Source organism: Streptomyces sp. NPDC015127, from assembly GCF_043080095.1.
Lineage (GTDB): Bacteria > Actinomycetota > Actinomycetes > Streptomycetales > Streptomycetaceae > Streptomyces.
The window spans coordinates 2,240-59,910 of the sequence record NZ_JBIBVE010000006.1; the positions used below are offsets into that span (position 1 = coordinate 2,240).

General features: G+C 71.9%; 49 protein-coding genes, 1 pseudogene and 1 riboswitch (1 of these 51 cut by a window edge). Of the genes and pseudogenes, 20 read left to right on the top strand and 30 right to left on the bottom strand.

From position 1 onward, the window contains the following. A pseudogene (locus tag ACF08N_RS13260) lies at positions 1-606 on the bottom strand (hypothetical protein); the annotation flags it as partial. A gap of 549 nt (positions 607-1,155) precedes the next feature. Here ACF08N_RS13260 and ileS point away from each other — a divergent pair. Beyond that, entirely contained in the window at positions 1,156-4,299 is a 3,144-nt protein-coding gene (ileS, locus tag ACF08N_RS13265) for an isoleucine--tRNA ligase (RefSeq protein WP_392324703.1), read from the top strand. Positions 4,300-4,846: 547 nt separating this feature from the next. Here ileS and ACF08N_RS13270 read toward each other — a convergent pair. The 16 genes from ACF08N_RS13270 to rsmH all read right to left on the bottom strand — a co-directional run bounded on the left by ACF08N_RS13270 (position 4,847) and on the right by rsmH (position 22,916). Continuing rightward, a complete protein-coding gene (locus ACF08N_RS13270) occupies positions 4,847-5,932 on the bottom strand; it encodes a DivIVA domain-containing protein (protein WP_392324704.1) in 1,086 nt (361 codons plus the stop codon). A 49-nt stretch (positions 5,933-5,981) separates the two neighbouring features. Beyond that, on the bottom strand, positions 5,982-6,278 hold the full coding sequence (locus ACF08N_RS13275; protein ID WP_177148724.1) for a YggT family protein: 297 nt from the start codon (positions 6,276-6,278) through the stop codon (positions 5,982-5,984). A gap of 69 nt (positions 6,279-6,347) precedes the next feature. Further along, positions 6,348-6,953: a cell division protein SepF gene (locus ACF08N_RS13280; RefSeq protein ID WP_392324705.1), complete on the bottom strand. Its 606-nt coding sequence runs from the start codon at positions 6,951-6,953 to the stop codon at positions 6,348-6,350. A 124-nt stretch (positions 6,954-7,077) separates the two neighbouring features. After that, positions 7,078-7,797, bottom strand: coding sequence for a YggS family pyridoxal phosphate-dependent enzyme (locus ACF08N_RS13285; RefSeq protein ID WP_392324706.1), 720 nt, complete (start codon positions 7,795-7,797; stop codon positions 7,078-7,080). Beyond that, a complete protein-coding gene (gene pgeF, locus ACF08N_RS13290; RefSeq protein WP_392324707.1) occupies positions 7,794-8,591 on the bottom strand; it encodes a peptidoglycan editing factor PgeF in 798 nt (265 codons plus the stop codon). The genes ACF08N_RS13285 and pgeF overlap by 4 nt, the downstream gene beginning before the upstream one ends. Continuing rightward, entirely contained in the window at positions 8,588-9,790 is a 1,203-nt protein-coding gene (ftsZ, locus tag ACF08N_RS13295) for a cell division protein FtsZ (RefSeq protein ID WP_392324708.1), read from the bottom strand. The genes pgeF and ftsZ overlap by 4 nt, the downstream gene beginning before the upstream one ends. A gap of 285 nt (positions 9,791-10,075) precedes the next feature. Then, a complete protein-coding gene (locus ACF08N_RS13300) occupies positions 10,076-10,891 on the bottom strand; it encodes a cell division protein FtsQ/DivIB (protein ID WP_392324709.1) in 816 nt (271 codons plus the stop codon). 13 nt (positions 10,892-10,904) lie between these two features. Next, complete coding sequence (gene murG / locus ACF08N_RS13305) at positions 10,905-11,999, bottom strand: undecaprenyldiphospho-muramoylpentapeptide beta-N-acetylglucosaminyltransferase (RefSeq protein ID WP_392324710.1); 1,095 nt, start codon at positions 11,997-11,999, stop codon at positions 10,905-10,907. A 6-nt stretch (positions 12,000-12,005) separates the two neighbouring features. Further along, complete coding sequence (gene ftsW, locus ACF08N_RS13310; RefSeq protein WP_392324711.1) at positions 12,006-13,307, bottom strand: putative lipid II flippase FtsW; 1,302 nt, start codon at positions 13,305-13,307, stop codon at positions 12,006-12,008. 368 nt (positions 13,308-13,675) lie between these two features. Then, positions 13,676-15,103 carry a UDP-N-acetylmuramoyl-L-alanine--D-glutamate ligase gene (murD, locus tag ACF08N_RS13315; RefSeq protein WP_392324712.1) on the bottom strand — a complete coding sequence of 476 codons (1,428 nt, stop codon included), beginning with the start codon at positions 15,101-15,103 and terminating at the stop codon, positions 13,676-13,678. Beyond that, a complete protein-coding gene (gene mraY, locus ACF08N_RS13320; protein ID WP_307715951.1) occupies positions 15,085-16,155 on the bottom strand; it encodes a phospho-N-acetylmuramoyl-pentapeptide-transferase in 1,071 nt (356 codons plus the stop codon). The genes murD and mraY overlap by 19 nt, the downstream gene beginning before the upstream one ends. Then, positions 16,152-17,579: a UDP-N-acetylmuramoyl-tripeptide--D-alanyl-D-alanine ligase gene (murF, locus tag ACF08N_RS13325; protein WP_392324713.1), complete on the bottom strand. Its 1,428-nt coding sequence runs from the start codon at positions 17,577-17,579 to the stop codon at positions 16,152-16,154. Before murF ends, mraY begins: the two co-directional genes overlap by 4 nt. A 4-nt stretch (positions 17,580-17,583) precedes the next feature. Then, positions 17,584-19,287 carry a UDP-N-acetylmuramoyl-L-alanyl-D-glutamate--2,6-diaminopimelate ligase gene (locus tag ACF08N_RS13330; RefSeq protein WP_392324714.1) on the bottom strand — a complete coding sequence of 568 codons (1,704 nt, stop codon included), beginning with the start codon at positions 19,285-19,287 and terminating at the stop codon, positions 17,584-17,586. Between the two features lie 17 nt (positions 19,288-19,304). Further along, positions 19,305-21,272 (bottom strand): peptidoglycan D,D-transpeptidase FtsI family protein, encoded by a 1,968-nt coding sequence (locus ACF08N_RS13335; protein WP_392324715.1) that lies wholly within the window; start codon positions 21,270-21,272, stop codon positions 19,305-19,307. A gap of 4 nt (positions 21,273-21,276) precedes the next feature. Continuing rightward, the gene (locus ACF08N_RS13340; RefSeq protein ID WP_392324716.1) at positions 21,277-21,888 is read right to left on the bottom strand and encodes a septum formation initiator family protein; all 612 of its coding nucleotides are present in this window, start codon (positions 21,886-21,888) and stop codon (positions 21,277-21,279) included. 71 nt (positions 21,889-21,959) lie between these two features. Continuing rightward, positions 21,960-22,916: a 16S rRNA (cytosine(1402)-N(4))-methyltransferase RsmH gene (gene rsmH, locus ACF08N_RS13345; protein ID WP_392324717.1), complete on the bottom strand. Its 957-nt coding sequence runs from the start codon at positions 22,914-22,916 to the stop codon at positions 21,960-21,962. Between the two features lie 281 nt (positions 22,917-23,197). Between rsmH and ACF08N_RS13350 the strand changes: the two genes are divergently transcribed. The 4 genes from ACF08N_RS13350 to ACF08N_RS13365 all read left to right on the top strand — a co-directional run bounded on the left by ACF08N_RS13350 (position 23,198) and on the right by ACF08N_RS13365 (position 28,890). Then, complete coding sequence (locus tag ACF08N_RS13350) at positions 23,198-23,743, top strand: beta-class carbonic anhydrase (protein WP_392324718.1); 546 nt, start codon at positions 23,198-23,200, stop codon at positions 23,741-23,743. 196 nt (positions 23,744-23,939) lie between these two features. Then, entirely contained in the window at positions 23,940-24,986 is a 1,047-nt protein-coding gene (locus tag ACF08N_RS13355) for an AAA family ATPase (RefSeq protein ID WP_392324719.1), read from the top strand. Continuing rightward, positions 24,986-26,356, top strand: a complete 1,371-nt coding sequence (locus ACF08N_RS13360) for a DUF58 domain-containing protein (RefSeq protein ID WP_392324720.1) — start codon at positions 24,986-24,988, stop codon at positions 26,354-26,356. Before ACF08N_RS13355 ends, ACF08N_RS13360 begins: the two co-directional genes overlap by 1 nt. After that, entirely contained in the window at positions 26,353-28,890 is a 2,538-nt protein-coding gene (locus ACF08N_RS13365) for a DUF3488 and DUF4129 domain-containing transglutaminase family protein (RefSeq protein WP_392324721.1), read from the top strand. Before ACF08N_RS13360 ends, ACF08N_RS13365 begins: the two co-directional genes overlap by 4 nt. Positions 28,891-29,097: 207 nt before the next feature. Here ACF08N_RS13365 and ACF08N_RS13370 read toward each other — a convergent pair whose 3' ends face one another. From ACF08N_RS13370 to ACF08N_RS13380, 3 genes are all read right to left on the bottom strand, one after another. Beyond that, positions 29,098-29,502 (bottom strand): DUF3040 domain-containing protein, encoded by a 405-nt coding sequence (locus ACF08N_RS13370; protein WP_392324722.1) that lies wholly within the window; start codon positions 29,500-29,502, stop codon positions 29,098-29,100. Positions 29,503-29,749: 247 nt separating this feature from the next. Continuing rightward, positions 29,750-30,466 carry a class I SAM-dependent methyltransferase gene (locus ACF08N_RS13375; protein ID WP_392325047.1) on the bottom strand — a complete coding sequence of 239 codons (717 nt, stop codon included), beginning with the start codon at positions 30,464-30,466 and terminating at the stop codon, positions 29,750-29,752. Between the two features lie 266 nt (positions 30,467-30,732). Further along, the gene (locus ACF08N_RS13380) at positions 30,733-31,266 is read right to left on the bottom strand and encodes an SAV_6107 family HEPN domain-containing protein (protein ID WP_392324723.1); all 534 of its coding nucleotides are present in this window, start codon (positions 31,264-31,266) and stop codon (positions 30,733-30,735) included. Between the two features lie 179 nt (positions 31,267-31,445). On the opposite strand from ACF08N_RS13380, the gene ACF08N_RS13385 reads away from it, so the two are divergent. From ACF08N_RS13385 to ACF08N_RS13405, 5 genes are all read left to right on the top strand, one after another. Continuing rightward, complete coding sequence (locus ACF08N_RS13385) at positions 31,446-32,528, top strand: ATP-binding cassette domain-containing protein (RefSeq protein ID WP_392324724.1); 1,083 nt, start codon at positions 31,446-31,448, stop codon at positions 32,526-32,528. Next, positions 32,500-34,587, top strand: a complete 2,088-nt coding sequence (locus tag ACF08N_RS13390) for a YhgE/Pip family protein (protein WP_392324725.1) — start codon at positions 32,500-32,502, stop codon at positions 34,585-34,587. The genes ACF08N_RS13385 and ACF08N_RS13390 overlap by 29 nt, the downstream gene beginning before the upstream one ends. 28 nt (positions 34,588-34,615) lie before the next feature. Beyond that, on the top strand, positions 34,616-35,230 hold the full coding sequence (locus ACF08N_RS13395) for a TetR/AcrR family transcriptional regulator (RefSeq protein ID WP_392324726.1): 615 nt from the start codon (positions 34,616-34,618) through the stop codon (positions 35,228-35,230). Positions 35,231-35,606: 376 nt separating this feature from the next. Then, a complete protein-coding gene (locus tag ACF08N_RS13400; RefSeq protein WP_392324727.1) occupies positions 35,607-36,227 on the top strand; it encodes a DUF4126 domain-containing protein in 621 nt (206 codons plus the stop codon). Positions 36,228-36,257: 30 nt separating this feature from the next. After that, the gene (locus tag ACF08N_RS13405) at positions 36,258-37,754 is read left to right on the top strand and encodes a phytoene desaturase family protein (protein WP_392324728.1); all 1,497 of its coding nucleotides are present in this window, start codon (positions 36,258-36,260) and stop codon (positions 37,752-37,754) included. A 38-nt stretch (positions 37,755-37,792) separates the two neighbouring features. Here the strand turns inward: ACF08N_RS13405 and ACF08N_RS13410 are convergent, their stop codons facing one another. The 6 genes from ACF08N_RS13410 to ACF08N_RS13435 form a co-directional block, all read right to left on the bottom strand. Beyond that, positions 37,793-38,650: a hypothetical protein gene (locus ACF08N_RS13410; protein ID WP_392324729.1), complete on the bottom strand. Its 858-nt coding sequence runs from the start codon at positions 38,648-38,650 to the stop codon at positions 37,793-37,795. A 52-nt stretch (positions 38,651-38,702) separates the two neighbouring features. After that, the gene (gene metF, locus ACF08N_RS13415) at positions 38,703-39,620 is read right to left on the bottom strand and encodes a methylenetetrahydrofolate reductase [NAD(P)H] (protein WP_392324730.1); all 918 of its coding nucleotides are present in this window, start codon (positions 39,618-39,620) and stop codon (positions 38,703-38,705) included. 146 nt (positions 39,621-39,766) lie between these two features. Beyond that, positions 39,767-40,417: a thiamine phosphate synthase gene (thiE, locus tag ACF08N_RS13420; RefSeq protein WP_392324731.1), complete on the bottom strand. Its 651-nt coding sequence runs from the start codon at positions 40,415-40,417 to the stop codon at positions 39,767-39,769. A 139-nt stretch (positions 40,418-40,556) separates the two neighbouring features. Continuing rightward, positions 40,557-40,922 (bottom strand): Rv2175c family DNA-binding protein, encoded by a 366-nt coding sequence (locus ACF08N_RS13425; protein WP_392324732.1) that lies wholly within the window; start codon positions 40,920-40,922, stop codon positions 40,557-40,559. A 44-nt stretch (positions 40,923-40,966) separates the two neighbouring features. Next, the gene (locus tag ACF08N_RS13430; protein ID WP_392325048.1) at positions 40,967-42,142 is read right to left on the bottom strand and encodes an NAD(P)/FAD-dependent oxidoreductase; all 1,176 of its coding nucleotides are present in this window, start codon (positions 42,140-42,142) and stop codon (positions 40,967-40,969) included. A gap of 72 nt (positions 42,143-42,214) precedes the next feature. Then, positions 42,215-42,574: a hypothetical protein gene (locus ACF08N_RS13435; protein ID WP_392324733.1), complete on the bottom strand. Its 360-nt coding sequence runs from the start codon at positions 42,572-42,574 to the stop codon at positions 42,215-42,217. Positions 42,575-42,657: 83 nt separating this feature from the next. Beyond that, a riboswitch (TPP riboswitch) is annotated at positions 42,658-42,770 on the top strand. On the opposite strand from ACF08N_RS13435, the gene thiO reads away from it, so the two are divergent. From thiO to ACF08N_RS13465, 6 genes are all read left to right on the top strand, one after another. Beyond that, positions 42,768-43,946 (top strand): glycine oxidase ThiO, encoded by a 1,179-nt coding sequence (gene thiO, locus ACF08N_RS13440; protein ID WP_392324734.1) that lies wholly within the window; start codon positions 42,768-42,770, stop codon positions 43,944-43,946. Its footprint overlaps the riboswitch before it by 3 nt. Continuing rightward, positions 43,943-44,143 carry a sulfur carrier protein ThiS gene (gene thiS / locus ACF08N_RS13445; protein ID WP_392324735.1) on the top strand — a complete coding sequence of 67 codons (201 nt, stop codon included), beginning with the start codon at positions 43,943-43,945 and terminating at the stop codon, positions 44,141-44,143. The genes thiO and thiS overlap by 4 nt, the downstream gene beginning before the upstream one ends. Before the next feature lie 5 nt (positions 44,144-44,148). After that, positions 44,149-44,943 carry a thiazole synthase gene (locus ACF08N_RS13450; protein ID WP_392324736.1) on the top strand — a complete coding sequence of 265 codons (795 nt, stop codon included), beginning with the start codon at positions 44,149-44,151 and terminating at the stop codon, positions 44,941-44,943. A gap of 228 nt (positions 44,944-45,171) precedes the next feature. After that, on the top strand, positions 45,172-47,112 hold the full coding sequence (pknB, locus tag ACF08N_RS13455) for a Stk1 family PASTA domain-containing Ser/Thr kinase (protein ID WP_392324737.1): 1,941 nt from the start codon (positions 45,172-45,174) through the stop codon (positions 47,110-47,112). A 5-nt stretch (positions 47,113-47,117) separates the two neighbouring features. After that, positions 47,118-47,966, top strand: coding sequence for a deoxyribonuclease IV (locus ACF08N_RS13460; RefSeq protein WP_392324738.1), 849 nt, complete (start codon positions 47,118-47,120; stop codon positions 47,964-47,966). Between the two features lie 92 nt (positions 47,967-48,058). After that, entirely contained in the window at positions 48,059-48,631 is a 573-nt protein-coding gene (locus ACF08N_RS13465) for a DUF4396 domain-containing protein (protein ID WP_392324739.1), read from the top strand. 41 nt (positions 48,632-48,672) lie between these two features. Here the strand turns inward: ACF08N_RS13465 and ACF08N_RS13470 are convergent, their stop codons facing one another. Beyond that, positions 48,673-49,305 carry a sulfite oxidase-like oxidoreductase gene (locus ACF08N_RS13470; protein ID WP_392324740.1) on the bottom strand — a complete coding sequence of 211 codons (633 nt, stop codon included), beginning with the start codon at positions 49,303-49,305 and terminating at the stop codon, positions 48,673-48,675. Positions 49,306-49,459: 154 nt separating this feature from the next. Here ACF08N_RS13470 and bfr point away from each other — a divergent pair, with 154 nt between their 5' ends. Further along, positions 49,460-49,939, top strand: a complete 480-nt coding sequence (gene bfr / locus ACF08N_RS13475; RefSeq protein WP_392324741.1) for a bacterioferritin — start codon at positions 49,460-49,462, stop codon at positions 49,937-49,939. Between the two features lie 25 nt (positions 49,940-49,964). Here the strand turns inward: bfr and ACF08N_RS13480 are convergent, their stop codons facing one another. After that, positions 49,965-50,222, bottom strand: coding sequence for a bacterioferritin-associated ferredoxin (locus ACF08N_RS13480; RefSeq protein WP_392324742.1), 258 nt, complete (start codon positions 50,220-50,222; stop codon positions 49,965-49,967). 166 nt (positions 50,223-50,388) lie between these two features. Then, positions 50,389-51,735: a class II 3-deoxy-7-phosphoheptulonate synthase gene (locus tag ACF08N_RS13485; protein ID WP_392325049.1), complete on the bottom strand. Its 1,347-nt coding sequence runs from the start codon at positions 51,733-51,735 to the stop codon at positions 50,389-50,391. Between the two features lie 264 nt (positions 51,736-51,999). Here ACF08N_RS13485 and ACF08N_RS13490 point away from each other — a divergent pair, with 264 nt between their 5' ends. From ACF08N_RS13490 to ACF08N_RS13500, 3 genes are all read left to right on the top strand, one after another. Then, entirely contained in the window at positions 52,000-54,681 is a 2,682-nt protein-coding gene (locus ACF08N_RS13490) for an N-acetylmuramoyl-L-alanine amidase (RefSeq protein ID WP_392324743.1), read from the top strand. Between the two features lie 101 nt (positions 54,682-54,782). Continuing rightward, entirely contained in the window at positions 54,783-54,842 is a 60-nt protein-coding gene (locus tag ACF08N_RS13495; RefSeq protein WP_392325050.1) for a trp operon leader peptide, read from the top strand. Between the two features lie 99 nt (positions 54,843-54,941). Next, complete coding sequence (locus ACF08N_RS13500; RefSeq protein ID WP_392324744.1) at positions 54,942-56,825, top strand: anthranilate synthase family protein; 1,884 nt, start codon at positions 54,942-54,944, stop codon at positions 56,823-56,825. A gap of 56 nt (positions 56,826-56,881) precedes the next feature. Here the strand turns inward: ACF08N_RS13500 and ACF08N_RS13505 are convergent, their stop codons facing one another. Continuing rightward, on the bottom strand, positions 56,882-57,671 hold the 3' portion of the coding sequence (locus ACF08N_RS13505; protein WP_392324745.1) for a 6-phosphofructokinase. 239 nt of this gene lie beyond the right edge of the window; the window shows 790 of its 1,029 coding nt (coding positions 240-1,029); its start codon lies beyond the right edge, outside the window; the stop codon is at positions 56,882-56,884.

The following is a 57,671-nucleotide window of genomic DNA, read 5'->3' on the forward strand; positions in this document are numbered from 1 at the left end:
GGCCGCCTTCTTCGCGGGCGCAGGCTCCCCGGCCGCGCCACCACCCCGGCCGGCGGCCTTACCGCTCGCCGCCTTCCTGGCGGGCGCAGGCTCCCCAGCCGCGCCACGACCCCCGGCGGTGGCCTCACCCGTCGCCGCCTTCCTGGCCGCCTTCTTCGCGGGCGCAGGCTCCCCGGCCGCGCCACCACCCCGGCCGGCGGCCTTACCGCTCGCCGCCTTCCTGGCGGGCGCAGGCTCCCCGGCCGCGCCACGACCCCCGGTGGGGGCTTCGGCCGGCGCCTTGGACGTGTCAGCAGCCTCGGCAGGGGCCTTGCGCGTCGCCGCCTTCCGGGTAGCGGGCGTGGGCGGCTCCGCAGGCGTGGCGGTCCTGCCGCGCGTAGTCTTCCGGGTCGTCTTCCGCACCGCGGCCTCGGCCGTGTCCCCGCCTCCCGAGGGCTTGCGGCGCGCGGTCGGCGTCGCGTCGACCGGCTGGCCGAGCCGGGCCGCCGCCGGCTCGGGGACGTGTTCCGCGGGGGTCTTCCGGGGCGTGCGCCCCGAGCGCGCCGTCCGGGACGTGGCGGCGGAACGTGCTGACGCCGTCTTCTCGACGGTCCTCTTCGCCACCATCACCGCGGCCCCTTCACATTTTGTGATCTTGCTCGCGAATCGTGCTGGGACGATAAATCGACACCAGCCCCGCGGCAACGGGGCACGCCGCCGGTTGGGCCCGCCCCGGGCTGCGAGGAGCCGGGCCTGCATCCGTTGTGCCCAGCTCCCCGCCCCGTAATCCGCCCCCGTGCCACGCCCGGGCGCGGAAACGGCCGTATGACCATTCGGGTCAACCGCACCACCGGGCGGCGACGCCGCGAAAAGCGGTCGGCCGCCCCTCGCCCCGGCCCGTACACTGGGCGGAGCGAAAGGCGTGGATGGGGACGAGTAGCGGCGTACGCAGCCATGAGCGACCCGGGGACGGTGAGAGCCCGGGGGCGAGCGCGACGTGAAACATCACCCCGGAGCCGCCGGAAGAAAGCCAGCAAGGCGAGTAGACCCGGCGTCGCGACCCCAATGAGGGGGCGGTGACCCGTGCACCGCCAAGGAGGGTGGTACCGCGGAAGCCGCGCGAGCATCGGCTTTCGTCCCTCCGACGGAACGACGAACAGTCCGCCGGAGGAGACGATGACACCGCCGCAGTACCGCCAGGTGCCCGCTCAGGTAGACCTGCCCGCGCTCGAGCACGCCGTGCTCGACTTCTGGCGCGAGAGCAAGATCTTCGCGAAAAGCCTGGAGCAGTCCGAGGGCCGCCCCGAGTGGGTGTTCTACGAGGGCCCGCCCACGGCCAACGGCATGCCCGGTGCCCACCACATCGAGGCCCGCGTCTTCAAGGACGTCTTCCCCCGCTTCCGCACCATGCGCGGCTACCACGTCGCCCGCAAGGCCGGCTGGGACTGCCACGGTCTGCCGGTCGAGCTCGCCGTCGAGAAGGAGCTCGGCTTCTCCGGCAAGCAGGACATCGAGGCGTACGGCATCGCGGAGTTCAACGCCAGGTGCCGCGAGTCCGTGACCCGCCACACGGACGCGTTCGCAGAGCTCACGACCCGTATGGGTTACTGGACCGACCTCGACGACCCCTACCGCACGATGGACCCGGACTACGTCCAGTCGGTGTGGTGGTCGCTCAAGGAGATCTTCGGCAAGGGCCTGCTGGTCCAGGACCACCGTGTCGCTCCCTGGTGCCCGCGCTGCGGCACGGGCCTGTCCGACCACGAGCTGGCGCAGGGCTACGAGACGGTCGTCGACCCGTCGGTCTTCGTGCGCTTCCCGCTGACCTCCGGCCCGCTCGCGGGCGAGGCCGCGCTGCTGGTGTGGACGACGACCCCGTGGACGCTGGTGTCCAACACGGCGGTCGCCGCGCACCCCTCCGTCCACTACGTCGTCGCGACGAACGGCGAGGAGAAGCTCGTCGTCGCCGAGCCGCTGCTGGAGAAGGCGCTCGGCGAGGGCTGGGAGGCCACGGGACAGACGTTCACCGGCGCCGAGATGGAGCGCTGGACGTACGAGCGTCCCTTCCAGCTCGTCGAGTTCCCGGCGGAGGCGCACTTCGTCGTCAACGCCGACTACGTCACGACCGAGGACGGTACGGGTCTGGTCCACCAGTCCCCCGCCTTCGGTGAGGACGACCTCAAGGTCTGCCGCTCCTACGGCCTGCCCGTCGTCAACCCGGTCCGCCCCGACGGCACCTTCGAGGAGGACGTCCCGCTGGTAGGCGGCGTCTTCTTCAAGAAGGCCGACGAGGCGCTCACCGCCGACCTCGAGGCCCGCGGGCTGCTCTTCCGGCACATCCCGTACGAGCACAGCTACCCGCACTGCTGGCGCTGCCACACCGCGCTGCTCTACTACGCACAGCCGTCCTGGTACATCCGCACCACCGCGATCAAGGACCGGCTGCTCGCGGAGAACGAGGCGACCAACTGGTTCCCGGACTCCGTCAAGCAGGGCCGGTACGGGGACTGGCTCAACAACAACATCGACTGGGCGCTGTCCCGCAACCGCTACTGGGGCACGCCGCTGCCCATCTGGCGCTGCGAGGACGACCACCTCACCTGCGTCGGCTCGCTGGCGGAGCTGTCCGAGCTGACCGGCACCGACCAGTCGACGCTGGACCCGCACCGCCCGTTCATCGACGAGGTGACCTTCGCCTGCCCGCAGGACGGCTGCGGACTGACGGCGACGCGCGTGCCGGAGGTGATCGACGCCTGGTACGACTCGGGCTCGATGCCGTTCGCGCAGTGGGGCTACCCGTACAAGAACAAGGAGATCTTCGAGAAGCGCTACCCGGCGCAGTTCATCTCGGAGGCGATCGACCAGACGCGTGGGTGGTTCTACACGCTGATGGCCGTCGGCACCCTGGTCTTCGACAAGTCGTCGTACGAGAACGTGGTGTGCCTCGGCCACATCCTGGCCGAGGACGGCCGCAAGATGTCCAAGCACCTGGGCAACATCCTGCAGCCCATCCCGCTGATGGACCAGCACGGCGCGGACGCGGTGCGCTGGTTCATGGCGGCCGGCGGCTCGCCGTGGGCGGCCCGACGGGTGGGCCACGGCACCATCCAGGAGGTCGTCCGCAAGACGCTGCTGACGTACTGGAACACGGTCGCCTTCCAGGCGCTGTACGCCCGCACGTCGAACTGGGCGCCCTCGGCGGCGGACCCGGCCCCGGCCGAGCGCACGGTCCTGGACCGCTGGTTGCTGTCCGAGCTGCACGCGCTGGTGGACCAGGTCACCCAGGCCATGGAGGCGTACGACACCCAGCGCGCCGGCAAGCTGCTCTCCGCGTTCGTCGACGACCTGTCGAACTGGTACGTGCGCCGGTCGCGCCGCCGCTTCTGGCAGGGCGACAAGGCCGCGCTGCGCACGCTGCACGACGTGGTCGAGACCGTGACCCGGCTGATGGCGCCGCTGACGCCGTTCATCACCGAGCGGGTGTGGCAGGACCTGATCGTCCCCGTCACGCCGGACGCCCCCGAGTCGGTGCACCTGTCCACGTGGCCGGCTGCCGACCTGGACGCCATCGACCCGACCCTGTCGTCCCAGATGGCGCTGGTGCGCCGGCTGGTCGAGCTGGGCCGCGCGACGCGGGCCGAGTCCGGGGTGAAGACCCGCCAGCCGCTGTCCCGCGCGCTGGTGGCGGCGGCCGGCTTCTCGTCGCTCTCCGAGGAACTCCAGGCCCAGATCACCGAGGAGCTGAACGTCTCCTCGCTCGCGTCGCTGTCGGAGGTCGGCGGCTCGCTCGTCGACACCACGGCAAAGGCGAACTTCCGCGCGCTCGGCAAGCGCTTCGGCAAGGGCGTGCAGGACGTGGCTAAGGCGGTCGCCGCGGCGGACGCGGCGGCGCTGTCCCTGGCGCTGCGCTCGGGCGAGGCGACGCTGGAGGTGGGCGGCGAGACGATCACGCTGTCCCCGGAGGAGGTCATCATCACGGAGACCCCCCGGGAGGGCTGGTCGGTGGCGTCCGACTCGGGCGCGACGGTCGCCCTCGACCTGGAGATCACGCCGGAGCTGCGGCGGGCGGGCCTGGCGCGTGACGCGATCCGCCTGATCCAGGAGGCGCGCAAGAACAGCGGCCTGGACGTCGCGGACCGGATCGCACTGCGGTGGGCGTCCACGGACGCCGAGGTGGCGTCGGCGCTGGCGGATCATGCGTCGCTGATCGCGGACGAGGTGCTGGCGACGGACTTCGCGGAGGGGGAGGCGGACGCGTCGTACGGCTCGCCCTTCGAGGACGAGGGCCTGTCGCTGACGTTCCGCCTCCGGAAGGCGTAGCGCGGGGGCGCGCGGAGCGCGTCGCGTTCGACGGCCCGGCCACGGTGGGTGGCCGGGCCGTCGACGTTTCCCTCCCCGCCCCCCACCCACGCCGCCAGGCGTAGGGGGGACCCTCGTCCCGTAACCGGGGCAAGCCCCGTGCCCCGTACCGCGCTTCGCGCGGTGTCCTCAAACTCCCCCTACGGCCTGGCGGCCGTGGGTGGGGTACCTCCCACCCCGCCAGGCGTGGGGGAGTGCCCCCAGACGGGCTGGACTTCGCTCCGCGAAATCAGCCCCGCCGGCGATTGAGGCGCGCGGTTTGGGGCGGAGCCCCCAACGAGCGCGCCGCGCACACCCCCGCCGGCGATCGAGGCGCGGGGGTCCGGGGGCGGAGCCCTCCGAAAGCCCGCGCCCGCCAGGGCGCAGGGCCCGAGGTCCGGGGCGGAGCCCCCGGACCGCGCAGCGCACCCCCGCCCGACACGCAAAAGGCCGGGCCCGGAGTGCGTGTGCACCCCGGGCCCGGCCCCGCAGTCTGCCGACGGCTACGCGCGCTGGGCGCGCAACCCCGTCAGTTGTCGTCCTCGTCGATCAGGAAGCCCCGCATCGGCGACGGCGCCTGCTGCATCGGCTGCGGCGCCTGCGGCCGCACCGGTGCCATCGGCTGGGTCATCGCCGGCGACATCTGCTGCTGACCGCCGTACGACGGGCCCGACGGCGAAGGACCGTGGCCGCCCATCGTCTGGTTGCCACCGTAGGACGGCGCGCTCGCACCCGCCGGAGCCATGGACGGCGCCGGGGACGGCGGCAGCGACGCGGCAGCCGGAGTGCGCGGCGGCGCCAGCGAGTCGTCGGACTGGGTCTCCAGCTGACGCAGCTGGCTCTCCAGGTACGACTTCAGACGCGTGCGGTACTCGCGCTCGAAGCCCCGCAGGTCCTCGACCTTGCGCTCCAGCGTGGCGCGCGCGGACTCCAGCGAGCCCATCGCGACGCGGTGCTTCTCCTGGGCGTCCCGCTCAAGGGCGTCGGCCTTGGCCCGGGCGTCGCGCTCGAGGCCCTCGGCGCGCGAACGCGCCTCGCCGACGATCTTGTTGGCCTCGGAACGCGCCTCGGCGATCGCCTGGTCGGCGGTCTGCTGGGCCAGCGAGAGCACGCGCGCGGCGCTGTCGCCGCCGGGACCCTGACCCATCGGGCCGCCCTGCGGACCACCGTGACCGCCCATGGGGCCGCCCATCGGGCCACCCATGGGAGCGCCCTGCATCGGTCCGGGGCCCATGGGGCCTCCGGGACCCTGCGGGCCTCCGTGGCTCGGACCGGCCGGCAGCTGCGGCGCACCACCGGGCAGCTGGGGCGGACCCATCTGCGGGGGCTGCTGCTGGACCGGGGGTCCGGATATGGCGGCGGGCACGGGCGCGCCGGGACCGCGGCCGTCCTGCGGCTCCTGCTGCTTGCGCATCCCCTGCTGCTGCTGGTTCTGCGCCGCCGCACGGGTCGCCGCGGCCAGCTTGGCGCGCAGGTCCTCGTTCTCGCGGAGCAGGCGGGTCAGTTCGGCCTCGACCTCGTCGAGGAAGGCATCGACCTCGTCCTCGTCATAGCCTTCTCGGAGGCGGACGGTCGTGAACTGCTTGTTCCGCACGTCCTCGGGGGTCAGCGGCATCTCTTCTTCACCTCTACGTAGTCGTCGGCAGTCGGCAGGACCGTATCGCTCACATCGAGTTCCCCACTCCACGAACGATGGAGATCAGGATGTAGACGATGATCATCAGAACGAAGAAGGACAGGTCGAGTGCCACGCCCCCGAGACGCAACGGCGGGATGAACCGCCGCAGAAGCTTGAGCGGTGGATCGGTGACAGTGTAGGTGGCCTCCAGAACGACCACCATCGCCTTACCGGGTTGCCATGAACGGGCGAACTGGAAGACGTAGTCCATGACAAGCCGGAAGATCAGGACGACAAGGAAGCACATCAGAGCGATGTAGACCACCTGTAGTGCGACGCTCATCCCGCGCTTCCCTCTCCCCTGGATCCCATCTCAGCCGGCCGTGCGGCCGGGTCGTTCCCGGTGTCGTTCTCAGCTCTGGTTGAAGAATCCGCCCTCTGCGATGCGGGCCTTGTCCTCCGCCGTGACATCGACGTTAGCAGGAGACAACAGGAACACCTTCTGCGTCACCCTCTCAATGCTGCCATGCAGACCGAACACGAGACCCGCGGCAAAGTCGACAAGTCGCTTCGCGTCGGTCTCGTCCATCTCCGTGAGATTCATGATCACGGGGGTGCCCTCACGGAAGTGTTCCCCGATGGTACGGGCCTCGTTGTAGGTCCGTGGGTGCAGTGTGGTGATGCGGTAGGGCTCCCGCTCGGACACGACCTTGGGCATGATCACCGGTGCGTTCTTCTCCAGGCTCGGGCGTTCAGGTGTGATGGATGCCACGGGCGCGATGCGCGCCGGGCGCCCGCTCTCGACGGGCAGCGGGGCCGGCTCGCGCTGGGCGGGCGGCGCCGCCACCCGGACCGGCTCCTCCCGCTCGACCTGGTGCGGGGGCTGGTGCCGCCGGTGCTCCCGCTCCGGCTCCGGCTCGGGTTCGAAGTCGTCATCGGGGTCAAAACCCCGGCCGTCGTACCCATCGTCCTCCACGAGGCCGAGGTAGACCGCCATCTTGCGCATCGCGCCGGCCATTCTCTGAGTCCTCCGCTCTGTGGTGGATCGGCATTCGTCACCAAGTGCCCGCGATCCACTCGGTCTGCCCGCTATGGGCGGGAATGACCATATTTTCTACTGTGGTCCGACTTGCTTCGCGACGTTACCCGAGCCTGGGTCGGACTCCGAGTACCGCGGTACCGACGCGCACATGTGTCGCTCCGGCCGCCACGGCCTGTTCGAGGTCCGCACTCATCCCTGCTGACACCATGTTCGCAGCCGGATGAGCCACGCGCAGGCGGGATGAGAATTCCATCAGCCGCTCGAACGCCGCCTGTTGCCGTCCCGCGTACGGTCCGGCGAGCGGCGCGACGGTCATCAGTCCGCCGAGCCGCAGTCCTGGTGAGTCCGCGATCGCCGCCGCCAACTCCTCGATACCGTCCGGCGCGACGCCGCCCCTGGCCCCCTGCTTGCCCGACTCGGCGTCCAGCGCCACCTGCACGAGGCAGCCGAGTTCCCGCTCGGCGCGCACGGCGGCCGCCGACAGCGCGGAAACGAGCTTGAGCCGGTCGACAGACTGCACGACATCGGCATAACTCGCGACAGAACGGACCTTGTTGGTCTGCAACTGACCCACGAAGTGCCAGTGGAGATTCAAGTCCGCACACGCGGCGGCCTTCGGTGCCGCGTCCTGGTCGCGGTTCTCCGCCACATGACGCACACCCAGTTCGTGAAGGAGGCGAACATCACTGGCCGGATAGGTCTTGGTGACCACGATGAGGGTCACCTCCTCCCGCTCGCGGCCGGCGGCCGCGCAGGCGGCGGCGATCCGTTCCTCAACCTTCGCCAGATTCGCGGCGAGTTCGGTTCTGCGGTCCGTCATGCCTGTTCCCGGTCCTCTTCTTCCCGGCCCTCGAGCCAGACGTATCCGGCGAGCCGTCCGGTGGTCCGGTCACGGCGGTACGAGTAGTGGTCGCGCGACTCCAGCGTGCAGACCGCCGAGCCGCGCAGGTCCTTCACACCGAGTGCGGTCAGTTGGGCGTGCACCGCGGCGGTGACGTCGACGGCCGGGGTGCCCCAGCTCGTCTCGGACCAGGCGGCGGGTTCCGCTTCGGCCACTTCCGCTCGCATCTGCTCGGGTACTTCGTAGCAGCGACCGCAAACGGCAGGTCCGGTGCGGGCGATGATCCGTTCCGGTTCGGCGCCGAGCGAGACCATCGCCCCGACGGTCGCGGGGACGATGCCCGCGACCGTTCCGGGCCGGCCCGCGTGGGCCGCGCCCACGACGCCCGCGACGGGGTCGGCCAGCAGAACGGGGGTGCAGTCGGCGGTGAGCACCGCGAGGGCGAGTCCGCGCCGGGTGGTGACCACACCGTCCACCTTGGGGACACCTCCCGGGCCGCCATGCCCAGGGGCAGGGATCTCCGCGTCCCCCCACGGTCCGTCGACCACGGCCACCTCCCTGCCGTGGACCTGGTTCATCCAGACGACCCCGGCCGGGTCGAGTCCGAGCGCCCGGGCGGCGATCGCGCGGTTGGTCCGCACGGCCTCGGGGTCGTCACCGACCGCGCCGCCGAGGTTGAGCTCCTCGTACGGAACGGCGCTCACCCCACCCCACCTGTCGGTGAAGGCGAAGTGCGCGCCGCTCTCGTCTATCGCGTCGTGCTGCACTGTCACTTCAGGAAGTCCGGAACATCCAGCTCTTCGGCCTGGGTGTCGTACGGACGGGCCGAGGGAACCTGCGGCGAGTTGGCCGGCGGGGTCAGGTCGTGCGCCGGGACCGGCTCCGCGGGGACCTGGGGCTCCTCGCGTACGGGCACGGTGCCGAGGCCGCTCGCCGGGCGCGAGCTCTCCGAGCGCTGCGGGGCGGCGGGCTCCTCGCGCTTGGCGGACGCCGAGCCGATCACGTTCTCCCGGCGGGCCGGGGGCTGGCCGCCGTCGAAGCCGGCCGCGATGACGGTCACGCGGACCTCGTCGCCGAGGGCGTCGTCGATGACCGCACCGAAGATGATGTTCGCCTCGGGGTGGGCGGCCTCGCTCACCAGCTGGGCGGCCTCGTTGATCTCGAAGAGACCGAGGTCGCTGCCGCCGGAGATGGACAGCAGTACGCCGCGGGCGCCGTCGATGGACGCCTCCAGCAGCGGCGAGGAGATCGCCATCTCGGCCGCGGCCACCGCGCGGTCGTCGCCGCGGGCCGAGCCGATGCCCATGAGCGCGGATCCCGCCTCCGACATCACGGACTTGACGTCGGCGAAGTCGAGGTTGATCAGGCCGGGCGTGGTGATGAGGTCGGTGATGCCCTGGACACCCGACAGCAGCACCTGGTCCGCGGACTTGAAGGCGTCGAGGACACTGACCTGGCGGTCCGAGATGGACAGCAGCCGGTCGTTGGGGATGACGATGAGGGTGTCGACCTCTTCGCGGAGCTCGGCGATGCCGTCCTCCGCCTGGTTCGCGCGCCTGCGGCCCTCGAACGTGAAGGGGCGGGTGACGACGCCGATGGTCAGAGCACCCAGCGAGCGGGCGATGTTGGCGACGACGGGTGCGCCGCCGGTGCCGGTGCCACCGCCCTCTCCTGCGGTGACGAAGACCATGTCGGCCCCCTTGAGGACCTCCTCGATCTCCTCGCGGTGGTCCTCTGCCGCCTTGCGACCGACTGCCGGGTTGGCTCCGGCGCCGAGGCCTCGGGTGAGTTCACGGCCCACGTCCAGCTTGACGTCGGCGTCGCTCATCAACAGCGCTTGCGCGTCCGTATTGATCGCGATGAACTCGACGCCCTTGAGACCGACCTCGATCATTCGGTTGATGGCATTGACACCACCGCCGCCGACACCGATGACCTTGATGACTGCGAGGTAGTTCTGCGGTGCTGCCACGTCGAAGGCCTCTCGCCTCGATTTACGTGTCGCCGCCTCGCGGGGCTGCGCTGCGACGACTGATGTCGAATGGGGACGGCTCGACCAGCCTGACTGCCGACCCGAACCCTAACGGTGAAGTTTAGGGTTACCAGTGTGTCTGTTCCCTTGACTCTTCCGAACAGGACACTAAGTCGACAAGTGGCGCACGTTCAACGAACACGCCGAACCTCCCGTTTTTCTTTTCACCCTATGTGATCACGCACAGCCATGACCAACCAGGGTGCTGGCCTGGGCATATGTGCGTCAACTCCCCGATACCGCAGGGGCGGTGGGGGCGCTCACGTCGAAGTGCCGTGCGGTGGGGGCTGCTTTCATCAGCGCCGCGAGTGTGCGAGCCTTCGCCTCGCCCTCCTCGCCGCTGCCCCACACCACCGTGCGATCGCCCTTCAGCTCAAGGGAGATGTGATCGTACGACCGCACCTCGACGGTGGTCAGGTCGCGGGCGACACGATCGGGCAGATCGCCCCGGACCCGTACGGCCTCCGCGAGCAACCGGTCGGCGCCGAAACGCTTCAGGCTCGGGGAGGCGGACGTTGTCAACTCCAGTCGCGGAACGCCCTTCGGGGCGGTGTCGACGGTGGCGAACCGGACGCTCTCGGCGTCCACTTCGATGTACTTCCCGCCCTTTTCGAGTACCAGGACCGGTCGGCGCTCGGTCACCTTCAGAACGATGCCGTGCGGCCACGACCGCACGACGTCAACCGAGTCGATACGGGGCAGCAGCCGGCGCAGCCGCGCCTCGATGGCGTCGGTGTCGACCGCGATGAGCGGGGCGCCGATCGGCACCGCCGCCGCCTCCTCCACCTGCTGGGGTGTGAGCACGTCCGTGCCCGTGGTCCTCACATGCTCGGCGCGCAGCCACTTCGAGCCGTAGAGGACCCAGATCGCTCCCGCGACGAGGAGGACGGCGGCGACGGCGACGGCCAGGGCGCGCGGGCCCGGCCTGCGCAGGCGGCCGGCGCCGTCGTCCGGGCGGGGCGGGCGGACCGGTCCGTCGGACCCGGCGGATCCGTCACGGGGGTTTCGTGCACCGCGCTCGGCGGTGGTCGGTCCGGCCACGCTCCCTGCCTTCTCACGCCTGGCGGCGTGCAGCAATCGCCTCGTACACCATGCCGACGAGGAGGTCGTCGGCGTCCCGGCGGCCGAACTCGGCGGCCGCGCGCGACATCTCGTAGAGCCGGTGCGGATCGGCGAGCACCGGAAGGACGTTGCCCTGGACCCACTCGGGGGTCAGCTCGGCGTCGTCGACCAGCAGTCCACCGCCCGCCTTCACCACCGGCTGGGCGTTCAGCCGCTGTTCGCCGTTGCCGATCGGCAGCGGGACGTACGCGGCGGGCAGGCCCACGGCGGAGAGTTCGGCGACGGTCATCGCGCCCGCGCGGCAGAGCATCATGTCGGCCGCGGCGTACGCGAGATCCATCCGGTCCACGTACGGTACCGGCACATAGGGCGGCATCCCGGGCATGTTGTCCACGCGCGGCAGTTCGTTCTTGGGACCGACCGCGTGCAGGATCTGGATGCCCGAGCGCTGGAGCACCGGAGCGATCTGCTGGATGACCTCGTTGAGGCGCCGGGCGCCCTGCGAGCCGCCGGACACCAGCAGCGTCGGCAGGTTGGGGTCGAGACCGAAGGCGGCCCGGGCCTCGGGGCGCACCCGGGCCCGGTCGAGCGTCGCGATGGAGTGGCGCAGCGGGATGCCGATGTAGCGGGAGTTGCGCAGCTTGCTGTCGGGGGTGGCGACGGCCACGCCCGCGGCGTACCGCGAGCCGATCTTGTTGGCAAGGCCGGGACGGGCGTTGGCCTCGTGGACCACGATCGGCACGCCGAGGCGCTTGGCCGCGAGGTAGCCGGGCAGGGCGACGTAGCCGCCGAAGCCGACGACGCAGTCGGCCTTGGTGCGCTCCAGGATCTGCTCGGCGGCCTTGATGGTGCCGCGCAGCCGTCCGGGGACGGTGATCAGCTCAGGGGTGGGCTTGCGCGGCAGCGGTACGGCAGGGATGAGCGCCAGCTCGTATCCCCGCTCGGGGACGAGCCTGGTCTCAAGTCCGCGCTCCGTGCCGAGGGCCGTGATCCCCACGGTCGGGTCCTGCCTGCGCAGGGCGTCCGCGAGGGCGAGCGCGGGCTCGATGTGGCCGGCGGTCCCCCCGCCGGCGAGTACGACATGCACCGAAATTCACCGCTCTCCGGACGGACGCTTCTTGACGCGCCGTCTCATCGACTTCCATCTCACCCCGGGCCTCCGCGTGGCCAGGGCCGCTTTCGCGGCGGGATCCTGTCGCGCGAAGGCGATCAGGAGCCCGACGGCGAACATCGTCGGCAGCAGGGCCGACCCGCCGTAGGAGAACAGCGGGAGCGGGACGCCGGCGATCGGCAGCAGACCGAGCACCGCACCGATGTTGACCACGGCCTGGGCCGTGATCCACGTGGTCACACCTCCCGCTGCGTACCTCACGAAGGGGTCCTCCGTGCGTCCGGCAACGCGGATACCCGCATAGCCTAGAGCCGCGAACAACGCGAGCACCGACAGCGTCCCCGCCAGACCCAGTTCCTCCCCGGCGACGGCGAAGATGAAGTCGGTGTGCGGTTCGGGCAGTTGGCCCCATTTTTCCACACTTGCACCCAGTCCGGAACCGAACCATCCGCCGGAGGCAAGAGCATAGATGCCGTGCACGGCCTGCCAGCACTCGCCTTTGGGTCCGAGGTCGGTGGCGCCCATGCACTCGAGCCGCGACATGCGGTTCTCGTTGGTCCTGATCAGCAGCAGACCGACGAACACGGCGATGCCGAGCACACCGGCGAACAGGCGCGTGGGAGCCCCTGCCAGCCACAGCAGGCCGAACAGGATGGCGGTGAGGATGATCGCCGTCCCCATGTCGCCGCCGAGCATGATGAGGCCGAGGAGCAGGAACGCGACGGGGACGAGCGGGACGAGCAGGTGCTTCCACTGGGTCAGCAGCCGCTTGTCCTGCTTGCGGGCGAGCAGGTCGGCGCCCCAGAGGATGAGCGCGAGCTTGCCGAACTCGCTGGGCTGGAGCTGGAAGGGCCCGCCGAGGTAGATCCAGTTCTGGTTGCCGTTGACCGCATGCCCTATCCCGGGGACCTGCACGAGGACCATCAGGAACACGGCGGCCAGGAGCAGGGGGTAGGACAGGGCCCGGTGGAGCTTGACGGGCATGCGGGAGGCGAGGAACAGCAGCCCCGCGCCGATGAGGGCGGCGACGAACTGCTTGCGGAAGAAGTACGAGGCGGGGAGGGAGTACTCCAGCGCCTGGATCATGGACGCGGAGTAGACCATGACGAGGCCGAGCACGGTGACCAGCAGGCTGCTGCCGAGGATGAGGTAGTACGCGGTGAGGGGCCGGTCCCAGGCCCGCCGCGCCTGCTCGTACAGCCGCCGGGGGCCGCGGGGTCCGCCGCCGCCGGGCACCTTGGGGGCGCGGGTGCTCCCGCCCCAGAGCGCGCTGGGCCGCGGCATGTCGGCCGCCCGCGTGCGGCTGCGAAGGGCAACGTGCCCGCCGAGGGCAGCGGGGCCGGCGGGTGCGGGCCCGATGAGGAACCCTGTCCCCAGGTGCCACGAGGCGGCCCGCCACATGCCGGCGAAGCGGCGAGCGGTGCCCTGCGGGGCCGGGACAGTGGGGGCGTGGGCCACGCCACCGCCGGCTGCGGCCCGAGGCCGACCTTCGTCACCCTGTGGAACCACGGCACAACCCTGTGCACCCGGACGGGCGGGGCCCGTGGGTCCCGGGGCGGGCGGCGGAGTCGGGGGCACGGCCCCGGTCGTGCTGGGCGGCATCGTCGCTGTCCCCTCCAGTCGTGCCCGGCGGCAGCCGGACCTGGCGGCTGTCAGCCGTGCTCGGCGGCGAGTGCGCGGACCGCTTCCGCGAAGGCCTCGCCTCGCTTGTTGTAGTTGGTGAACATGTCCATCGAGGCGCAGGCGGGGGCCAGCAGGACCGTGTCGCCGGGCCGGGCGAGCGAGGCCGCCTCCGCCACCGCCGCGGACATCGCCCCAGTGTCGGTCCGGTCGAGGTCGACGACCGGGACCTCGGGCGCGTGTCGCGCGAGGGCCTCACGGATCAGGGCACGGTCGGCGCCCATCAGCACGACACCGCGGAGACGAGCCGCCGCCCCCGCGACCAGCTCGTCGAACGTCGCGCCCTTCGCAAGTCCCCCCGCGATCCACACGATCGGCTCGTACGCGGCCAGAGACGCCCCGGCGGCATGGGTGTTGGTGGCCTTGGAGTCGTCGACGTACGCGACGCCCGCGACATCCGCCACGTGCTCGATGCGGTGCGCGTCGGGGCGGAAGGCGCGCAGGCCGTCGCGTACGGCCGCCGGGGGCACGCCGAAGGCGCGGGCGAGTGCCGCGGCCGCCAGTGCGTTGGCGATGTTGTGCGGCGCCGGCGGGTCGACGTCGGAGACCTCGGCGAGTTCCTGTGCCTGCTTCTGCCGGTTCTCGACGAAGGCGCGGTCAACCAGGATGCCTTCCACGACGCCGAGTTGGGACGGCCCCGGTGTGCCCAGCGTGAAGCCGATGGCGCGGCAGCCCTCCTCCACGTCCGCCTCGCGCACCAGGTCCTCGGTCGCGGGGTCGGCGGCGTTGTAGACGCAGGCGACCGTGTTGCCCTCGTAGATGCGGCCCTTGTCGGCGGCGTAGGCCTCCATGGAGCCGTGCCAGTCGAGGTGGTCCGGCGCGAGGTTGAGGACGGCGGCGGAGTGGGCGCGCAGCGAGGGCGCCCAGTGGAGCTGGTAGCTGGAGAGTTCGACGGCGAGCACGTCGTAGGGCTCGTCGCCGAGCACGACGTCGATGATCGGCGTGCCGATGTTCCCGATGGCGGCGGTCCGCAGACCTGCGGCGAGAAGGATCGAGGCGAGCATCCGCGTCGTGGTCGTCTTGCCGTTGGTGCCGGTGACGGCGAGCCACGGCGCCGCGTCGGGGCCGCGCAGCCGCCAGGCGATCTCGACGTCGCCGACGACGTCGACGCCCGCCTTGGCCGCCGCCTCGAAGAGGGGACTGGAGGGCTTCCAGCCGGGCGAGGTGACCACCAGGTCGGTGCCCTCGGGCAGTGTCTCGGCGTCGCCGAGGCGCACCGCGACGCCCAGCTCGGCCAGCTCCGCGGCGCGCGCACGGAGTGCGTCGCTGTCGCCGCCGTCCACGACGGTGACGGCCGCGCCGAGGCCGGCCAGGGCGCGGGCGGCGCTGATGCCGCTCACGCCGAGACCGGCGACGGTGATGTTCCTGCCCTGCCAGTCGCTCACTTGTCGGCTGCCCATCCCGCGTAGAAGAGGCCCAGTCCCACGATGACGCACATGCCCTGAATGATCCAGAAGCGGACCACCACAAGGACTTCGGACCACCCCTTGAGTTCGAAGTGGTGCTGGAGGGGCGCCATGCGGAAGACCCGCTTGCCGGTCATCCGGAACGAACCGACCTGGATCACCACGGACATGGTGATGAGGACGAACAGTCCGCCGAGGAGCGCGAGCAGGAACTCGGTGCGGGAGCAGATCGCCAGACCCGCGAGCGCGCCGCCGAGCGCGAGCGATCCGGTGTCGCCCATGAAGATCTTGGCGGGCGAGGTGTTCCACCACAGGAAGCCGAAGCAGGCTCCCATGAGGGCGGAGGCCACGACCGCGAGGTCGAGTGGATCTCGTACCTCGAAACAGGCGTTGGGGTTGGTCAGGGTCTCCGCGTTGGCGCAGGACTCCTGGAACTGCCACAGGCCGATGAAGGTGTACGCGCCGAAGACCATCACCGAGGCGCCCGTGGCGAGGCCGTCGAGGCCGTCCGTCAGGTTCACGCCGTTGGACATGGCGAGAATCATGAACAGCGCCCAGACGACGAACAGCACCGGGCCGATCGACCAGCCGAAGTCGGTGATGAACGACAGCTTGGTGGAGGCCGGGGTGTTGCCGCGCTTGTCGGCGAACTGCAGGGACAGCACCGCGAAGGCGATGCCGACGATCAGCTGCCCGGCCATCTTCGCCTTGGCGCGCAGGCCGAGCGACCGCTGCTTGACGATCTTGATGTAGTCGTCGAGGAAGCCGACGAGGCCCATGCCGGCCATCAGGAAGAGCACCAGGACACCCGAGAAGGTCGGGTCCTCACCGGTGATGACCTTGGCGAGCGCGTACGCGATGAGCGTGGCCAGGATGAAGGAGATGCCGCCCATGGTGGGCGTGCCCTTCTTGCTGCCGTGCGTACGGGGGCCGTCGTCGCGGATGAACTGCCCGTATCCCTTGCGGGCCAGCAGCTTGATCAGCAGCGGGGTCCCGATCAGAGTCAGGAAGAGACCGATGGCTCCCGCGAACAGGATCTGCCTCATCGGACGGCACCCTCACCCTCGAAGCTGTCGAAGCCCTCGAGCAGAGCCTGTGCGATCCGCTCCAGACCGACCGACCTGGAAGCCTTCACCAGCACGACGTCTCCCGGGCGCAACTCTTTGCGCAACAGGTCGACCGCCGCCTGCGCGTCGGACACGTGCACCGACTCCTCACCCCACGAACCCTCGTTGTATGCGCCCAGTTGCAACCAGGACGCTTCCCTGCCCCCGACCGCGACGAGCTTGCCGACATTGAGCCGGACGGCGAGCCGTCCGACCGCGTCGTGCTCGGCGAGCGCCTCGTCTCCGAGCTCGGCCATCTGCCCGAGCACCGCCCACGTACGGCCTCCCTTTGCCCGTGCGGCTTCGCCCATGGCGGCCAGTGCGCGAAGCGCGGCACGCATGGACTCGGGATTCGCGTTGTAGGCGTCGTTGACGACCGTCACGCCGTCCGGACGCTCGGTGACCTCCATCCGCCAGCGGGAGAGGGTGCCCGCCTCGGAGAGCGCGAGGGCGATCTCGTCCACAGGCATGCCCAGCTCATGGGCGACGGCGGCCGCGGCGAGCGCGTTCGACACGTGGTGCTCACCGTACAGCCGCATGGTCACGTCACTGCACCCGGTGGGTGTGTGGAGCGTGAAGGAGGGCTGTCCGTGCTCCGTGAGCCGGACATTCTCGGCGCGTACGGCGGCGTCGGCGGCCTCGCCGAAGAGCAGCACCCGGGCCCTGGTGCGCGGCGCCATGGCGCGCACCAGCGGGTCGTCGGCGTTGAGCACGGCGACGCCGTTCTCGGGCAGGGACTCCACGAGTTCGCCCTTGGCCTGGGCGATCTGCTCGCGGCCGCCGAACTCGCCGATGTGCGCGGTGCCCACGTTGAGGACGAGGCCGATACGCGGCGGGGTGAGCCCGGTGAGGTACCGGATGTGGCCGATTCCGCGCGCACCCATCTCGAGCACGAGGTGCTCGGTCTCCTCGGTGGCGGTCAGGGCCGTGAGGGGCAGGCCGATCTCGTTGTTGAGGGAGCCGGGGGTCCAGACCGTGGGCGCCTTGCGCTGGAGCACCTGGGCGATCAGGTCCTTGGTGCTGGTCTTGCCGGCCGAGCCGGTCAGTGCGACGACGTGGGTGCCGAGGCGTTCGACGACGGCGCGCGCGAGGCGGCCGAGCGCGGTCTGGACGTCGTCGACGACGATCGCGGGTACGCCTACGGGCCGGGCGGCGAGGACGGCTGCCGCACCCGCGGCCACCGCTCGCTCGGCGTAGTCGTGGCCGTCCGCGTGCTCGCCCTGGAAGGCGGCGAAGAGTCCGCCGGGTTCCACGGCCCGGGAGTCGATGACGACGGAGCCGGTCACCAAGGTGGCCGGATCCGGTATGTCGTACGACTGCCCGCCGACGATTTCGGCGATCTCGGCGAGGGAGAGGGCGATCACTGGGTCATCCCTGACTGTTCTCGTTTTCGGTGGCGCTGTGCTCCGGGCGCGCGATACCGCCCTGCGCCCGGATGGCCGCGCGCAGGACCTGACGGTCGTCGAACGGGCGGATCACTCCGGCGATGTCCTGGCCCTGCTCGTGTCCCTTGCCGGCGACGAGGACGGTGTCGCCGGGCAGGGCGCGGGCGACGGCGGCGGCGATCGCCGCGGCGCGGTCGGCCTCGACCAGGACGTCGCCGCGCTCGTGGATCGGCACCTCGGCGGCGCCGGCGAGCATGGCGGCGAGGATCGCGAGGGGGTCCTCGGAGCGCGGGTTGTCGGAGGTCAGTACGGCGGTGTCGGCCAGGCGTGCGACCGCGGCGCCCATCGGTCCGCGCTTGGTGATGTCGCGGTCGCCGCCGCAGCCGAGGACGACGTGCAGCCGGCCCCGGGTGACCTTGCGCAGGGAGCGCAGGACCGATTCGACGGCGTCGGTCTTGTGGGCGTAGTCGACGACGGCGAGGTACGGCTGGCCCGCGTCGACGCGCTCCAGCCGGCCGGGGACGCCGGGCACGGCGGCGATGCCGTCGGCGGCGGTCTGGGGTTCGATTCCGGCCACGGCGAGCGTGACGATCGCCGCGAGCGTGTTGGCGACGTTGAACGGGCCGGGCAGCGGCGCCTCGGCGCGGACCCGCTCGCCCTTGGGGCCGACGGCGATGAAGGTCGAGCCGACCGCGGTGACGTCGACGTCCTCGGCACGCCAGTCGGCGTCCGGGTGGCCCTCGGCGGAGAAGGTGGTGACCGGCACGGTCGCCTCCTCGACCAGCCTGCGGCCGTACTCGTCGTCGAGGTTGACGACCCCTTCCCGGCTGCGGCGCGGCGTGAACAGCTGCGCCTTGGCCTGGAAGTAGTCCTCCATGCCGGAGTGGAACTCCATGTGCTCGGGGCTGAGGTTGTTGAAGACCGCGACGTCGAAGACGCAGCCGTCGACCCGGCCGAGCACGAGGGCGTGGCTGGAGACCTCCATGGCGACCGAGTCCACGCCGCGTTCGCGCATGACGGCGAACAGGGCCTGGAGGTCGGTGGCTTCGGGCGTGGTGCGCTCGGACTTGATGCGCTCGTCGCCGATGCGCATCTCGACCGTGCCGATCAGACCCGTGGCACGGCCGGCCGCGCGCAGGCCGCCCTCGACGAGGTAGGCCGTGGTGGTCTTGCCGGAGGTGCCGGTGATGCCGATCTGGAGCAGGTGCTCGCCGGGCCGGCCGTAGATGTCGGCGGCGAGGTCGCCCATCCGGCCGCGCGGGTTGTCGGTGACCAGGACCGGCAGGCCGGTGGCCGCGGCGCGTTCGGCGCCCGCCTCGTCGGTGAGGATGGCGGCGGCCCCGAGGTCGGCGGCCTGCGGCGCGAAGTCGGCTCCGTGGAACCGGGCGCCGGGCAGGGCCGCGTACACGTCACCGGGGCGTACCGCCCGCGAGTCGTGGGTGATGCCGGTGATCTCTGCCCGGGCCTGCGTCTGCACCCCCAGCCGGGCGGCCAGTTCCCCGAGATCGGTCGGGCGGGGCCGCTTGGGGCGGGGCGCTCCCGGGTGTTTCGCGGGGTCGTCCTGCTGGGTGGTTCGGTACTGATCAGCGTGTGGCACGGCGGTGAGCGTACCGGGCGCAGGCGGCCCGGGGGAAAAAGAGGGGGCGTCCCCGGCTCGGTTCCCGGGTTGCGGGGTGATCGTTGTCACTGGTGGCTCCCTGAAGGTCACTCGCCGGGGTCGAAGGTCACGGGCAGCCGCGCGGGTGCCTTGCCGGTCGGCGCGACCTGCAGGGTCTTCAGCGCGAACTCCATGACCTTCTGGTAGACGGGCCCGCAGATCTGGCCGCCGAAGTAGCTGCCCCGGGTGGGGTTCTGGATGGCGCAGTAGACGGTCACCTCCGGGTTGTCGGCGGGGGCGAAACCGGCGAAGGAGGCGGTGTAGCCCTTGTAGCGGCCGAGTTGGGGGTCGACCCGGTTGGCCGTGCCTGTCTTTCCTGCGACGCGGTATCCGGGGATGCGCGCCTTGGTGCCGGTGCCCTCCTCGTCGTCGACGACGGATTCGAGCATGGCGGCGAGCGTCTTCGCGGTCTTCGCGCTGACCACGCGGGTCTTCCCGGGCTCGGGCGCCGCGGTGAAGTGCCCGTCGGGTCCCCTGGTGCCGCGGACGAGGGTGGGCTCGATGCGTACGCCGCCGTTGGCGATGGTCGAGTAGACGGACGCCGCCTGCAACGCGTTGATGGACAGGCCCTGGCCGAAGGGGATCGTGTACTGCTGCGAGGTGGACCAGTCGGCCGGCGCGGCGAGGATGCCGGCGGTCTCGCCCGGGTAGCCGAGCCCGCTGGTGCTGCCGAGGCCGAACTTGCGCAGATAGGAGTGCAGCACCTCGTTGGCCTCGCGCTGGGTCCTCCCCAGCTGGCCGGTCGCGAGGATGGTGCCGATGTTGCTGGACTTGGCCAGGACGCCGTTGAGCGTCAGGTACCAGGTGGGGTGGTCGATGTCGTCCTTGAAGAGCCGGTCGCCGCGGTGCAGGCGGTTGGGGACGACGACGTGGGTGCCGGGGGTGGCCTTCTTCTCCTCCAGCACGGCGGCCATGGACATGACCTTGGCGGTGGAGCCCGGCTCGTAGGCGTCCTGGAGCGCGGCGTTGCCCATGGCAGTGGCGTTGGCCTGGCTGAGGTCGTTCGGGTCGAAGCCGGGGGCGTTGGCCATGGCGAGGATCTCGCCGGTGCGGGTGTTCTGCACGATCACATAGCCGCGGTCCGCCCTGGACTTGCCGACCTGGTCCTCGATGGCCTTCTGGGCGGCCCACTGGATGTCCCGGTCGATCGTGAGCTCGATGTCGGAGCCGGGGACGGCGGGCACCTCGCGGGAACCGGCGGTCGGGACGCGCCGGCCGCCGGACTGGGCGTAGGTGACGGTGCCGTCCTTGCCGGCGAGCGCCTCGTCGAGCATGGACTCGATGCCGCCGCCGCCGCGGCCCTCACCGTTGACATATCCCAGTATCCCGGCGGCGAGATCGCCGTTCGGGTACACGCGCTTGCTGCTGGGCTCCTGGAAGACACCCGCCAGGACATTGGCGCCGGGGCCGCCCCTGCGCTTGTCGGCGGCTGCCTTCTGCGCGTAGACGCTCTTGAGGTCCTTGATCTGGTTCCACACCTGGGGGGTCTGGCGGCGGGCCAGTACGGCGTAGCGGGACCCCGGCTTCTTGAGCCTCTTGGCGAGCGTGGTGGCGTCGGCCTGGAGGATGGGGGCGAGCAGCGCGGCCGCCTGTTCGGGCGCGTCCGTGGCCTTGCTCTCCTCGGGCGTGAACATCTTCGGGTCGGCGGTGATGTCGTGCGCGTCGACGGAGGTGGCGAGCGCGATCCCGGCCCGGTCGGTGATCTCGCCGCGCTCGGCGGCGAGGGTGTAGCTGAAGTAGCGGTTCTTCTCCGCCTTGGCCGCGTACGCGCTGGCGTCGACGGCCTGCACCTGGAGCAGCCGTACGACGAAGGCCAGCATCACGAGGGTGAGGCCCAGGCTGACCAGCCGGAGCCGGGGCCGTGGGCTGCCCAGCGTGATGGTGCGCGGGGCGGGGCGCCGGGCCGGGCGTGCGCCGCGGGACGCGGGGCGCCGGGCCGGGCGGCCGGAGGGCGGCGCGGAGGGCCGCCGGGCGGGGCCCGGCACACGCCGCCGCGGGGGCTGCTGGGAGGGCACTGCGTCACCTGCCGGTGGTCGTCGGGATCGGCTGCGGGGACGTGCTGAACGGGGCGGCGCCGGGTCCGGTCCCCTGGGGGGTGCCTTGCTGCGACTGCGGCGCGGGGGACGACGCGGCCGGCGAAGACGCGGCCGGGGCGGAGGGCGCCGGGAGGACCGGGGGCGCGGCGGTGGGGGACGCCGACGGCGTGGCGGAGGGGGCCGGCGTCTCGGTGACCTGCTGCGGCTCCGGGTCGGGCGACGGCAGGGCGGTGGCCTTGCCCGGGACACCCCGGACCCTGCCGTCCGGGCCGAGGAAGGCGGGGCTGCCGCCGGGGACCATGCCCAGTTCGCGGGCGCGGCGCTCGAGGGCGTCGGGTGCGGAGTAACTGTCGACGTCCCGCTGGAGCGCCTGCTGCTGGTCGGTGAGCTCGGTGGTCTTCTTCTTCAGCTCGCTCAGCTCGAAGGAGCCCTGGCTCAGGGAGGAGTTGAGCATCAGCAGGGTGATCAGCCCGCCCGACAGGAGCAGGACGACCAGCAGGACGAAGGGGGTGCGGGCGGCGGTGCTCGGCCCCGACGGCATCAGCCGCGCGAGCCGCGCGGCTCTCCCTTTCACCTGCTTGGCCGCTGTGCTCAAGGTGTCCTCCGCATCGTTTCCGTGCCGCCGTTCACCCGCGTGTGCCGCTCACCCGCGCCTGTGCGCCTCGCTCACGCGATGTCCTCGCGGATGCGTTCCGCCGCCCGCAGACGCGCGGGGGCCGCGCGGCGGTTCTGGGCGACCTCTTCGTCGGTGGGCAGCTCGGCGCCGCGGGTGAGCAGCTTCAGCCGGGGCTGGTACTGCTCCGGGACGACGGGCAGCCCGGGGGGCGCGGTGTTGGCGGCGCCCGCCGCGAAGACCTGCTTGACCAGCCGGTCCTCGAGGGAGTGGTACGACAGGACCGCGATGCGTCCGCCGACGCGGAGCGCGGCGACGGCAGCGGGAATGGCGTGCTCCAGCACGGTCAGCTCCCCGTTGACCTCGATGCGCAGTGCCTGGAAGGTGCGCTTGGCCGGGTTGCCGCCGGTGCGCTTGGCGGCCTGCGGCAGCGCGTCCCGGATGAGCTCGACCAGGCGGGCGCTGTTGCTGAACGGCTCCTTCTCCCGCTCGCGCACGATCGCGGAGACGATCCGCTTGGCCTGCTTCTCCTCGCCATAGGCGCGCAGGATGCGCACGAGTTCGCCCGGCGGGTAGGTGTTGAGGACCTCCGCGGCGCTCATCCCGGTCGTCTGGTCCATGCGCATGTCGAGCGGGGCGTCCTGGGCGTACGCGAAGCCGCGGTCGGCCTCGTCCAGCTGCATGGAGGAGACGCCGAGGTCGAACAGGACGCCGTCGACGCGCGGGACGCCGAGGCGGTCGAGGACGGCGGGCAGTTCGTCGTAGACGGCGTGGACGAGCGTGGCGCGGTCACCGAACCGGGCGAGCCGCTCGCCGGACAGGCGCAGCGCCTCCTTGTCCCGGTCCAGGGCGATCAGTCGTACCTCGGGGAACTGCGTCAGCAGGGCCTCGCTGTGTCCGCCGAGGCCGAGGGTGCAGTCGACGACGACCGCACCGGGCCTCCGCAGGGCCGGGGCCAACAGGTCCAGGCACCGCTGGAGCATCACCGGGACGTGTCGGGTCTGGCTCATGCGCCCTCTCAGGTCCGGCGCGGGCGGGTCAGGGCCGGGCCGTGCGTACGCCGCGCACGCGGGGAAGTGTGGGGAATGTACGGGATGCCACCGAATGTGCTGATGACGTCCGGGAACTGCGCGTCACTTTAGTCCACTGGTACGGCCGGTCAATCAACCGGGCAGCGCGTCGCACCGGCCTCGATGCCACGCTTGTGGGTTACCTCACAACAAGGCGCGTTGACGTTCTTTGTCCGTCCTCACAGCGGGCCCGCACCCCCCGTGACCGTTACCTTCGAGCCATGTCGACTTCTGCTCAGCAGTCCCCCGCCGAGGCCGTCCGCACCGGCGGAACCGTCACCGACCGCCTCGTCGAGGCCAACGAGCGCTATGCCGCCGACTTCCGGGACCCCGGAATGGACGCCCGCCCCGTCCTCCAGGTCGCCGTGGTGGCCTGCATGGACGCCCGGCTCGACCTGCACGCGGCGCTCGGACTGGAACTCGGCGACTGCCACACCATCCGCAACGCCGGCGGCGTCGTCACCGACGACGTCATCCGCTCGCTCACCATCAGCCAGCGCGCCCTCGGCACCCGCAGCGTGATACTCGTCCACCACACCGGCTGCGGTCTGGAGAGCCTCACCGAGGACTTCCGGATCGAGCTGGAGGAGGAGGTCGGCCAGCGGCCGGCGTGGGCGGTCGAGGCGTTCCGCGACGTCGACCAGGACGTGCGCCAGTCGATGCAGCGGGTGCGGACCTCGCCGTTCCTGCTGCACACGGACGACGTCCGTGGCTTCGTCTTCGACGTCACGACGGGCCTGCTGAGGGAGATCGACCCTGCTGAGTGACCGCTCGGCCACCCGATAAATGGGTCAACCCCGGCATATCCCTCTCAGTTGTCCACAGGCAAGTGACACGACGTGGTGACGCCAACAAGAATGCGGGTGTGACGCCATCCGGAACCTCCGGGGACGGTGTCGTGTTTCGGGGTGGGCCGTGTCGTCTCATGCGCACAGGCCCTATGAACGGGCCGAGGAGGGCCGGGTGACGACCTATGACGATCGAGCGAGCCTCACGGATCTGACCACGACGGCGGAGCGTGTCCGCAGGTCGGTGGAGAGCGTGATCGAGGGCAAGCCTGAGGTCGTACGGCTTTCGCTGACAGTGCTGCTCGCCGAGGGACATCTGCTCATCGAGGATGTCCCCGGCGTGGGCAAGACGATGCTGGCCAAGGCGCTGGCGCGTTCCATCGACTGCTCGGTGCGGCGCATCCAGTTCACGCCGGACCTGCTGCCCTCGGACATCACCGGTGTGTCGATCTTCGACCAGCAGCGGCGCGAGTTCGAGTTCAAGCCGGGCGCGATCTTCGCGCAGATCGTGATCGGCGACGAGATCAACCGCGCCTCGCCCAAGACCCAGTCCGCGCTGCTGGAGTCCATGGAGGAGCGCCAGGTCACTATCGACGGGCACAGCTACGAGCTGCCCGACCCGTTCATGGTGGTCGCCACGCAGAACCCGGTGGAGATGGAGGGCACCTATCCGCTGCCGGAGGCCCAGCGCGACCGCTTCATGGCGCGCGTGTCCATCGGGTACCCGAGCGCGGCCGCCGAGCTGCAGATGCTCGACGTGCACGGCGGCGTCTCGCCGCTCGACGACCTCCAGCCGGTGGCGCACGCCCACGACATCGTGAAGCTGATCGATGCCGTGCGCGCGGTGCACGTCGCCGAGTCCGTCCGCAGGTACGCGGTGGACCTCGTCTCGGCCACCCGCAGCCACCCCGACCTGAGGCTCGGCGCCTCCCCGCGCGCCACCCTGCATCTGCTGCGCGCCGCCAAGGCGTCCGCGGCCCTCAGCGGCCGCGAGTACGCCCTGCCGGACGACGTCCAGGCGCTCGCCGTGCAGGTGCTCGCCCACCGTCTGCTGCCCACCGCGCAGGCCCAGCTGGCCCGGCGCACCGCCGAGCAGGTCGTCCTGGACATCGTCCAGCGCACCCCCGTGCCCACCACCGGCAGCGCCGACGGCGCCTACCTGACGGGCCCGCAGGGTCAGCAGCCGCTGTACGGGCAGCAGCCCGGCGCCCGGCGGCTGTGATGTCCGCCGCACGGCCCGCCGCTCCCCCGGGCCCGGAGGGCGAGGACAAGGGCGGAGTACGGGCCGCGCTCGGCGGGCTCACGACGCGCGGCCGCTCGTTCCTCGCCGCCGGAGTGGCCGCCGCGGCCTGCGCGTACGTGCTGGGCCAGAGCGACTTGCTGCGGGTCGGACTGCTCCTCGCCGTCCTCCCGCTGATCTGCGTCGCCGTGCTGTACCGCACCCGCTACCGGGTCGCGGCGAGCCGGCGGCTGTCCCCCTCGCGGGTGCCCGCCGGCTCGGAGGCGCGCGTGCATCTGCGCATGGACAACGTGTCGCGAATGCCCACCGGACTGCTGATGCTCCAGGACCACGTGCCGTACGTGCTCGGCCCCCGGCCGCGGTTCGTGCTGGACCGGGTGGAGGCGGGCGGCCGGCGCGAGGTGTCCTACCGGGTGCGGTCGGACCTGCGCGGCCGGTATCCGCTCGGCCCGCTGCAGCTGCGCCTGAGCGACCCGTTCGGCATGTGCGAACTGACCCGTTCCTTCAGCGCGTACGACATCCTCACCGTCATCCCGCGCACCGAGGTCCTGCCCGCCGTGCGGCTGGCCGGCGAGGCGTCGGGCTACGGCGACGGCCGCCAGCGCACGCTGGCGCTAGCCGGTGACGACGACATCATCCCGCGCGCCTACCGCTACGGGGACGACCTGCGACGGGTCCACTGGCGCTCGACCGCGCGCTACGGCGAGCTGATGGTCCGGCGCGAGGAGCAGCCCCAGCGCGCGCGGTGCACGGTCCTGCTGGACACCCGAGGGGTCGCCTACCAGGGCGCCGGCCCGGACTCGGCCTTCGAGTGGGCCGTCTCGGCAGCCGCTTCGGCCCTGGTGCACCTCCTGGAGCGCGGCTTCGCGGTCCGGCTGCTGACCGACACGGGCACCTCGGTGCCGGGCACGGGAGCCGAGGGCTTCGCCGGCTCGCAGGAGTCCGCGGACTCCGCGGGCCTGATGCTCGACACGCTCGCGGTTGTCGACCACTCCGACGGGGCGGGCCTGTCCCGCGCGATCGATGTCCTGCGCGGCGGCACCGGCGGCGGGAACGAAGGGCTGCTCGTCGCCTTCTTCGGCGACCTCGACGAGGAGCAGGCGGCGCTCGCGGCCCGGATGCGGCAGCGCAGCGGCTCCGCGGTCGCCTTCGTGCTGGACAGCGGGACATGGGTCACCGGTGGCGCCGTGACGGGCGCGGTCGACGAGCGGCTGCGGCAGCTGCGCGAGGCGGGCTGGACGGCGCTGTCCGTGCCTCCGGGCACACCGCTGACGGATCTGTGGCAGCAGGCGGGCCGGGAGCGCACCCAGGCTCCCGGTGGTACGAACGGGTTCTCGGGGGGTTGGTCATGAGCGGTCGGGCGAGGCTCGCCCTGTGCTCCTACGCCGCCACGCTGATGGCGGCGGGAGCGCTGCTGCCGCTGGTCGATCCGGCCGGCTGGATGCTGCAGGCGGCGTTCCTGCTGGCGCTGCAGAGCGGCGTCGGCGCGCTGGCCCGGCGGGTGCCGCTGGCCGGGGCGCTGACGATCGGCGCGCAGGCGCTGGTCACCCTGCTGGCGCTCACCGTGGTGTTCGTCCGCGACTCGGCGGTGCTCTGGCTGATTCCGGGCCCGGAGGCGTTCGCCCACTTCGGACAGCTGTTCAACGCGGGCTACGACGACGTCGGCCGGTACGCGATCCCCGCGCCGGCCACCGACGGCATCCGGCTGATGCTCATCGGCGGGGTGCTGCTGATCGGTTTGGCGGTGGACGCGCTGGCCGTCACGTACCGCAGCGCGGCACCGGCCGGTCTGCCGCTGCTCGCGCTCTACACGGTGGCGGCGGGTCTCTCCGACGGCGGAGCGGGCTGGCTCTGGTTCCTGCTGGCCGCCTCCGGCTATCTGCTGCTCCTGCTCGCCGAGGGCCGCGACAGGCTCTCCCAGTGGGGCCGTGTGTTCGGCGGGCCACCGCCGGGCGCGTCGCGGGCGGCCGGCGGGTTCGAGCCGGGCGGGGCGGCGCATGCCCCGGTCCGCACCGGCCGGCGCATCGGCGTGGTCGCCCTCGGCGTGGCTCTGGCCGTACCGGCGGTGCTGCCCGCCCTGGACGGCGGCCTGTTCGGCGGGACGGGCGGCGGTGCGGGCCAGGGCGGGGGCGGCGGCGGCACGATCTCCGCGGTCAATCCGCTGGTCTCGCTCCAGGACAGCCTCAACCAGCCGCAGAACCGCGAGGTCCTGCGCTACCGGACCAACGCGCCCGACACCCAGGGCATGTACCTGCGCATCGTCGCCCTCGACCGCTTCGACGGCACCGCATGGCGTTCCTCCGAGCGCAAGGTGCAGGGCGTGCCGGAGCGGCTGCCGGAGCCGGACGGCCTGAGTCCGGCGGTCGGCGTCACCGAGATCAAGACGAATCTGTCAGCCGCGGGTTCGTACAAGCAGAGCTGGCTGCCGATGCCCTACCCGGCGACGAAGGTCGCCATCGACGGACGCTGGCGTTACGAGCCGGCGGGGCGGACCCTGGTCGGCGACCGCGGCCAGACCACGGGCGGCGTGCAGTACTCGGTGAACAGCCTGGTCATACGGCCCACACGGGAGCAGCTCGCGCAGGCGATGGCACCGCCGTCCGAGCTCAAGCTCGAGTACACCCGCGTGCCCGACGTCCTGCCGGAGTCGGTCGAGGAGACGGCCCTGCGGGTGACCCGGGGCTCCGCGAACGACTTCGAGCGGGCGACGAAGCTGCAGGAGTGGTTCGCCGAGGACGGCGGCTTCACCTACAACACGCAGGTGCGTTCGGGCACGGGCGTCGCCGCGATCAGCCGCTTCCTCAAGGACAAGCAGGGCTTCTGCGTCCACTTCTCGTTCTCGATGGCCGCGATGGCCCGGACGCTGGGCATCCCGGCGCGGGTCGCGGTCGGCTTCACACCGGGCAGTCCGCAGTCCGACGGCACGATGTCGGTCGGTCTGCGCGACGCGCACGCCTGGCCGGAGCTGTACTTCGAGGGCGTTGGCTGGACCAGGTTCGAGCCGACACCGAGCCGGGGCTCGGTGCCGGAGTACGCGCAGGAGGAGGCGCCGTCGGGCGGTGCGACGGACCCGGCCCGGCCGGAGGCCGGTGACACGGCCCAGCCGTCGGCGCAGCCGGTCGCCCCGGACGCCTGCCCCGAGCCCGAGCGCCGCCTCGGCGAGTGCGGGGCGGCGGCGCCGCGCGACGTCGAACAGCGGACGGACGAGGGCTTCCCGTGGCAGGCGGTGCTCTTCACGGGTCTGGGCGTCGTCGCCGTGGTGCTGGTGCTCCTGATTCCCCTGCTGTGGCGGATCATGGCGCGGACGCGGCGGCTGAGCGCGGTGGGCCAGACCCCGCCGAAGCCCGGCGCAAAGTCCACGCGCAAGAGCCCGGGGAAGGGCGCCGGGAAGGACTCGGGGGCCGTCGATCCCCTCGGGGACGGTGCTCCCGCTCGGGCGGGTGCCGGGTTCGTGGCGCCGGTGGAGGATCCGGCGGGGACACTGGCGGTCTGGCAGGAGATCACGGACACCGCCTGGGACCTCGGCATCCTGCCCGACGAGTCCCAGACGCCCAGGAAGGCCGCGGCGCGCATCGTCAGGCTGGGCAAGCTGACGGACGAGCCGGCGGCGGCGATGCACCGCACGGCGCGGGCGGTCGAACAGGTCCTGTACGCCCCCGCCCCGCTCCCGGCCACCGGCCTGGCGGACGACGCCCACCTGATCCGCGAGGGCCTGCGGGAGGGCGTGAACCTCCGGACCCGGCTGCGGGCGCTGCTGCTGCCCCGGTCGTCGGTACGGGTGGTCTGGGCGCTGTCGGCCCGCTGGGAGACACTGCGCCCCCGCCTGCCCCTGAACAGCCGAGCCCTGCGCCAGCGCTTCCCCCGCCTGACGAAGCAACGCGGCTGAGCGGGGCCGCCCTTGCCCACGTGGGGCGGGCCGGGACGGGCCATGGCCAACCCGGCGCCTGTTCCGGGCCTGGGGTCCGGGGCTCGTCCCCGCGCGGCGCCTCGGACGTGGGCCGCGGCCCTCCGCGACCGGATCAGCAGACAGGAGTGAGGGGCGACGCTCGACGCGTCGCCCCTCACTCCTGTCTCTGGTCCGGCAGCCGCCGGATCACTGGCCCTGTTGCTCGTCTCGGCGGCGCTGCCACCGCTGTTCGATCCGGTCCATCATCGACCTTCGCGGGTGGGCCTGCCGACGCCCGGCCGAACCGCTGTCGCCGGCGGCGGCCTGCTGCTCGCCCGGCTTCGGCGCCTTGCGCCACCCGGTGACCGCGAGAACCGCGCAGCCGAGCATCACGAGGAAGCCCACGACGCTGACCCAGATCTGCTGCGCGACCATTCCGGCCATGAGGAGCGCGATACCCACCAGGAAGCCTGCGACTGCCTGGTAGACCCGTCGCCGGGTGTACGTACGCAGCCCGCTTCCCTCGAGCGCTGTAGCGAACTTGGGATCTTCGGCGTACAGCGCTCGCTCCATCTGCTCGAGCATTCGCTGCTCGTGCTCCGAGAGCGGCACGGAGTCCTCCTCGTCGTCGGTCGCGGGGGCGACCGGTATGCGGCCCTTTCAGGATAGGCAGGGATTCGCCCCCGTGAAACCCGCCCTCTCACCAAACCAGTCCGGGCCGCCATGCCCGATCGAAGTTACTGAGGCGTTGATTCCCCAACCTCCGATCCGTCATGCCGGACGGTGTCCCCCGATCATACGGGGCCGAGCCCACGATCGGGGGGTCTGTGGCGTACTCCATCTGCGGCTGCGCCCCTGATCAGCCCCGCTTCTCTCCCAGTACGTGCAGCTGGGTGGCGACGGAATGGAAGGCGGCGACTTCGGCGGCCGCCTCTTCCAGCTTGAGCAGCGCCTCAAGGGCACCCGGCTCCGTGTCGACCAGTACGCCCGGGACGAGGTCGGCGAAGATCCGTACGCCGTGGACCGCGGAGATCTCCGCTCCCGCACCGGCGACCAGCTCGGTGAGCTGGTCGGCGGTGAACCGGCGCGGCACCGGGTCGCCCTCGCCCCATCGCCCGTCGGGGTCGCTCAGCGCGTGGCGCGCCTCGGCGAAGTGGCCGGCGAGTGCTCGGGACAGGACCGCCCCGCCGAGCCCGGCGGCGAGGAGGCTGATCGCACCGCCCGGACGCAGGGCGTCCACCGCGTTGCGCACGCCCTCGGCCGGGTCGTCCACGTACTCCAGGACTCCATGGCACAGCACCGCGTCGAAGCTGCCTCGCTCGACGACGTCGAACACGCCGTGGACATCGCCCTGGACGCCGCGCACCCGGTCCGCGACGCCGGCCTCGGCCGCCCGGCGCTCGAGGGCGAACAAGGCGTTCGGGCTGGGGTCGACGACCGTGACGCGGTGGCCGAGGCGGGCGAGGGGCACCGCGAACTTACCGGTGCCGCCGCCGGTGTCGAGGACATCCAGGGAGTCGGCACCGGCCGCCTTGACCCGGCGGTCGATGGCGTCCTTGAGGACTTCCCAGACCACGGCGGTGCGCAGCGAGGCACGGGAGGGTCGCGGTGGGGTCTCCCCACCGGAGGCAGGGGAAGGGTCCGACACGGCAGTTGACTCCTCGGGCGATGTGCTGGTGAGACGCCATCCACCCTATTGCCTCCTCCCCGCTGCGCAGCGCTCCGTCTCATCTCGTCCCACGGCGTCCTCCCGGCCCGGGCCGCCGACCCGCTCGGCCGCCTGCGGCGGCTGAGGTGACTGAGGTGGCTGAGGCGGCCCTGGGGCTCCGGGGGCTGCGACTGCTACGACGGCTGCGGCCGGTGCTCGGCCCTCGGCTGGGGCAGCACCGGCTGCAGCACGAGCAGCCGCTCGACCAGGCGCAGGAACATCGCGGCGTCCCGCAGCAGGTCGTCGGCGTCACGGGCGCTGGCGGCGCCCCTGATCCCGGCCTCGGCACGGGCCCGGCGCTCGGCTCCGGAGGCGAAGAGCAGGCTCCACTCGGCCAGCTCGGGCGCTATCTCGGGCAGGACCTCCCACGCGCTGCGGATGCGCTGTCGGCGCCGGGGGCTGGTCTCGGGCCGGCCACGGGCGGCGAGCACGGCGGCGGCGGTGCGCAGCGCGGCGAGATGCGCCGTCGCGTAGCGCTCGTTCGGCTGGTCCAGGGCGGCGGCCTCCTCGAGACCTGAGCGCGCCTGGGCGAGCAGGTCGAGGGCGGGCGGGGGTGCCGAGGCCCGTCGCAGGACGGGGTGGACGTCGTGGGCGGGACCGGTCAGTGAGGGGGCAGGGCCGGTGGCGCGGCGCCGGGACGCGGCAGCAGCTACGGAGTGGCTGGCCATGACGAGCCTCCTGTCGTCGTGTGACGGCGCTGTGGCCGTATGTGTCCATCGTGAGGGCGACCACTGACAATCCGCTCCGACCTGCGGCTTTGCGTCGATCAAGGGCTCGGGGGTAGCTTCTGCACTGACTGGTCAGTTCAAAGATGGTGGTGACAGTGCGCAATCAGGGGGCGGGGGCCGTGCAGAGCCCGCACGGGGCGGCCGTGGCCGCCGAGGGCCTCGGACTCAGGGGGCCACGCGGCTGGGCGTTCCGGGCGGTCGACATCGACGCGGCGCCGGGCTCGCTCGTCGCGATCGAGGGCCCATCGGGATCCGGACGCACCTGCCTGCTGCTCGCGCTCACCGGCCGGATGCGCCCCTCCGAGGGCCGTGCCGAGGTCGGCGGGCTGCGGCTGCCGCGCCAGATGGCGGCCGTCCGGCGGATCAGCGCGCTCGGTCCCGTGCCGGGCGTCAGCGATCTCGATCCGGCACTGACCGTCGCCGAGCACCTTCGCGAGCGCGCCCTGCTCCAGCGCCGCTTCGACGGCTCGCTGCGGGCCCTGCTGCGTCCGCGCGCCGAGCGGGCCGCCGAGGCGCAGGGCCGCATCGACCGCGCTCTGGCCGCCGCCGGGCTGGACCTCGCCGCGCTCCCCAAGCAGGAGCGGACGGCGGTACGCGACCTGGAGCGACTGGAGGAGCTGCGCCTGTCCGTCGCGCTCGCGCTGATCGGCGGCCCCCGGCTGCTCGCCGTCGACGACACGGACATGAAGCTCTCGGACGACGAACGCGCCGCGGCCTGGGCGCTGCTGGGCGAGGTCGCCGAGGGCGGCACGACTGTGCTGGCGGTGTGCAGCCAGGCCCCGCAGAACGCGACCGTCGTCCTCCGCACGACCCCGGCCGCGGCCCCTGCGGATGCCGCTGAGGCAGCAGGGGCCGCCGACGCGGCGGCCGGGCCCCGCGCCGGCAGGCGAGACGCCGACGGCGCGATGGACCACGGCGGCGCTACAGCGGCCGCGGAGCGGCCTGGCCGGCCGGACGGGGCCGCCGGGGCCGACGAGCCGGCGGCGGCCAACCAGACCGCCGGCGCCGACCCGACACAGCCCCCCGCGACCGCCGGGGCCGACCAGTCGGCGGCGGCCAACCAGACCGCCCACGCGCGCAAGGCCGACCGGCCGGACCACTCCGGCGAGGCCCCCGAGGCCGACGGAGCCGGCCGCCGCAACCACAAGGACACCATCGAGGAGGGGGCGGCCGATGCGATCGCCGAAACTGGCCGCGCTTGAGCTGAAGCGCTTCGGCAGGGGAAAGCTGCCGCGCGCCGCGCTCGTCGCCGTACTGCTGCTGCCGCTGCTGTACGGAGCGCTGTACCTGTGGTCCTTCTGGGACCCGTACAGCCGGCTCGACAAGATCCCCGTCGCCCTCCTCAACGACGACAAGGGCGCCACAGCCGGCGGCAAGAAGGTGACCGCCGGTGACGAGATCACCGAGGGCCTGCGCGACAGCGAGGTCTTCGAGTGGCACGAGGTGAGCGACGCCGAGGCCCGGGAGGGCGTCGAGGACGGCACGTACTACCTGTCGCTGACCATGCCCGAGGACTTCAGCGAGCGCATCGCCTCCAGTTCGGGCGACTCCCCGGAGACCGGCGCGCTCCAGGTCCGTACGAACGACGCCAACAACTACATCGTCGGGCAGATCTCCCGGACAGTGTTCTCCGAGGTACGCACGGCCGCGTCGACGAACGCCTCGCGAGGCTTCCTCGACCGCATCTTCATCTCGTTCTCCGACATCCACGACGCCACTGAGGATGCGGCCAAGGGCGCCGACAAGCTGAAGGACGGTGTCGGAAAGGCCAAGAAGGGCTCGAAGGACCTCGCGGACGGCCTCGAGGACGCCAAGGACGGCAGCGGGAAGCTGGCCGGCGGCATCAGCAGGCTGAACAAGGGCGCGGGCGAGCTGGAGACCGGTGCCCGCCAGGTCGCCGCCGGCACCCAGGAGCTCGCCGACAAGGTCAACGGCATCGCCGCCGACGTCCGTCCGTACCTCAAGGACAACGGCAGGAGCATCGGTCACACGGCCCAGCTGGTGGCGGACTCCTCGCGCGCGGTGCGCCACAACCTCGACCTCCTGGCGAGGAACGCCCCGCAGAAGGCCCGGCTCGCCCACGCATCGGCCGACGAGCTGAGCGAGATGTACCGCACGCGGTGCGAGGAGAACCTGCTCCCCGACCCCGCCTTCTGCCCCGCCCTGAAGCGCGCCGAGGTCACCGCTGCGGACGTGGCCGCGATCGCCGACGACGTGAACGCCCTCGTCGCCGACAACAACGGCGACCTGAAGGCGATGACCGGTCACCTCAAGAAGCTGGAGAAGCAGGCGGACGACCTCGCCAGGCGCTCGCCCCGACTGGACGAGGACCTGGAGTACGCCGTCCGCAAGATCAACGAGCTCAACAAGGGCGCGCACAAGGTCGCCCGCGGAGCCGACACACTGCACACCGGACTGACCGGCGCGAAGTCCGGTTCCTCGGATCTCGACGCGGGCGTGGGCCGGCTCAAGAAGGGCGCGGGCGACCTGGACGGCGGTCTGTTCCGGCTGTCCGGCGGTTCCAAGGAGCTGGCCGGCGGCCTGAACGAGGGCGTGGCGAAGATCCCGGACTACGACGAGAAGGACCGTGACCGGCGTACGGAGGTCATGGCCGACCCGGTCCAGCTGGCGGCCCAGTCGCTGCACAAGGCGCCCAACTACGGCACCGGCTTCGCCCCTTACTTCATCCCGCTGTCCCTGTGGGTCGGCTCGATGGTCGCGTACATGATCATCCAGCCGCTGAACCGGCGGGCGCTCGCGGCAGGCGCATCCGCCTGGCGGATCGCGCTGGCCGGCTGGCTGCCGGTGGCCGCGATCGGTCTGCTCCAGGTCGCCGCCCTGCTGTCCGTGCTGCACTGGGGGCTCGGCCTGAGGATGGCCCAGGCCGCGGGCACCGTCGCCTTCCTGGCCCTGGTCACCTGTTGCTTCGCGGCGATCATCCAGTGGCTCAACGCCCGCTTCGGCGCGGCGGGCCGGATCCTCGTCCTCGCGGTGCTGATGCTTCAGCTGACCAGCGCGGGCGGCACCTACCCGGTCCAGACGAGCCCGGCGTTCTTCAACGCCATCCACCCCTTCCTGCCGATGAGTTACGTCGTGGAGGCGCTGCGCCGGCTCATCACGGGCGGCGGGCTCGGTCCGGTGTGGCAGGCGAGCGTCGTGCTCGCCGCCTTCACCGCGGGCGCCCTCGCGCTCACCGCGGTCTCCGCCCGGCGCAAGCAGGTGTGGACACTCGACCGGCTGCACCCCGAGCTGAGTCTGTGACGGTGCGCGACCTGTGAGAATCGACGTCATGGACAGCACGAGCACCAGACGCCGGGCGACGCGTGCCAAGCTCTACGAGGCCGCGGTGACCCTCATCGCCGAGCAGGGGTTCTCCGCCACCACGGTGGACGAGATCGCCGAGCGCGCCGGGGTCGCCAAGGGCACGGTGTACTACAACTTCAAGAGCAAGACCGAGCTCTTCGAGGAGCTGCTCCGCTTCGGCGTCGGCCTCCTGACGTCCTCGTTGCAGCGGGCGGCGGACGAGACGGCCGAGCGCGGAGGCAGCAAGGTCGAGGCGCTGGACGCGATGATCAGGGCCGGTCTGGTGTTCATCGACCGCTATCCGGCCTTCACGCAGCTGTACGTCGCCGAGCTGTGGCGCACCAACCGGGCCTGGCAGTCCACGCTGCTCGTGGTCCGGCAGGAGGCGGTGGCCGTCGTGGAGAGGGTGCTGCGGGAGGGCGTCGAGGCGGGTGAGCTGAGCGACGAGATCGACGTCCCGCTCACGGCCGCCGCCCTGGTCGGGATGGTGCTGGTGGCGGCACTCGACTGGCAGGCGTTCCAGCGGGAGCGGTCGCTCGACGACGTGCACGGGGCCCTGTCGCTGCTGTTGCACGGGCGGGTGAGCGGGCGGCGCGACTGAACGCGGGGGCCCGGGCCGGATGTTCCGGCCCGGGCCCCCGCGTTCGTCCCCCGTGTCCCCCGTGCCCCCGTTCCCCTCGTCCCCCGTTCCCCTGTTTCCCCCTGCTTCCCCCGTGGTCCGGAGAGCCCGTCCCCCGTCGTTCCCCCGTGGTCGTGGGCTCTCCGGCGTTCTCCCCGTTCCGGCAGGGGTGCCGCGCCGTTCCGAAGCCCCGTGTCGTCGGTGCCGGCGCCGCGCCCCTCCCGTGGTCACCACTCTTCCGTCCGCGCAGGTCGGACCCCATCCGCGCGGGTACTCATCTCGGCACCTAGGTACGGATACTCAGCCCTGTGTGCTCATCCCCACCCCTCGTCGCCGGGGGCTGGTTACGATCGCGTCCGTGTCCGTACTCCCCCTCGTCTTCACCAGCGGCTGGGCCAGCGGGATCAACGCCTACGCGGTGGTCCTGCTGCTGGGCGTCTTCGGCGCGACCGGGCTGAGCGACGAGGTGCCTGCGTCGCTGCAGCGCACCGACGTCCTGGTAGCCGCGGGCGTGCTCTTCCTATGCGAGGCGGTGGCGGACAAGATCCCGTACGTCGACTCGATATGGGACTCCGTGCACACCGTGATCCGGCCGGTCGCGGGCGCGGTCGTGGCCGCGCTGCTCGCCGGTGAGAGCGGTTCGCTGCCGGAGCTCGCGGCGGGCGCGGTCGGCGGCTCGACGGCGTTGGTGAGCCATCTCGTCAAGGCCGGTACGCGGATGGCGGTCAACACGTCGCCCGAGCCGTTCAGCAACGTCGTCGTGAGCCTCGCCGAGGACCTCGGGGTCGCGGGGGTCATCACGTTCGCGGTCTTCCACCCGGTGGCCGCCGCCGCCGTCGCCGGGACGCTGCTCGTGCTCGGCATCGTCACCGTGGCCTTCCTGGCCACGCGGATCCGCCGCTTCCTGCGGCGCAGGGCACAGCGCCGCGAGGAGAAACGCAGGGCGGCCGCGGGCGTTGTCCACAGGCCACCGGAGTGAGTGTCGGCGGCGGTCGATAAAGTCGGCCGCATGGCACGAATTGCGGTGATCGGCGCCGGGATGGGCGCGATGGCGGCTGCCGCCCGGCTGGCCACGGCGGGCCACCGGGTGACGGTGTACGAGCGGTCGGCGACCCACGGCGGTGCGGTGGGCCGCTTCGAGCGCGACGGCTTCGCCTTCGACACCGGCCCCGGTCTGCTCCATCTGCCCGCCGTCTGGCGGGACTTGTTCGTCAAGACGGGCAAGGAGCCGCTGGAGCGGTGCGTCGAGCTGACCCAGGTGGATCCGGCGAGCCGGCACCTCTTCCCCGACGGCACGGACGTGTCCCTGCCGAATGCGTCGCGGTCCGGCATCGTCTCGGCACTCGACACGGCGCTCGGGTCCGGCGCGGGTGAGCGCTGGGGCGAGTTCCTGGGGCGGGCCCGCGCGACCTGGGAGCGCTCGCGGCGCCCGCTGCTGGAGGAGCCGCTGCCCGCCGACCGCTCGCCGCTCGCCCAGGACCCCTACCCGGCGCTGCGCCGCGGCCTCTTCCGGCGTCCGGCCCGCACGCTCGGCGAGATCGGCGAGTGGGAGCTGCGCGATCCCCGCCTCGCGGCGCTGCTGGGCAGCCATGCCGTGGCGTACGGGCTGGATCCGCGGAGCGCGCCCGCGTCGGCCGCCGTCCTGCCGTACATGGAGCAGACCTTCGGCTCGTGGTACGTGAAGGGCGGCCTGCGCGTCCTCGCGGACGCGGTGTACGAGCGGTGCCTGGCCCGGAAGGTGGAGTTCGTCTTCGGGGCGGAGGTGACGGGCGTGCGGGAGAAGGACGGCCGGGCCGCGGGCCTGGAGCTTGCACAGGGCGGCCCGGTCGAGGCGGATGTCGTGGTCTGCGGCGCGCTGCTGCCCTCCCTGTTCGAGGAGTACGTCAAGCAGCCGAGCCGCCGCGACGAGTGGCCGCACTGGCAGCCGAAGGTGCGGACCGGGCGGGTGACCGTGCATCTCGCCCTGCGGGGCGGCCGGGAGGCCGCTGCCGTGCACCGCACGGTGGTGCACGCGCCGGACCCGGCGGCCGAGTGGGAGGCGATCACGGCCGGCCGGGTCGGTCCTCGGCCGACGGTGACGGTGCTGCGGCCCGACGACCCGCTGCTGCGGCCGGACGGCGACCACGAGACGGCCACGCTGGTCTCCACCGTGCCGAACGGCGTGCACGGCGGGCAGACCTGGGCGGACGCGGCCGAGCAGGCCGCGGACCGGATGGTGGAGGCGGCCGAGGCCGCGGTGCCGGACCTGCGCGAGCGGATCCTGTGGCGCGAGGTGCGCAGCCCCGAGGACATCGGCCGCGACACGGGCGCGGACCGGATCCCGGCCCCGGCGCTCGCGGGTGCCTCCGGCGCCTTCCTGCCCGCGGCGAACGCGAGCGGCCTGCCCGGTCTGTACGTCGCCGGGGGCTGGGCGCATCCCGGCGGCGGGCTGGCGCATGCGGGGATGTCGGGCGCCCTGGTGGCCGGGCTGATCGTGGAGGGCGCGGAGTTCCGCGGTTCGCAGTGAGCGCGGGTCCGGCGTGACCGCCGGACCCCGCGGGCGCCTCAGTAGCGGTACTGCTGCTCGCTGTGGCCGGACCCGGCGTCGTAGCCGTACGGCGACGGCGCGTCCTGCGGCATCGGGGGCACCTGCTGGTCACCGTCGCGCTGCTGGGGTACCCAGACACCGCCCGGCGGGGTGTCGCCGTACGGCTGCGCGTACGGGTCGGCGTACTGCTGCTGGGCGCCGTAGGCGTCGTAGCCGCCGTACGAGGCCGCGTACTGCTGGCCGCCGACGTACGGGTCCGAGTAGGCGGGGTACTGCTGCTGGCCCTGCCCGTAGTCGTACGGGCTCTCGTGACCGGCCTGCTGAGGCTGCGGCTGCGCGTAGTCGCCGTAGGTGTCGTACGCGCCGTAGCCGGTCTGCTCCGCGCCGTACGGGGCGTAGTCCTGGTTCTGTTCCTGCTGGCGGGCCGCGTAAGCGCCCTCGGTGTAGATGCCGTACTGGCCCGTTTCGTCGGGCAGCGGCTGGGGCTCGTAGACCGCGGGCGGCTCGGGGGCGGGCGGCTCCTGCCCCGCGTGCGACTCGTAGGAGAGGTCCGTGACCTCCAGGCTCAGCTCGCGTTCCGCGGCCACCGGGGCGGACCTGCGGCGCCTGCTGGCCCCCGGGCTGCCTCCCAGTGCCCAGCCCGTGGAGAAGCCGCGCCGGAAGGAGAGGGTGACGTACGTCTGGCCGACGGCGAAGGCGGCCGCGCCGAGCGCGATCACCACGACGGAGGGCAGCAGCACACCCACGACGACACCGAGGAAGCCCACGAAGGCCAGAACGCGCCAGCGCAGTCGCGCCTTGTACTGCAGCAGCACCTCACCGAGCAGCCACAGCGCGACGATGCCGAACGCGATGTAGAGGACCGTCCAGCCCATGCCCGCCCCTCTCCTGCGGCCGCCCCCCCGGGGTTGTGGCGGGTGTGGCCGGTCACGACTGCTGGTGCAGTCCGAGATTCTCGTGGATCTCGAGCGTCGCCGTGGAGTTGTTGAGCGTGATGAAGTGCAGTCCCGGAACACCCTCGGACAGCAACCGTGCGCAGAACTCCGTTGCGAACTCGATGCCAATGGAGCGTACAGCGGCCGGGTCGTCCTTGACCGAGAGGATCCGGTCCCGAAGTGCGTCGGGGAAGACGGCGGTGCTCAGCTGAGGGAGCCGCTCCAGCTGCTTCACGCTGGTCACGGGCATGACCTCGGGGATGATCGGGGTCTCGCAGCCGGCCGCGGCGAGGCGGTCACGGAGCCGGAAATAGTTCTCGGGCTCGAAGAACATCTGCGTGATGGCGTAGTCGGCGCCCGCGCGGCACTTGTCGACGAAGTGCCGGATGTCGCTGTCCCAGTCGGTGGAGCGCGGGTGCATCTCGGGGAAGGCCGCGACGCCGACGCAGAAGTCGCCGGATTCCTTGATGAGCCGGACCAGCTCGGCGGCGTACATCACGCCGTCGGGGTGCTTGCCCCACTCTCCCATCGGGTCGCCGGGCGGGTCGCCGCGCAGCGCGAGGATGTTGCGGATGCCCGCGTCGGCGAACTGGCCGATCATGTTGCGCAGTTCGGCGACGGAGTGGCCGACGGCGGTGAGGTGGGCGACGGGGGTGAGGGTGGAGTCGGCGGCGATCTTCTGGGTGGCCTTGACGGTGCCGTCCCGGGTGGAGCCGCCGGCGCCGTAGGTGACGGAGACGAAGGCGGGCGCGACCGCCTCGACCCTGCGCAGCGCGTTCCAGAGGTTCCGCTCGCCCTTGTCCGTCTTGGGCGAGAAGAACTCGAAGGAGTACGTCGTCTCGCCTGTAGCGAGCATGTCGCGCACCGTACGCGCGCGATCCGTCCTGGTGGAAGCAGTGCCGAGGGCCATACGGGCAGGTTAGCCAGGCCGGGCGGGTCACCCAACCAGATCAGGGGATTTTGTCGCCTTTTGCCCGTCTCATGTCCACACCTTGGACACTCGTGAGACACCTGGGGCCGTGTCGGCGGCTCTCGGCGCCCGCGCGTCCCGGCCGGTCAGGCGCCGCGCTCCCTGATCCGCTTCGCCAGATCGGCGGCCGCCGCACCCGGATCACCGGCCTCGGTGATCGCCCGTACGACGACGGCCCTGCGGGCCCCCGCGTCCAGCACCTCGTCCAGGTTGGACGCGTCGATGCCGCCGATCGCGAACCAGGGCCGGTCGCTGCCGAGCGCGGCCGCATACCGCACGAGGCCGAGGCCCGGGGCGAAGCGGCCCGGCTTGGTGGGAGTGGGCCAGCAGGGGCCGGTGCAGAAGTAGTCGACGCCGGTCTCGGCGGCGGCCGCGTCCACCTCGGCCTCCGCGTGCGTCGAGCGACCGATGAGCACCCGGTCGCCGATGATCGCCCGCGCCGCGGGGACGGGCAGGTCGCCCTGGCCCAGGTGCAGCACGTCCGAGCCGATGGCGTGGGCCACATCCGCCCGGTCGTTGACCGCGAGGAGCTTGCCGTGGCGCCGGCAGGCGTCGGCGAAGACCTGGAGGTGCTCCAGCTCCTCGCCGGCCTCCATGCCCTTGTCGCGCAGCTGGACGATGTCGACGCCGCCGGCGAGCACGGCGTCCAGGAACTCGGCCAGGTCGCCCTGGCGCTTCCGGGCGTCGGTGCACAGATAGAGGCGGGCGTCGCCGAGCAGTTCGCGAGCCGTGGACATGGTGCTTCCCCCCCGCAGGCTGGATGATGAGCGGCGCGCGGGTGCGGGCAGGGGCCGTACGGCTCCCGCCCGCACCACGCGCCTCCGGTGGTTCGGGACAGAGGACGTCCCGGTCAGGGCCGGGACGTCGGGACGGGCGTCAGACGGCGAGCGCCTGCGCCCGGCGCTTCACCTCCGTGCCGCGATTCTCGCTCAGTGCCTGCGCCGGGGTGCCTGGCAGGGTCGGGTCCGGAGTGAACAGCCACTCCAGCATCTCTTCGTCGGTGAAGCCGTCGTCCCGCAGGAGCGTCAGGGTCCCGGAGAGACCCTTGACCACCTTGTCGCCGTCGATGAAAGCGGCAGGCACCTGCAGTGTCCTGTTCTCACCACGACGGACGGCGATCAGCTGGCCCTCCTTGACCAGCTGCCGCACGCGCGTCACCTCGACATCGAGCATTTCCGCGATGTCCGGCAGGTGAAGCCAGGCGGGGACGAGAGCATCGATTTTTGCGTCAATCTCGGTCACAGGAACAAGCCTGCCATCTGGGACTGACAGTCGGTAGCCGACGCCTACGCGGCCGCCGCCTTCAGGGGGACGGACGGGTCGGCGGCACGGCCCGGGTCCAGCCGTGCGCCGGCCGCCACGAGCCTGCGGCCCTGCGCCAGGTCGCGCGGCCTGTCGACGGCGAGCAGGGCGACCAGCACGCCCTCCCGCAGCCACAGCACCGACCACGCTGCGTCGGTGGCCGGATCGCCGCGCCACAGCAGCGTGTCGCCCGCCGGGTGGTGGCCCGCGTACTGCACGAAGCGGCCGAACTGCTCGGACCAGAAGTACGGCACCGGGTCGTACACCTGCGGCTCCGGTCCGGCCCCGACGATGTTGGCCGCGACCGTGCGCGGCCCCTGCAGCGCGTTGTCCCAGTGGTGGACGAGCAGCCGGGTGCCGTAGCGGGCCGAGGGGTAGGAGGCGCAGTCCCCGACGGCGTAGACATCGGGCGCGGAGGTGCGCAGGTGGCGGTCGGCGACGACGGCGCCGTCCGGGCCGAGCTCGATGCCGCTGCCCGCGAGGGCGGCGGTCGCGGGCCGGGCGCCGATGCCGACGACGACCGCGCCCGCGGCGATCCTGCGCCCCGATCCGGCCAGCACCACCGTGCCCGCCTCGACGGCGGCGACCCGCTCGCCGGTGAGCAGCTCGGCCCCGGCCTCGGCGTACCAGTGGGCCATGGGCGCCGCGACCTCGGCGGGCAGGGACCCGGCCAGCGGGCGGTCTGCGGCCTCGACGACGGTCACCGCGCAGCCGGCCTCGCGCGCGGCGGTGGCGAACTCCGCGCCGATCCAGCCCGCCCCGACGACCACGATGTCGTGCTGCCGCGCGAGCACGGGCCGCAGCCGGTCCGCGTCGTCGAGCGTGCGCAGCAGGTGGACGCCGGGGACGCCCGCGGCTCCCGGCAGGGTGACGGGCTCGGCTCCGATGGCGAGGACGAGGGCGTCGTACGGGACGGGCCCGGCCTCGGTGTCCACCTCGTGCGCCTCGGGGCGTACGCCGGTCACCTCGACGCCGAGCCTCAGGTCGACGTCGAGTGCGTCGAAGTCGATGTCGAAAGCGGAGCCCTCGGCCGTGCCGAGGAGGATCGCCTTGGAGAGCGGCGGCCGGTCGTAGGGCTGGTGCGGTTCGGCGCCGATGAGGGTCACCGGTCCGGTGAAGCCCAGTTCGCGCAGGGCGACCGCGGTCTGCACCCCGGCCATGCCCGCGCCGACCACGACGACCCGTCGCCGGTCCCCGGCCTGCTCCTGCGTGTGCTCGCTCACCGGGCCACCTTAAGCTTCTGACGCACCATCAGGGAGCAGTTGCTCGACGACGCTGGTCCCGCTGCCCTCCTGCGACTCCCACTCCCAGGTCTCCTCCAGTCGCACGCGGCCGTCGGGGAGTTCGACGACGGTGGACCGGCAGTGGCCGCTGGACGTCCCGCCGTCGGTCTTCAGCTGGACATAACGGAAGTCCAGCCGGTCGCCCTCGCGCGTGCCCACCAGGTGACCGCGGACCACGTCACCGCCCTCGTACTCGGCCCAGATCCGCCCCTGCTCCTCGTGGTACAGGAACCGGGTACTGGTACCGACCTGGCCCGGGGCCTGGTCGGCCACCGGCGCGAGCACCAGTCCGTCGAGCGATGCCGCCACGTGCGTCCACCTCCTGCGCACCCGCGCCGGGGGACGGCGGCTCCCTTACTGCGCGCCTGGGCGTGGGGTTAGGGTGGCCACCGTAAGGCACTCGCGGGAGCCCGGACGCACCGGGCTGAGAGGGAGGCTGGGCGGCCTCCGACCGTACGAACCTGATCCGGGTCATGCCGGCGAAGGGAGGGGCTGGACGCCCATGTCTCGTACACCAGACGCACCCGACGTCCTTGTCGTGGGGGGCGGGATCATCGGCCTGGTCACGGCCTGGCGCGCGGCGCAGCGCGGGCTGCGCGTGACCGTCGCCGATCCGGAGCCCGGCGGCGGGGCCGCGCGGGTCGCGGCCGGCATGCTCGCCGCCGTCACCGAACTCCACTACGGCGAGCAGACACTGCTCGGCCTGAACCTCGAATCGGCCCGCCGCTACCCGGCGTTCGCCGCCGAACTGGAGGAGGCGACCGGGCGGTCCGTGGGCTACCGCGCGTGCGGCACCCTCGCCGTCGCCCTCGACTCCGACGACCGCGCGCACCTGCGGGAGCTGCATGCCCTGCAACGCCGTTCGGGCCTGGAGTCGGAGTGGCTGACCGGTCGCGAGTGCCGTCGCCTGGAGCCCATGCTCGCACCGGGGGTCCGCGGCGGTCTGCGCGTCGACGGGGACCACCAGATCGATCCGCGGCGGCTGGCCGCGGCGCTCGTCGTCGCCTGCGAGCGGGCCGGGGTGGACTTCCGCCGCGCCTGGGCGGAGCGGCTGACGGTCGTGCACGACCGCGCCGCGGGCGCCGTCCTGGACGACGGCACCGAGCTCGCCGCCGGCCAGGTGGTGCTGGCCGGCGGCAGCCTGAGCGGCCGGCTCGGCGGGGTGCCGGACGACGTCCTGCCTCCCGTACGCCCCGTGAAGGGCCAGGTCCTGCGGCTGACGGTGCCGGGCCCCTACGCGCCGTTCCTGTCCCGCACGGTGCGTGCGGTGGTGCGCGGCAGCCATGTCTACCTCGTGCCGCGCGAGAACGGCGAGCTGGTGGTCGGCGCGACCACCGAGGAGTTGGGCTGGGACACGACCGTCACCGCGGGCGGCGTCTACGAACTGCTGCGCGACGCGCACGAGCTGGTGCCCGGCATCACCGAACTGCCGCTGACCGAGACGCGCGCCGGACTGCGGCCCGGCTCCCCCGACAACGCACCGATGCTGGGATTCACCGAGCTGCCGGGGCTGTTGCTCGCGACCGGCCACTACCGCAACGGCGTGCTGCTGACGCCAGTGACCGGCGACGTGCTGGCGGAGGCGCTCACCAGCGGCGAACTGCCCGACGCCGCCCGCCCGTTCAGCCCCCGCAGATTCGCCCCCGCGGGCGCACGCGTACGACAGGAGCAGCCCGCATGAACGTCTGCGTCAACGGCGAGGCGCGCGAGCTCGCCGACAGCACCACCCTGGACGCCGTGGTGGCGGCGCTCACGACGGCCCCCTCGGGTGTGGCCGCCGCCGTCAACGAGACCGTCGTGCCGCGCAGCCAGTGGGCGGGCACCCGGCTCGGCGACGGCGACCGCATCGAGATCCTCACCGCCGTGCAGGGAGGCTGAGCACCATGGCCGACGACCGTCTCACCATCGGCGGCACCACGTTCACCTCGCGGCTGATCATGGGTACGGGCGGGGCGCCCAGCCTCGACGTACTGGAACGCTCGCTGATCGCGAGCGGCACGGAACTCACGACGGTCGCGATGCGCCGTCTCGACCCGACGGTGCAGGGGTCCGTCCTGTCCGTCCTGACCAAGCTGGGCATCCGGGTCCTGCCGAACACGGCCGGCTGTTTCACCGCGGGCGAGGCCGTCCTCACGGCGCGGCTCGCGCGGGAGGCACTGGGCACGGACTGGATCAAGCTGGAGGTCGTCGCGGACGAGCGCACGCTCCTTCCGGACGGCGTGGAACTGCTGGAGGCGGCCGAGGCGCTGGTCGACGACGGCTTCACGGTCCTGCCCTACACCAACGACGATCCGGTGCTGGCGCGGAAGCTCGAGGACGTGGGCTGTGCGGCGATCATGCCGCTGGGCTCGCCGATCGGGTCCGGGCTCGGCATCCGCAACCCGCACAACTTCCAGCTGATCGTCGAGCAGGCGGGCGTGCCGGTGATCCTGGACGCGGGCGCGGGTACGGCGTCGGACGCCGCGCTGGCGATGGAGCTGGGGTGCGCGGCGGTGATGCTGGCGTCGGCGGTGACGCGGGCGCAGGAGCCGGTGCTGATGGCGGAGGCGATGCGGCACGCGGTGGAGGCGGGGCGGCTGGCGTACCGGGCGGGCCGCATTCCGCGCCGCCACTTCGCGCAGGCGTCGTCGCCGACGGAGGGCCGGGCGTCCCTGGACCCGGAGCGCCCGGCGTTCTGAGGGAGCGGGGGGTGGGCGCGCGGCGGGTGGGGGGCCGCTGCGCGGGGCCGTTTCCCCACCCCGCCCTCCCCTACGGCCCTGGCGGCCGTGGGAGGTGCCCCCAGCGGGGCTGGATTTCACTGCGCGAAATCCAGCCCGCCACAGGCGCCACGCGCAACCGTCACAGGTCCGCTGCAAGCCCGCCCCCGCCCGGGCAGGACCCACCGCCCGGGCTCGTAGAATCGCCGAGTGGACACGACCCTCAAAGACCCCCTCGTCGGCCAGGTGCTCGACGGCCGCTATCGCGTCGACGCGCGTATCGCCGTCGGCGGCATGGCCACGGTCTACCGGGCCGTCGACACCCGGCTCGACCGGGTCCTCGCCCTCAAGGTGATGCACCCAGAGCTCGCCGCCGACGCGACGTTCGTGGAGCGGTTCATCCGCGAGGCCAAGTCCGTGGCCCGGCTGGCGCACCCCAACGTCGTCGGGGTCTTCGACCAGGGCGCCGAGGGCGCGTACGTCTACCTGGCGATGGAGTACGTCGCCGGGTGCACCCTGCGCGACGTCCTGCGCGAGCGCGGGGCGCTCCGGCCGCGGGCCGCGCTCGACATCCTGGAGCCCGTGCTCGCCGCGCTCGGCGCCGCGCACCGGGCCGGCTTCGTGCACCGGGACATGAAGCCCGAGAACGTGCTGATAGGGGACGACGGCCGGGTCAAGGTCGCCGACTTCGGCCTGGTCCGGGCGGTCGGCTCGGTCACCAACACCTCGGGCACCGTGCTGGGCACCGTGTCGTATCTCGCACCCGAGCAGATCGAGTACGGCACCGCCGACACGCGCGCCGATGTCTACGCGTGCGGTGTCCTGCTGTACGAGATGCTCACCGGCGGCAAGCCGCATTCCGGTGACACCCCCGCACAGGTGCTCTACCAGCACCTGAACGAGGACGTCCCCGCTCCCTCCGCCGTCGTGCCCGGCCTCGCGATCGAGCTCGACGAGCTCGTGGCGAGCGCGACGGCCCGCAATCCCGACATCCGGCCGAACGACGCGGTGGCGCTCCTGGCGCAGGCCCGTGAGGCACGCGCCGCGCTCGGTGACGAGCAGCTGGACGCGATGCCGCCGCAGGCCCGCGGCGAGGGCAGTCCCATGGACTCCGCGCCGGACGACGACCGTACGGACGTGATCCCCCGCGTGCTGCCGCGCGAGGAGCCCGAGGTCCACCACACCGCCCGGCTGACCGTGCCGCCGCCGGCGCCGCCGGCGCCGCCGGAGCGGCGCGGGCGCGGCCCCGCCCGGGGCCCGCTCGCCGGCCGGGGCGTGCTCGCCCTGGTGGTCGCGATCGTCGCGGTCCTCGGCATCGGCACGGGTGTCTGGTACATCAACTCCGGCCAGTTCACCCGTGTCCCGGCCCTGATCGGCAAGACGGAGCAGGACGCGCGCCGGCAGCTCGACCGGGCCGGTCTCGAGGCCGGCAAGGTCCGTCACGACTTCAGCGAGACGGTCCCCCGTGGCTCGGTGATCAACAGTGATCCCGCGTCGGGCGACCGCATCCGTGACAACGGGTCGGTGACGCTGATCGTCTCGCGCGGCCCGAAGATCGTGAAGGTGCCGGAGATCGTCGGCAGGCCGCTCGCCGAGGCGGAGCGCGAGCTGCGCAAGGTGGGCCTGGCGCCGGGCGTGGTGACCAGGCGGTTCGACGAGACCGTCCCCCAGGGCTCGGTGATCAGCACCGATCCGGAGCCGGGCAGCAGCCGCAGCCCGGACAGCGCGGTGTCGCTCGTGGTCAGCAAGGGCGCCCCGATCGACGTCCCCGACGTCACCGGGGACGCCGTGGAGGACGCCACCGCCGAGCTCGAAGCGGCCGGCCTGAAGGTGAAGGTGGCCGGGAAGCGGATCAACTCGCCGCACGAGGCGGGGGCGGTCGCACGCCAGTCCGCCGCCGAGGGCTCGCGACTCGCCGCCGGCGACACGGTCACGCTCACGGTGTCCAAGGGCCCGCGGATGATCGCGGTCCCGGACGTGGTGGGCGACAGCGTCGACGACGCCACCGCGGACCTGGAGGCGGCGGGCTTCGTGGTGGACGTGGAGAAGAGCTTCCCGTTCCTCGGCGAGACGGTCGAGAGCCAGTCGGTGGCGGGCGGCGACGAGGCCCCGGAGGGCAGCACGATCACCATCAAGATCAAGGGACTGTAGTGCGGATGCGCAACCCTGTCGGCGGCCATGTCCCCGTGGCCGGCGGCCTGGCCACGACCGGACTGGCCTACGCGCGGGAGCTGGAGGCGGAGGCCGTGCAGGTCTTCGTCGCCAACCCGCGGGGCTGGGCCACGCCCGTCGGAAACCCCGCGCAGGACGAGAAGTTCCGTGCGGAGTGCGACACGGACGGGCTCTCCGCCTGGGTGCACGCCCCCTATCTGATCAATTTCGGCTCGCACACCGAGGCCACCGTCGAGCAGTCGGTGATCTCGCTGCGTCACTCGCTGCGCCGGGCGCGGCAGATCGGCGCGCCGGGGGTGGTGGTGCACACGGGGTCGGCGACCGGTGGCCGCAGCCGCGAGGTGGCACTGGCGCAGGTACGGGAGCGGATGCTGCCTCTGCTGGACGAGCTGACACACGAGGACGACCCGTATCTGCTCCTGGAGTCCACGGCGGGCCAGGGCTCGTCACTGTGCTACCGGACCTGGGACTTCGGACCGTACTTCGAGGCGCTCGACGCGCATCCCAAGCTCGGGGTCTGTCTGGACACCTGTCACATCTTCGCGGCGGGCCACGATCTGGCAGCGCCGCAGGGGGTGGCACGGACGCTGGACGAGCTGGTGGCGACCGTCGGCGAGGGCCGGCTGAAGCTGATCCACGCCAATGATTCGAAGGATGTGGTGGGGGCACACAAGGACCGTCACGCCAACATTGGCGCGGGACACATCGGTGAGGAGCCGTTCCGCGAGCTCATGGCCCATCCCGCCACCGACGGCGTACCACTGATCATCGAGACACCGGGCGGCAAGGAGGGACACGCGGCGGATGTGGCGCTGCTGAAAAAACTTCGCTGAGGTCTCTTCGTCGAGCCATTGAGGAATACCCCTGGGGGGTATACGGTTGCTGCTGTCGGCAGGAACCGCTACCTGACGTTGGGGGCATCGCCATGCAGCACGAAACGCACGCAGAGCACACGGGCCACGACCACGCCACCCAGGCCCCGCACGGCGGCCACCACGACTACGCCGCCCATGCCGCCCATGCCGGCCACGCGGCCCACGCCCACCACGTGGGCGGCGGCAAGGTCAGCTGGTCCATGGCGGCCAAGGCCACGCTGCACTGCCTCACCGGATGCGCCATCGGCGAGGTCCTCGGCATGATCATCGGCACGGCCCTGGGCTGGGGCAACGCTCCCACCATGGCGCTGGCCATCGTCCTGGCCTTCTTCTTCGGCTACTCGCTCACCCTGTGGGCGGTCGTGCGCGCCGGCGTGGGCCTGAAAGCCGCGATCGGCGTGGCCCTGGCCGCCGACACGCTGTCCATCACCGTCATGGAGATCGTCGACAACGGCGTCCTGCTGCTGGTGCCCGGCGCGATGGACGCCCATCTAGCGGACGGACTGTTCTGGGGCGCGCTCGCCTTCGCCTTCCTGATCGCCTTCCTGGTCACGACTCCCGTGAACAAGTGGATGATCGGCCGGGGCAAGGGCCACGCGGTGGTCCACCAGTACCACCACTGAGCGCCGCCGACCTCCGCGGCGTCCGAGACGGTCCGCAGTCCTCAGAACTCCGGGCCGTCTCCCGGTTCCTCCTGGTAGGAGTAGCGCTGTTCCTTCCAGGGGTCGCCGACGTTGTGATAGCCGCGCTCCTCCCAGAAGCCGCGGCGGTCGGCGGTCATGTACTCCACGCCCCGGACCCATTTGGGTCCCTTCCAGGCGTACAGATGCGGCACGACGAGCCGCAGCGGAAAACCGTGCTCCGCGGTGAGCAGCTCGCCGTCCTTGTGCGTGGCGAAGATCGTGCGCTCCGCGACGAAGTCGGAGAGCCGCAGATTCGCACTGAAGCCGTACTCGGCCCACACCATGACATGGGTGACGGCGGGCGCCGGCGGGGCGAGTTCCACGATCGTGCGAGCGGGCACACCACCCCATTCGGCCGCCAGCATGCTGAACTTCGTCACGCAGTGCAGATCGCCCACGACGGTAGAGAACGGCAGCGCCGAGAACTCCTCGTGGTTCCAGCAGTGCTTGTCGCCGTCCGCGGTGGCGCCGAAGACCCTGAACTCCCAGCGGTCCGGCTTGAACTTGGGGACGGGGCCGTAGTGGGTGACCGGCCAGCCGCGCTGCAGTCGCTGTCCCGGCGGAAGCTCGGACTCCTCTGGTGCGCGGTATTCCCGGCTCTCCGGCTGACCCATGCCTCCCATGGTGACAGACCTCGGGGGGTGGTCATGACCAGGTACGGGCCGATCCGGGCAACTCCTACTAAGGAGGCACTTACTGGACGACCCCTGGCCACGGTGCAAGGATGCGCGAACCTGCCCAGTCTTACGCGCGGAAGGAGCCTCTGCGATGCAGGGCGACCCCGAGGTCATCGAGTTTCTCAACGAGCAGCTGACCGCCGAATTGACCGCGATCAACCAGTACTTCCTGCACGCGAAGATGCAGGAGAACTTCGGCTGGACGAAGCTCGCCAAGTACACCCGGGCCGAGTCCTTCGACGAGATGAAGCACGCCGAGGTGCTCACCGACCGCATCCTCTTCCTGGAGGGCCTGCCGAACTACCAGCGCCTGTTCCACGTACGGATCGGGCAGTCGGTCACCGAGATGTTCCAGGCCGACCGGCAGATCGAGGTCGAGGCGATCGACCGCCTCAGGCGGGGCATCGAGGTCATGCGCACCAAGGGCGACATCACCTCGGCGAACATCTTCGAGTCGATCCTCGCGGACGAGGAGCACCACATCGACTACCTCGACACCCAGATTGATCTGCTCGAGAAGCTCGGCGAGGCGCTCTACATCGCGCAGCTGATCGAGCAGCCGGAGGGCTGAGGGCCGCACGGCCCGCGGCGGAGGTTCAGGCGGCCTCGTCGAGCGCGGGACGGTCCCCGGGGACCGGATCCGCGGCCAGCACGGCGGCGCTGTTGCCGTTCTCCAGCAGCTCGCGGCGGGGGCACGCCCCGCGGCCGAGCAGCCCCTGGATGCGGCGCACGCACGAGCCGCAGTCGGTGCCCGCCTTGGACACGGACGCTATCTGGCGGGGGGTGCAGGCACCGGCCTCCGCGTGTTCCTTGACCTGCTTCTCCGTGATGCCGAAGCACGAGCAGACGTACACGCGGTTCACCTCCCGGGGGATCGAGCGGGATCGATAAGGGGCGCCGTCCCGATTGATCGGTGAGGCTAACCTAACCTTACCCGCCGCCTCCGGGTCGCAAAAGCCCGGGATACGACCGTGGGGCGCGGATCACATCGATCCGCGCCCCACTGTCGTCGAGCCGTCACTACTGGTCGCGGTACATCTCCGCCACCAGGAACGCCAGGTCCAGGGACTGGCTGCGGTTGAGGCGGGGGTCGCACGCCGTCTCGTAGCGCTGGTGCAGGTCGTCGACGAAGATCTCGTCGCCGCCGCCCACGCACTCGGTGACGTCGTCACCGGTGAGCTCGACATGGATGCCGCCCGGGTGGGTGCCCAGCGCCTTGTGGACCTCGAAGAAGCCCTTGACCTCGTCGAGCACGTCGTCGAAACGGCGGGTCTTGTGACCGGAGGCCGCCTCGAAGGTGTTGCCGTGCATCGGGTCGGTCACCCAGGCCACGGTCGCGCCCGACGCGGTCACCTTCTCGACCAGCTCGGGGAGCTTGTCGCGGACCTTGTCGGCACCCATGCGGACGATGAACGTCAGCCGGCCGGGCTCGCGGTCCGGGTCCAGGCGGTCGACGTAGGTCAGCGCCTCGTCGACCGTCGTCGTCGGGCCGAGCTTGATCCCGATCGGGTTGCGGATCCTGGACGCGAACTCGATGTGCGCGCCGTCCAGCTGGCGGGTGCGCTCACCGATCCAGACCATGTGGCCCGACGTGTCGTACAGCTGCCCGGTCCGGGAGTCGACCCTGGTCAGCGCCGACTCGTAGTCCAGCAGCAGCGCCTCGTGCGAGGCGTAGAACTCGACCGTGCGGAACTCCGCGGGGTCGGTGCCGCACGCCTTCATGAAGTTCAGCGCGTTGTCGATCTCGCGGGCGAGCTGCTCGTAGCGCTGCCCGGACGGCGACGACTTCACGAAGTCCTGGTTCCAGGCGTGCACCTGGCGCAGGTCGGCGTAGCCGCCGGTGGTGAAGGCGCGCACCAGGTTCAGCGTCGACGCGGACGCCTGGTACATGCGCTTGAGCCGCTCCGGGTCCGGGATCCGGGCCGCCTCGGTGAAGTCGAAGCCGTTGACGGAGTCGCCCCGGTAGGTGGGGAGGGTGACGCCGTCGCGGGTCTCGGTCGGCTTGGAGCGGGGCTTCGAGTACTGCCCGGCGATCCGGCCGACCTTGACGACCGGCACAGAGGCGGCGTACGTCAGCACGGCACCCATCTGGAGCAGCGTCTTGAGCTTGTTCCGGATGTGGTCGGCGGACACGGCGTCGAAGGCCTCGGCGCAGTCGCCGCCCTGGAGCAGGAACGCCTCGCCCTTGGCGACGGCTCCCATCCGGGCGCGCAGCTGGTCGCACTCGCCCGCGAAGACGAGCGGCGGATACGACTCGAGGTCCGCGATCACATCGCGCAGAGCCTCGGCATCGGGGTACTCGGGCTGCTGCGCCGCGGGCAGGTTTCGCCAGGTGTTGCCACCGGTAGCGGTGGTCTTAGCGTTCACGGTCACAACCACCACATTACGGGGTTCACGTACCTGTCCAGCCCGGTGACCAGTGGCTGAGACGCCTGCCCGAAATGTCCCTGGGGGACGTACACCTGATCGACTGGTGCTACCCTGCCGCCCGCGTTCGAAACAGAACAAAAATCAATACAGACTCAGGGGTGGGGCGTGAGCCAGGGGCACCGCAGGGATCGAAAGAAAAGACGGCTCTTTTACGGTGCGGCGGCGGCGGTCGTCGCCACCGCCACGATCGGTACCGTCGCAGTGGCATCGCCCGATCTCGTCGGGCTCGGCGACGACAAGGGCAGCGGCACGGTTTCGCTCCAGGCGGAGTTCGAGCAGGCCGCCGAGGAGTTCGACGTCCCGAAGAGCGTGCTGATGGCGGTCTCGTACCGGCAGACGCGCTGGGAGTCCCATGAGGGCGAGCCGAGCGTCACCGGCGCGTACAACGTGATGGGTCTCACTCAGGTCGACGCGGACGACCTCGAGGAGGACGACCGGGAACACCTCCTCGCGCACATGAACCGCAGCGGCAAGCCGGAGATCGAGAAGCAATTCGATCCCGCCGAGGCGCTGCGCACCATGCCGAAGGAGACCGTCGACACCGACGATCCCCGGCTGCACACCCTCGACGAGGCCGCCGAACTGATCGACGCCTCCCAGGAGTCGGTCAAGACCGACCCGGCAACGAGCATCCGCGCGGGCGCCGCGCTGCTCGCCGAGTACCAGAAGGAGGCCACGGGCGACCTGCCCGACGAGGCCGACGAGTGGTACGCGGCCGTGGCGCGCTACAGCCAGTCGCCGGACCGCAAGGGCGCCGACCTGTTCGCGAAGCGCGTCTTCGAGTCCATACGCACCGGTGAGAGCCGCCTGACGGCCGACGGCCAGCAGCTCACCCTGCCCGCCGACCCGTCCGCCAACCCGGTCAAGCCGTCGAAGGTGCCGCTGGCGACGACGGCGAGCACGACGGCCACCCCGACCCCGGAGTGCCCGTCGGGCCTGAACTGCAACTTCGTCCCGGCGGAGTCGGACGGCAAGCGCAACTACTCGATCGCGAGCCGGCCGGACAACGGCTTCGGCATCCGCCAGATCATCATTCACGACACCGAGGGCAGCTACGCCGGTGCGCTGGCCACCTTCCAGAACCCGGCGTCGTACGCGAGCGCGCACTACCTGATCCGCGCCTCGGACGGTCTGGTCACCCAGATGGTCGAGAACAAGAACCTGGCGTGGCACGCGGGCAACTGGACGGCGAACATGCACGCCGTCGGCATCGAGCACGAGGGCTACGCCATCAAGGAGGGCAGCTGGTACACCGAGCCCCAGTACGAGTCCTCCGCCGCCGTCGTGAAGTACGTGGCCCAGAAGTACGGCATCCCGCTGGACCGCGAGCACATCATCGGTCACGACGAGGTGCCCGGACAGCTGGACGCCAAGGTCAGGGGCATGCACTGGGACGCCGGTCCGTTCTGGGACTGGAACCACTACATGGCGCTGATGGGTGCCCCCACGGGTGCCGGCGGCGCCGGCGGCCCGGTCGGCGCCGGCCAGCTGGTCCGTGTCGTGCCCCCGTTCACCACGGCGAACCAGCCCAAGCTGACCAACAGCGGCAACGCGGTCGCCGCGCGGCCGGCCAACTTCGGTTACCTGTACACGGAGCCGGTCGCCGACTCGACCAAGACCCTGAGCGACCCGTACCTGGGCACCCAGACCTGGTCCGAGGGCTACAACTGGGCGAACAAGGTCCGCGCGGGCAGCACCTACGTCGTCGCCGAGGCCCGCACCAACTGGACGGCGATCTGGTACGGCGGGCAGAAGGCCTGGTTCCACAACCCCGGCGGCCAGTACACCGTGCCCGTCACCGGCGGCACCGTGCTGAAGCTCAAGACCGGCGCGACGGCCCGGCTCTACGGGCGGTCCTTCCCCGAGGCATCGGCCTACGAGGGCACCGGGCAGACCGCGCCGACGGACAACCCGAACTACCTGTCGAAGTACACCTTCCCGGCCGGCCAGGCGTACGTGAAGGCGGGCGCGCCGGTTCTCGGTGACGACTACTTCGGCTCCGCCCAGGTCCGGGTGGAGGGCAAGACGGACGTCTACATCCCGATCCGGTACAACCACCGCATGGCGTGGGTGAAGGCCGCCGACGTGGTGGAGGCCGCTCCCACGGCACCCGACGCCGGCACCACCCGCTTCAACCTCCTGGCCCGTGACTCCGGCGGCTCGCTGTACCAGTACCAGGGCACCGGCAGCGCCTCGGCGCCGTTCTACGCCCGTTACCGGATCGGCGGCGGCTGGCAGGGCTACAACGCGGTCACCGACCTCGGGCCGCTGCGTGCCGACGGCACCGGTGACATGGTCGCCAGGGACGGCTCGGGCTACCTCTGGTACTACAAGGGCAGCGGCAACAAGAACCAGCCGTTCCAGGCCCGCATCAAGGTCGGTCCGGGCTGGAACATGTTCGACATGATCGTCGGGTCGCAGGACCTCGACGGGGACGGCATCGCCGACATGGTGGGCCGCGAGCCCTCCGGCGCCCTGTGGTTCTACAAGGGCACGGGCACGCCGTCGGTTCCCTTCGCCCGCCGTACGCTGATCGGCAACGGCTGGCAGACGTACAACCTGCTCGTCGCCACGGGTGACCTGGACAAGGACGGCAAGGCCGACGCGGTCGGCCGGGACAAGTCCGGGTACCTGTGGTTCTACAAGGGCACGGGCAACTCGACGGCGCCGTTCGCCGCGCGCGTCAAGGTCGGCGGCGGCTGGAACATGTTCAACACGCTGAACGCCACCGGTGACCTGAACAAGGACGGCATCGCCGACATGGTGGGCCGTGAGCCCTCCGGCGCCCTGTGGTTCTACAGGGGCACCGGCGACCCGGCCGCGCCGTTCGCCGCCCGGACGTCGGTCGGCCCCGGCTGGCAGATCTACAACATGCTGATCTGACCCGCACGGCACCTGGCAGCACCTCCGCCCGCGGCCGTCGCGGCCGTCCTCATCGTGGGACGCGCCGTGACGCCGCGGGCGGATGCGTTAGGGTCGGCGTCATGTTCGCGCAGCAGATCCAGAACTGGTGGTGGACCGCACAACGGCGGCCCACCTCCTGATCGCGCGCAGCACCGGATCGAGAAGGCCGCCCGAGGGGCGGCCTTCGGTGTTTCCCGGACCAGCGGCCGTTCCTCTCCCACCCGGAAGGAACACCCCGCATGACCGACAGCCTCATCAGCCGGCTCCTGGACGACGACTGCCCGCCGTTCGCCCTGCTGCACCGGCGTACGCCCGGCCGTGACCAGGGCACCGTCGAGGTGCTGATCGGGGACGTCCACGACGCCCAGCGCCTCGCCGACCTCCCCGCGGGCGAGCGGCCCGCCCTGGCGCTGGTCCCCTTCCGCCAGATCGCGGAGCGCGGCTTCGACGTCCGCGACGACGGGACGCCGCTCACGGTGCTGGTCGCCGACGAGAGCCATGAACTCCTCCTGGAGGAGGTCCTCGCGGCGCTGCCCGCGCACGCCGTGCGGGTCGAGGGCGGGGCGTTCGACGTCGGCGACGAGGAGTACGCGGACATCGTGCGCCGGGTGATCGACGACGAGATCGGCCGGGGCGAGGGCGCCAACTTCGTCATCCGCCGCACCTTCACCGGGCGGATCCCGGGCTTCTCGCGCGCCGACGCGCTGGCCCTGTTCCGGCGTCTGCTGGCCGGTGAGCGGGGCGCGTACTGGACCTTCGTCGTCCACACCGGCACCCGGACGCTGGTGGGCGCGAGCCCCGAGGTGCATGTGCGGATGAGCGGCGGGACGGTCGTGATGAATCCGATCAGCGGCACGTTCCGCTATCCGCCGACGGGCCCGACCGCCGAGGCGCTGCTCGGCTTCCTCGACGACCGCAAGGAGCGCGAGGAGCTGTCGATGGTCGTCGACGAGGAGCTGAAGATGATGTGCACCGTCGGCGACATGGGCGGTGTGGTCGTGGGGCCGCGGCTCAAGGAGATGGCCCATCTGGCCCACACCGAGTACGAGTTGCGGGGGCGTTCGTCCCTCGACGTGCGCGAGGTCCTGAAGGAGACGATGTTCGCGGCGACGGTCACCGGTTCGCCCGTCCAGAACGCGTGCCGGGTCATCGAGCGCCACGAAGTGGGCGGCCGCGGCTACTACGCGGGCGCCCTGGCGCTGATCGGCCGGGACGCGGCCGGCGCACAGACCCTCGACTCGCCGATCCTGATCCGCACCGCCGACATCGACCCGGAAGGGGCGCTGCGGGTCCCGGTCGGGGCCACGCTGGTGCGGCACTCGGACCCGCTGGGCGAGGTGGGCGAGACGCACGCCAAGGCGGCGGCCGTGCTGGCGGCCCTGGGGGTGGTGCCGGGGCGGGCCGATGAGCCGGCCCCGCGGCCACGGCTCGCCGACGACCCTCGCGTACGGGCGGCGCTGGACGCACGGCGGGCGGACCTGGCGCCGTTCTGGCTGCGGATGCAGGCGCCGTCGGCGCGGCTGTCCGGCCATGCCCTGGTCGTCGACGGCGAGGACACGTTCACGTCGATGCTGGCGCATCTGCTGCGTTCGTCGGGCCTGGAGGTGTCGGTGCACAGGTACGACGAGCCGGGCCTGCGGGAGCGGGTGCTCGGCCACCAGGGGCCGGTGGTGCTGGGACCGGGCCCCGGTGATCCCACGGACGCGGGCGACCCGAAGATGCGGCTGCTGCGGGGGCTCGCCGCCGATCTGCTGCGCGAGCACCGGCACGGCCTGCTGGGGGTGTGCCTCGGGCACGAGCTGATGGCGGCCGAGCTGGGTCTCGACATCGTCCGCAAGGACGAGCCGTACCAGGGCGCGCAGGAACGGATCGACTTCTTCGGGCGGACCGAGACGGTCGGCTTCTACAACAGCTTCACCGCGCGCTGCGACGAGGCGGGCGCGGCGGCCCTGCTCTCGGACCGTGCGGTGGAGGTCGCCAGGGACACGGCGACGGGGGACGTGCACGCCCTGCGCGGTCCGCGGTTCGCGTCGGTGCAGTTCCACCCGGAGTCGGTGCTGACGCTCGACGGCGCGGCGCTGGTGACGGAACTGCTCACCGCGGTCCCGGCCCACCGGGCCTGAGCGGCCGGCGGCGCCGCGCGGACGTGGACCGTCCCCGCGGCGCCGGCCCTGCGGGCTCAGCCGAAGAAGACGCCGACCTCCTCGTACAGCGCCGGGTCGACCGTCTTGAGCTTGGCGGTGGCCTCGGCGATCGGCACCCGCACGATGTCGGTGCCGCGCAGTGCGACCATCTTTCCGTAGTCCCCGTCCCGCACCGCGTCGATCGCGTGCAGACCGAACCGGGTGGCGAGCCAGCGGTCGAAGGCGCTCGGGGTGCCGCCGCGCTGGACGTGGCCGAGGACGGTGGTGCGGGCCTCCTTGCCCGTACGGCTCTCGATCTCCTTCGCCAGCCACTCGCCCACGCCGGAGAGCCGGACGTGGCCGAAGGAGTCGAGCGAGCCGTCCTTGAGGACCGCGTCGCCGTCCTTGGGCACGGCGCCCTCGGCGACGACCACGATCGGGGCGTAGCTGGCCCGGAAGCGCGAGGTCACCCAGGCGCAGACCTGGTCGACGTCGAAGCGCTGCTCGGGGATGAGGATGACGTTGGCGCCGCCGGCGAGGCCCGAGTGCAGGGCGATCCAGCCGGCGTGCCGTCCCATCACCTCGACCACCAGGACGCGCATGTGGGACTCGGCGGTGGTGTGCAGCCGGTCGATGGCCTCGGTGGCGATGCCGACGGCCGTGTCGAACCCGAAGGTGTAGTCGGTGGCGGACAGGTCGTTGTCGATGGTCTTGGGCACGCCGACGCACTTGATGCCGTACTCCTCGTACAGCCGTGCCGCGACGCCGAGCGTGTCCTCGCCGCCGATCGCGACGAGCGCGTCGACCTCGTGCTTGGCGAGGTTCTCCTTGATGCGGCGGATGCCG

Excerpts from the sequence above, each read along its gene's own strand:
- rsmH (WP_392324717.1), bottom strand. The coding sequence starts at position 22,916 with ATGAGCCAGACCCGACACGTCCCGGTGATGCTCCAGCGGTGCCTGGAC.
- ACF08N_RS13365 (WP_392324721.1), top strand. The coding sequence starts at position 26,353 with ATGAGCGGTCGGGCGAGGCTCGCCCTGTGCTCCTACGCCGCCACGCTG.
- ACF08N_RS13470 (WP_392324740.1), bottom strand. The coding sequence starts at position 49,305 with ATGGGTCAGCCGGAGAGCCGGGAATACCGCGCACCAGAGGAGTCCGAG.
- thiS (WP_392324735.1), top strand. The coding sequence starts at position 43,943 with ATGAACGTCTGCGTCAACGGCGAGGCGCGCGAGCTCGCCGACAGCACC.
- murD (WP_392324712.1), bottom strand. The coding sequence starts at position 15,103 with ATGGGCAGCCGACAAGTGAGCGACTGGCAGGGCAGGAACATCACCGTC.
- ACF08N_RS13270 (WP_392324704.1), bottom strand. The coding sequence starts at position 5,932 with ATGCCGCTGACCCCCGAGGACGTGCGGAACAAGCAGTTCACGACCGTC.
- ACF08N_RS13465 (WP_392324739.1), top strand. The coding sequence starts at position 48,059 with ATGCAGCACGAAACGCACGCAGAGCACACGGGCCACGACCACGCCACC.
- ACF08N_RS13430 (WP_392325048.1), bottom strand. The coding sequence starts at position 42,142 with ATGGCCGGGGTGCAGACCGCGGTCGCCCTGCGCGAACTGGGCTTCACC.
- ACF08N_RS13275 (WP_177148724.1), bottom strand. The coding sequence starts at position 6,278 with ATGAGCGTCGCACTACAGGTGGTCTACATCGCTCTGATGTGCTTCCTT.
- ACF08N_RS13450 (WP_392324736.1), top strand. The coding sequence starts at position 44,149 with ATGGCCGACGACCGTCTCACCATCGGCGGCACCACGTTCACCTCGCGG.
- mraY (WP_307715951.1), bottom strand. The coding sequence starts at position 16,155 with ATGAGGCAGATCCTGTTCGCGGGAGCCATCGGTCTCTTCCTGACTCTG.
- ACF08N_RS13460 (WP_392324738.1), top strand. The coding sequence starts at position 47,118 with ATGCGCAACCCTGTCGGCGGCCATGTCCCCGTGGCCGGCGGCCTGGCC.
- ACF08N_RS13285 (WP_392324706.1), bottom strand. The coding sequence starts at position 7,797 with ATGACGGACCGCAGAACCGAACTCGCCGCGAATCTGGCGAAGGTTGAG.
- ACF08N_RS13380 (WP_392324723.1), bottom strand. The coding sequence starts at position 31,266 with ATGGCCAGCCACTCCGTAGCTGCTGCCGCGTCCCGGCGCCGCGCCACC.
- ileS (WP_392324703.1), top strand. The coding sequence starts at position 1,156 with ATGACACCGCCGCAGTACCGCCAGGTGCCCGCTCAGGTAGACCTGCCC.
- ACF08N_RS13405 (WP_392324728.1), top strand. The coding sequence starts at position 36,258 with ATGGCACGAATTGCGGTGATCGGCGCCGGGATGGGCGCGATGGCGGCT.
- ACF08N_RS13395 (WP_392324726.1), top strand. The coding sequence starts at position 34,616 with ATGGACAGCACGAGCACCAGACGCCGGGCGACGCGTGCCAAGCTCTAC.
- ftsW (WP_392324711.1), bottom strand. The coding sequence starts at position 13,307 with ATGCCGCGGCCCAGCGCGCTCTGGGGCGGGAGCACCCGCGCCCCCAAG.
- thiO (WP_392324734.1), top strand. The coding sequence starts at position 42,768 with ATGTCTCGTACACCAGACGCACCCGACGTCCTTGTCGTGGGGGGCGGG.
- ACF08N_RS13410 (WP_392324729.1), bottom strand. The coding sequence starts at position 38,650 with ATGGGCTGGACGGTCCTCTACATCGCGTTCGGCATCGTCGCGCTGTGG.
- thiE (WP_392324731.1), bottom strand. The coding sequence starts at position 40,417 with ATGTCCACGGCTCGCGAACTGCTCGGCGACGCCCGCCTCTATCTGTGC.
- ACF08N_RS13390 (WP_392324725.1), top strand. The coding sequence starts at position 32,500 with ATGCGATCGCCGAAACTGGCCGCGCTTGAGCTGAAGCGCTTCGGCAGG.
- ACF08N_RS13360 (WP_392324720.1), top strand. The coding sequence starts at position 24,986 with ATGTCCGCCGCACGGCCCGCCGCTCCCCCGGGCCCGGAGGGCGAGGAC.
- ACF08N_RS13350 (WP_392324718.1), top strand. The coding sequence starts at position 23,198 with ATGTCGACTTCTGCTCAGCAGTCCCCCGCCGAGGCCGTCCGCACCGGC.
- bfr (WP_392324741.1), top strand. The coding sequence starts at position 49,460 with ATGCAGGGCGACCCCGAGGTCATCGAGTTTCTCAACGAGCAGCTGACC.
- ACF08N_RS13500 (WP_392324744.1), top strand. The coding sequence starts at position 54,942 with ATGACCGACAGCCTCATCAGCCGGCTCCTGGACGACGACTGCCCGCCG.
- metF (WP_392324730.1), bottom strand. The coding sequence starts at position 39,620 with ATGGCCCTCGGCACTGCTTCCACCAGGACGGATCGCGCGCGTACGGTG.
- ACF08N_RS13280 (WP_392324705.1), bottom strand. The coding sequence starts at position 6,953 with ATGGCCGGCGCGATGCGCAAGATGGCGGTCTACCTCGGCCTCGTGGAG.